The sequence below is a fragment of the Pseudoalteromonas distincta genome, from assembly GCF_000814675.1.
Lineage (GTDB): Bacteria > Pseudomonadota > Gammaproteobacteria > Enterobacterales > Alteromonadaceae > Pseudoalteromonas > Pseudoalteromonas distincta.
Genome location: NZ_JWIG01000011.1, coordinates 57,672 through 115,342, shown reverse-complemented (window position 1 = coordinate 115,342; position 57,671 = coordinate 57,672). Strand labels below are relative to the sequence as shown.

The 57,671-nt window shown below is 38.9% G+C and carries 56 protein-coding genes (2 of these 56 cut by a window edge); 27 read left to right on the top strand and 29 right to left on the bottom strand.

The features are described from left to right. The 6 genes from QT16_RS08475 to QT16_RS08450 all read right to left on the bottom strand — a co-directional run. A protein-coding gene (locus QT16_RS08475) for a UDP-2,3-diacylglucosamine diphosphatase (RefSeq protein ID WP_039487950.1) crosses the window boundary here: on the bottom strand, nt 1-92 show its beginning. Its footprint begins 754 nt before the window's first position; 92 of the gene's 846 nt are visible here — the first part of the coding sequence; its start codon is at nt 90-92; its stop codon lies beyond the left edge, outside the window. Nucleotides 93-326: 234 nt separating this feature from the next. After that, nucleotides 327-2,051 (bottom strand): proline--tRNA ligase, encoded by a 1,725-nt coding sequence (locus QT16_RS08470; RefSeq protein ID WP_039487948.1) that lies wholly within the window; start codon nt 2,049-2,051, stop codon nt 327-329. Nucleotides 2,052-2,140: 89 nt separating this feature from the next. Further along, complete coding sequence (tsaA, locus tag QT16_RS08465; protein WP_039487947.1) at nt 2,141-2,845, bottom strand: tRNA (N6-threonylcarbamoyladenosine(37)-N6)-methyltransferase TrmO; 705 nt, start codon at nt 2,843-2,845, stop codon at nt 2,141-2,143. Nucleotides 2,846-3,058: 213 nt separating this feature from the next. Next, a complete protein-coding gene (locus QT16_RS08460; RefSeq protein ID WP_002961225.1) occupies nt 3,059-3,628 on the bottom strand; it encodes an outer membrane beta-barrel protein in 570 nt (189 codons plus the stop codon). 259 nt (nt 3,629-3,887) lie between these two features. Next, entirely contained in the window at nt 3,888-4,352 is a 465-nt protein-coding gene (locus tag QT16_RS08455; protein WP_002961226.1) for an acyl-CoA thioesterase, read from the bottom strand. Nucleotides 4,353-4,484: 132 nt separating this feature from the next. Then, nucleotides 4,485-6,131 carry an electron transfer flavoprotein-ubiquinone oxidoreductase gene (locus QT16_RS08450; protein ID WP_039487946.1) on the bottom strand — a complete coding sequence of 549 codons (1,647 nt, stop codon included), beginning with the start codon at nt 6,129-6,131 and terminating at the stop codon, nt 4,485-4,487. 221 nt (nt 6,132-6,352) lie between these two features. Between QT16_RS08450 and QT16_RS08445 the strand changes: the two genes are divergently transcribed. Then, nucleotides 6,353-7,102: an electron transfer flavoprotein subunit beta/FixA family protein gene (locus tag QT16_RS08445; protein WP_039487945.1), complete on the top strand. Its 750-nt coding sequence runs from the start codon at nt 6,353-6,355 to the stop codon at nt 7,100-7,102. Continuing rightward, entirely contained in the window at nt 7,103-8,029 is a 927-nt protein-coding gene (locus tag QT16_RS08440) for an electron transfer flavoprotein subunit alpha/FixB family protein (RefSeq protein WP_039487944.1), read from the top strand. It begins immediately after the preceding gene. 128 nt (nt 8,030-8,157) lie between these two features. Here the strand turns inward: QT16_RS08440 and asnS are convergent, their stop codons facing one another. Continuing rightward, nucleotides 8,158-9,555, bottom strand: a complete 1,398-nt coding sequence (gene asnS, locus QT16_RS08435; protein WP_002961230.1) for an asparagine--tRNA ligase — start codon at nt 9,553-9,555, stop codon at nt 8,158-8,160. Nucleotides 9,556-9,852: 297 nt separating this feature from the next. On the opposite strand from asnS, the gene QT16_RS08430 reads away from it, so the two are divergent. Then, nucleotides 9,853-10,287, top strand: a complete 435-nt coding sequence (locus QT16_RS08430) for an ATP-binding protein (protein WP_002961231.1) — start codon at nt 9,853-9,855, stop codon at nt 10,285-10,287. A gap of 203 nt (nt 10,288-10,490) precedes the next feature. Here the strand turns inward: QT16_RS08430 and QT16_RS08425 are convergent, their stop codons facing one another. The 8 genes from QT16_RS08425 to bioA all read right to left on the bottom strand — a co-directional run bounded on the left by QT16_RS08425 (nt 10,491) and on the right by bioA (nt 19,411). Continuing rightward, entirely contained in the window at nt 10,491-11,555 is a 1,065-nt protein-coding gene (locus QT16_RS08425; protein WP_039487943.1) for an HD domain-containing phosphohydrolase, read from the bottom strand. Nucleotides 11,556-11,595: 40 nt separating this feature from the next. Next, nucleotides 11,596-11,961, bottom strand: coding sequence for a response regulator (locus QT16_RS08420; protein WP_039487942.1), 366 nt, complete (start codon nt 11,959-11,961; stop codon nt 11,596-11,598). Then, on the bottom strand, nt 11,936-13,126 hold the full coding sequence (locus tag QT16_RS08415; protein ID WP_039487941.1) for a sensor histidine kinase: 1,191 nt from the start codon (nt 13,124-13,126) through the stop codon (nt 11,936-11,938). The genes QT16_RS08420 and QT16_RS08415 overlap by 26 nt, the downstream gene beginning before the upstream one ends. A 441-nt stretch (nt 13,127-13,567) precedes the next feature. Next, complete coding sequence (locus QT16_RS21135; protein ID WP_039487940.1) at nt 13,568-14,584, bottom strand: ABC transporter ATP-binding protein; 1,017 nt, start codon at nt 14,582-14,584, stop codon at nt 13,568-13,570. Nucleotides 14,585-14,598: 14 nt separating this feature from the next. After that, nucleotides 14,599-16,098, bottom strand: a complete 1,500-nt coding sequence (locus tag QT16_RS08405; protein WP_002961234.1) for an ABC transporter permease — start codon at nt 16,096-16,098, stop codon at nt 14,599-14,601. Next, on the bottom strand, nt 16,098-17,138 hold the full coding sequence (locus tag QT16_RS08400; RefSeq protein WP_039487939.1) for an extracellular solute-binding protein: 1,041 nt from the start codon (nt 17,136-17,138) through the stop codon (nt 16,098-16,100). The genes QT16_RS08405 and QT16_RS08400 overlap by 1 nt, the downstream gene beginning before the upstream one ends. Further along, nucleotides 17,139-17,951, bottom strand: coding sequence for a hypothetical protein (locus QT16_RS08395; protein ID WP_039487938.1), 813 nt, complete (start codon nt 17,949-17,951; stop codon nt 17,139-17,141). Between the two features lie 158 nt (nt 17,952-18,109). Beyond that, nucleotides 18,110-19,411, bottom strand: coding sequence for an adenosylmethionine--8-amino-7-oxononanoate transaminase (gene bioA, locus QT16_RS08390; protein ID WP_039487937.1), 1,302 nt, complete (start codon nt 19,409-19,411; stop codon nt 18,110-18,112). 94 nt (nt 19,412-19,505) lie between these two features. Here bioA and bioB point away from each other — a divergent pair, with 94 nt between their 5' ends. From bioB to QT16_RS08350, 8 genes are all read left to right on the top strand, one after another. Then, nucleotides 19,506-20,546 carry a biotin synthase BioB gene (gene bioB, locus QT16_RS08385; RefSeq protein WP_002961242.1) on the top strand — a complete coding sequence of 347 codons (1,041 nt, stop codon included), beginning with the start codon at nt 19,506-19,508 and terminating at the stop codon, nt 20,544-20,546. A gap of 12 nt (nt 20,547-20,558) precedes the next feature. Beyond that, nucleotides 20,559-21,710 (top strand): aminotransferase class I/II-fold pyridoxal phosphate-dependent enzyme, encoded by a 1,152-nt coding sequence (locus QT16_RS08380; protein ID WP_039487934.1) that lies wholly within the window; start codon nt 20,559-20,561, stop codon nt 21,708-21,710. After that, nucleotides 21,707-22,582: a methyltransferase domain-containing protein gene (locus QT16_RS08375; protein ID WP_039487931.1), complete on the top strand. Its 876-nt coding sequence runs from the start codon at nt 21,707-21,709 to the stop codon at nt 22,580-22,582. The genes QT16_RS08380 and QT16_RS08375 overlap by 4 nt, the downstream gene beginning before the upstream one ends. 28 nt (nt 22,583-22,610) lie before the next feature. Further along, a complete protein-coding gene (gene bioD, locus QT16_RS08370; protein ID WP_039487929.1) occupies nt 22,611-23,294 on the top strand; it encodes a dethiobiotin synthase in 684 nt (227 codons plus the stop codon). 120 nt (nt 23,295-23,414) lie between these two features. Further along, nucleotides 23,415-24,998 carry an FAD-dependent oxidoreductase gene (locus QT16_RS08365; protein WP_039487927.1) on the top strand — a complete coding sequence of 528 codons (1,584 nt, stop codon included), beginning with the start codon at nt 23,415-23,417 and terminating at the stop codon, nt 24,996-24,998. 212 nt (nt 24,999-25,210) lie between these two features. Then, entirely contained in the window at nt 25,211-26,074 is an 864-nt protein-coding gene (gene htpX, locus QT16_RS08360; protein ID WP_002961248.1) for a protease HtpX, read from the top strand. 247 nt (nt 26,075-26,321) lie between these two features. Further along, nucleotides 26,322-26,840 (top strand): hypothetical protein, encoded by a 519-nt coding sequence (locus tag QT16_RS08355; protein WP_238719430.1) that lies wholly within the window; start codon nt 26,322-26,324, stop codon nt 26,838-26,840. A 201-nt stretch (nt 26,841-27,041) separates the two neighbouring features. Beyond that, nucleotides 27,042-27,584 carry a hypothetical protein gene (locus QT16_RS08350; protein ID WP_039487923.1) on the top strand — a complete coding sequence of 181 codons (543 nt, stop codon included), beginning with the start codon at nt 27,042-27,044 and terminating at the stop codon, nt 27,582-27,584. On the opposite strand, the gene QT16_RS08345 is transcribed toward QT16_RS08350, so the two are convergent. The 3 genes from QT16_RS08345 to gloA form a co-directional block, all read right to left on the bottom strand. Beyond that, entirely contained in the window at nt 27,581-29,179 is a 1,599-nt protein-coding gene (locus QT16_RS08345) for an MASE1 domain-containing protein (RefSeq protein ID WP_039487921.1), read from the bottom strand. The genes QT16_RS08350 and QT16_RS08345 overlap by 4 nt on opposite strands. Continuing rightward, nucleotides 29,166-29,795: a response regulator transcription factor gene (locus QT16_RS08340; protein WP_039487919.1), complete on the bottom strand. Its 630-nt coding sequence runs from the start codon at nt 29,793-29,795 to the stop codon at nt 29,166-29,168. Before QT16_RS08340 ends, QT16_RS08345 begins: the two co-directional genes overlap by 14 nt. A gap of 166 nt (nt 29,796-29,961) precedes the next feature. Next, the gene (gene gloA, locus QT16_RS08335; protein WP_039487917.1) at nt 29,962-30,489 is read right to left on the bottom strand and encodes a lactoylglutathione lyase; all 528 of its coding nucleotides are present in this window, start codon (nt 30,487-30,489) and stop codon (nt 29,962-29,964) included. A 121-nt stretch (nt 30,490-30,610) separates the two neighbouring features. On the opposite strand from gloA, the gene QT16_RS08330 reads away from it, so the two are divergent. Both QT16_RS08330 and QT16_RS08325 read left to right on the top strand, forming a co-directional pair. Continuing rightward, nucleotides 30,611-31,051: a GNAT family N-acetyltransferase gene (locus QT16_RS08330; protein WP_039487915.1), complete on the top strand. Its 441-nt coding sequence runs from the start codon at nt 30,611-30,613 to the stop codon at nt 31,049-31,051. A gap of 91 nt (nt 31,052-31,142) precedes the next feature. Further along, nucleotides 31,143-31,652 carry a DUF421 domain-containing protein gene (locus QT16_RS08325; protein ID WP_039487913.1) on the top strand — a complete coding sequence of 170 codons (510 nt, stop codon included), beginning with the start codon at nt 31,143-31,145 and terminating at the stop codon, nt 31,650-31,652. A gap of 71 nt (nt 31,653-31,723) precedes the next feature. Here the strand turns inward: QT16_RS08325 and QT16_RS08320 are convergent, their stop codons facing one another. Next, a complete protein-coding gene (locus tag QT16_RS08320; RefSeq protein ID WP_002961255.1) occupies nt 31,724-32,344 on the bottom strand; it encodes a trimeric intracellular cation channel family protein in 621 nt (206 codons plus the stop codon). 417 nt (nt 32,345-32,761) lie between these two features. On the opposite strand from QT16_RS08320, the gene QT16_RS08315 reads away from it, so the two are divergent. The 4 genes from QT16_RS08315 to QT16_RS08300 all read left to right on the top strand — a co-directional run bounded on the left by QT16_RS08315 (nt 32,762) and on the right by QT16_RS08300 (nt 36,191). Beyond that, nucleotides 32,762-33,364 (top strand): cold shock domain-containing protein, encoded by a 603-nt coding sequence (locus QT16_RS08315; protein WP_039487910.1) that lies wholly within the window; start codon nt 32,762-32,764, stop codon nt 33,362-33,364. Between the two features lie 208 nt (nt 33,365-33,572). After that, nucleotides 33,573-35,015, top strand: a complete 1,443-nt coding sequence (locus QT16_RS08310; protein ID WP_039488059.1) for an SIR2 family protein — start codon at nt 33,573-33,575, stop codon at nt 35,013-35,015. Between the two features lie 12 nt (nt 35,016-35,027). Further along, nucleotides 35,028-35,528, top strand: coding sequence for a TIR domain-containing protein (locus QT16_RS08305; RefSeq protein WP_039487908.1), 501 nt, complete (start codon nt 35,028-35,030; stop codon nt 35,526-35,528). 270 nt (nt 35,529-35,798) lie between these two features. Then, nucleotides 35,799-36,191 carry a hypothetical protein gene (locus QT16_RS08300; protein WP_039487906.1) on the top strand — a complete coding sequence of 131 codons (393 nt, stop codon included), beginning with the start codon at nt 35,799-35,801 and terminating at the stop codon, nt 36,189-36,191. A 331-nt stretch (nt 36,192-36,522) separates the two neighbouring features. On the opposite strand, the gene QT16_RS08295 is transcribed toward QT16_RS08300, so the two are convergent. Both QT16_RS08295 and QT16_RS08290 read right to left on the bottom strand, forming a co-directional pair. Beyond that, nucleotides 36,523-37,125 (bottom strand): hypothetical protein, encoded by a 603-nt coding sequence (locus QT16_RS08295; RefSeq protein WP_039487904.1) that lies wholly within the window; start codon nt 37,123-37,125, stop codon nt 36,523-36,525. A 340-nt stretch (nt 37,126-37,465) separates the two neighbouring features. After that, entirely contained in the window at nt 37,466-38,167 is a 702-nt protein-coding gene (locus tag QT16_RS08290; protein ID WP_039487901.1) for a metal-dependent hydrolase, read from the bottom strand. A 260-nt stretch (nt 38,168-38,427) separates the two neighbouring features. Between QT16_RS08290 and QT16_RS08285 the strand changes: the two genes are divergently transcribed. Continuing rightward, the gene (locus tag QT16_RS08285; protein ID WP_039487900.1) at nt 38,428-38,850 is read left to right on the top strand and encodes a hypothetical protein; all 423 of its coding nucleotides are present in this window, start codon (nt 38,428-38,430) and stop codon (nt 38,848-38,850) included. Nucleotides 38,851-38,881: 31 nt separating this feature from the next. Here the strand turns inward: QT16_RS08285 and QT16_RS08280 are convergent, their stop codons facing one another. The 5 genes from QT16_RS08280 to msrA all read right to left on the bottom strand — a co-directional run bounded on the left by QT16_RS08280 (nt 38,882) and on the right by msrA (nt 44,284). Continuing rightward, nucleotides 38,882-40,513: a sensor domain-containing diguanylate cyclase gene (locus tag QT16_RS08280; RefSeq protein ID WP_039487898.1), complete on the bottom strand. Its 1,632-nt coding sequence runs from the start codon at nt 40,511-40,513 to the stop codon at nt 38,882-38,884. After that, on the bottom strand, nt 40,506-40,946 hold the full coding sequence (locus QT16_RS08275; protein ID WP_039487897.1) for a type 2 periplasmic-binding domain-containing protein: 441 nt from the start codon (nt 40,944-40,946) through the stop codon (nt 40,506-40,508). The genes QT16_RS08280 and QT16_RS08275 overlap by 8 nt, the downstream gene beginning before the upstream one ends. Further along, entirely contained in the window at nt 40,946-42,208 is a 1,263-nt protein-coding gene (locus tag QT16_RS08270; RefSeq protein ID WP_039487896.1) for a hypothetical protein, read from the bottom strand. Before QT16_RS08270 ends, QT16_RS08275 begins: the two co-directional genes overlap by 1 nt. Before the next feature lie 335 nt (nt 42,209-42,543). Continuing rightward, on the bottom strand, nt 42,544-43,458 hold the full coding sequence (locus QT16_RS08265; protein ID WP_039487895.1) for a 2OG-Fe(II) oxygenase family protein: 915 nt from the start codon (nt 43,456-43,458) through the stop codon (nt 42,544-42,546). A gap of 226 nt (nt 43,459-43,684) precedes the next feature. After that, nucleotides 43,685-44,284, bottom strand: coding sequence for a peptide-methionine (S)-S-oxide reductase MsrA (gene msrA, locus QT16_RS08260; protein WP_039487894.1), 600 nt, complete (start codon nt 44,282-44,284; stop codon nt 43,685-43,687). 280 nt (nt 44,285-44,564) lie between these two features. Here msrA and QT16_RS08255 point away from each other — a divergent pair, with 280 nt between their 5' ends. Continuing rightward, nucleotides 44,565-44,759 (top strand): CPXCG motif-containing cysteine-rich protein, encoded by a 195-nt coding sequence (locus tag QT16_RS08255; RefSeq protein ID WP_039487891.1) that lies wholly within the window; start codon nt 44,565-44,567, stop codon nt 44,757-44,759. Nucleotides 44,760-44,817: 58 nt separating this feature from the next. Here QT16_RS08255 and QT16_RS08250 read toward each other — a convergent pair whose 3' ends face one another. Then, nucleotides 44,818-45,018: a hypothetical protein gene (locus tag QT16_RS08250; RefSeq protein ID WP_002962626.1), complete on the bottom strand. Its 201-nt coding sequence runs from the start codon at nt 45,016-45,018 to the stop codon at nt 44,818-44,820. A gap of 107 nt (nt 45,019-45,125) precedes the next feature. Between QT16_RS08250 and QT16_RS08245 the strand changes: the two genes are divergently transcribed. The 3 genes from QT16_RS08245 to QT16_RS08235 all read left to right on the top strand — a co-directional run bounded on the left by QT16_RS08245 (nt 45,126) and on the right by QT16_RS08235 (nt 47,294). After that, nucleotides 45,126-45,608: a GNAT family N-acetyltransferase gene (locus QT16_RS08245; protein ID WP_002962624.1), complete on the top strand. Its 483-nt coding sequence runs from the start codon at nt 45,126-45,128 to the stop codon at nt 45,606-45,608. Between the two features lie 162 nt (nt 45,609-45,770). Beyond that, nucleotides 45,771-46,382, top strand: a complete 612-nt coding sequence (locus QT16_RS08240) for a MarC family protein (RefSeq protein ID WP_039487889.1) — start codon at nt 45,771-45,773, stop codon at nt 46,380-46,382. 30 nt (nt 46,383-46,412) lie between these two features. Then, nucleotides 46,413-47,294: an alpha/beta hydrolase gene (locus QT16_RS08235; protein ID WP_039487887.1), complete on the top strand. Its 882-nt coding sequence runs from the start codon at nt 46,413-46,415 to the stop codon at nt 47,292-47,294. A gap of 768 nt (nt 47,295-48,062) precedes the next feature. On the opposite strand, the gene QT16_RS08230 is transcribed toward QT16_RS08235, so the two are convergent. Beyond that, the gene (locus tag QT16_RS08230; protein WP_039487884.1) at nt 48,063-49,271 is read right to left on the bottom strand and encodes a porin; all 1,209 of its coding nucleotides are present in this window, start codon (nt 49,269-49,271) and stop codon (nt 48,063-48,065) included. Nucleotides 49,272-49,908: 637 nt separating this feature from the next. On the opposite strand from QT16_RS08230, the gene QT16_RS08225 reads away from it, so the two are divergent. The 5 genes from QT16_RS08225 to QT16_RS08205 all read left to right on the top strand — a co-directional run bounded on the left by QT16_RS08225 (nt 49,909) and on the right by QT16_RS08205 (nt 57,199). Continuing rightward, the gene (locus QT16_RS08225) at nt 49,909-51,498 is read left to right on the top strand and encodes an ABC-F family ATPase (protein ID WP_076914937.1); all 1,590 of its coding nucleotides are present in this window, start codon (nt 49,909-49,911) and stop codon (nt 51,496-51,498) included. Between the two features lie 151 nt (nt 51,499-51,649). Further along, a complete protein-coding gene (gene purE / locus QT16_RS08220; protein ID WP_002962540.1) occupies nt 51,650-52,132 on the top strand; it encodes a 5-(carboxyamino)imidazole ribonucleotide mutase in 483 nt (160 codons plus the stop codon). A gap of 2 nt (nt 52,133-52,134) precedes the next feature. After that, the gene (locus QT16_RS08215) at nt 52,135-53,286 is read left to right on the top strand and encodes a 5-(carboxyamino)imidazole ribonucleotide synthase (RefSeq protein WP_039487882.1); all 1,152 of its coding nucleotides are present in this window, start codon (nt 52,135-52,137) and stop codon (nt 53,284-53,286) included. A gap of 112 nt (nt 53,287-53,398) precedes the next feature. Then, nucleotides 53,399-54,562 (top strand): endonuclease/exonuclease/phosphatase family protein, encoded by a 1,164-nt coding sequence (locus QT16_RS08210; RefSeq protein WP_039487879.1) that lies wholly within the window; start codon nt 53,399-53,401, stop codon nt 54,560-54,562. Nucleotides 54,563-54,694: 132 nt separating this feature from the next. After that, nucleotides 54,695-57,199 (top strand): S9 family peptidase, encoded by a 2,505-nt coding sequence (locus QT16_RS08205; protein WP_039487877.1) that lies wholly within the window; start codon nt 54,695-54,697, stop codon nt 57,197-57,199. 81 nt (nt 57,200-57,280) lie between these two features. On the opposite strand, the gene rrtA is transcribed toward QT16_RS08205, so the two are convergent. Next, a protein-coding gene (gene rrtA, locus QT16_RS08200) for a rhombosortase (protein WP_039487875.1) crosses the window boundary here: on the bottom strand, nt 57,281-57,671 show its 3' portion. 206 nt of this gene lie beyond the right edge of the window; 391 of the gene's 597 nt are visible here — the last part of the coding sequence; the start codon falls outside the window, past its right edge; it ends in the stop codon at nt 57,281-57,283.

Here is a 57,671-nt window from a genome sequence, read left to right as displayed (position 1 = left end):
TAATCAGCTTTACAATCTTTGTAACCTAAATGAACATCAGATATCCAAATGGCTGGATAATGTTGTTTTTTACGCAGTTGATTGTTTGTCATGCCCGTCATCCATAGTGTAATAATTAAACACTTTAGATAAATCTAATGACACTTATGAGACACTTTAGCGAAGCCTCCATGACAATTTATACCAAGGCACGTAATTAAAAGATTTCTATAAAGCTAGGAAAGGTGAGTCATTGAGCATCTATTATTACGCATTGCTATTAATCGCGCATAAAAAAGGCCGCATTTTAAATGCGGCCTTTTAGTCTATTTTGAGCGTGCGTGTTATTAACCTTTAACAGCCGCTTTAATTGCATCAATTGCTGTGTCTATATCAATCATTAGCTTTTCACCGGTGCGGCGGTTTTTAAGCTCAACTTTATTCTCGTCAAGGTTACGCTCACCAATCACCAGCGTAAATGGTACACCAATTAGCTCCATGTCATTAAACATAACACCAGGGCGCTCTTTACGGTCATCAAATAACACATCAAGACCTGCATCTTTTAAACCTTGGTAAAGGTTATTAGCAATATCAGGAATACGATGTGATTTGTGCATGTTCATTGGAACAATTGCTAAATCGAATGGCGCGATTGATTTTGGCCAAATGATCCCGTATTGATCGTTGTTTTGCTCAATAGCAGCAGCAACAATACGTGAAACACCAATACCGTAACAACCCATAGTCATGGTTTGGTTTTTACCACCTTCGTTTAATACACCCGCTTTCATCGCTTCTGAGTATTTAGTGCCGAGTTGGAATATATGACCTACTTCAATACCGCGTTTAATTTGTAAAACGCCTTGGCCACATGGGCTCATATCGCCTTCAACAATATTACGAATATCAGCAACTTCGTAATCAGTTACGTCACGATCCCAGTTAATACCACTGTAATGCTCGTCGTCTTTATTAGCACCGGCAACAAAATCAGCAAGGATATTAGCGGCTCTATCCACAATAATAGGCATAGATAAGCCCACAGGGCCTAAGGAGCCAGGTTTTGCACCAATAGCAGCAATAATATCTGCCTCTGTTGCCATTTCAAGCGGAGAGTCTACTAATGGGTGCTTTTCAGCCTTCAATTCATTTAAATCATGATCGCCACGAAGTACAAGCGCCACTAAACCACGTGCATCGTTTTCATTAGGTGCACCGTAAACAATTAAGGTTTTAACACCGCGATGAGGTTTTACACCGTAGTGCTTTTTAAGCTCATTAATTGTTTTAGCGTCAGGAGTAGGGAATGCTTTTAACTCTTTACTTGCTTCTGGGCGTGGATCGTTTGGCGCTAGTGCTTCTGCTTTTTCAATATTAGCTGCGTAATCACTGCCATCACTAAATGCAATTGCATCTTCGCCCGACTCAGCAAGTACATGAAACTCGTGCGATAGGCTACCACCAATAGACCCAGTATCAGCAAGTACAGGGCGGTAATCAAGGCCTAAACGCTCAAAAATGTTACAGTATGCTTTGTGCATCGCTTGATAAGTTGCATCTAAACACTCTTCACTTAAGTGAAAAGAGTAGGCATCTTTCATTGTAAATTCACGAGCTCGCATAACACCAAAGCGAGGGCGACGTTCGTCGCGTACTTTAGTTTGTACTTGATATAAGGTAACTGGTAACTGCTTGTAGCTGCTTATTTCTTTACGTACGAAATCAGTTATTACTTCTTCGTGTGTTGGACCAAGTGCAAACGTACGGTTATGACGGTCTGTAAAGCGCATAAGCTCAGGACCAAATTCATTCCAACGGCCAGACTCTTCCCATAAATCAGCAGGTTGAATTACAGGCATTAGCATTTCAATAGCACCTGCTTTGTCCATCTCTTCACGTACAATGTTTTCTACTTTACGTAGCACACGTAAACCAGAGGGTAACCAAGTGTATAAACCCGAAGCGACGCGACGGATCATACCGGCTCTAAGCATTAACTGATGCGATACGATTTCAGCATCTGATGGCGTTTCTTTAAGTGTTGCGAGTATATATTGGCTTGTACGCATGTTTTTTCCGAAATAGAGTAATTATGTTCTTTTAATAGAGCTTAAGTTTAACAGCGGATGCTTTTACACTAAAGCGCTAAGTGAGTTATTTAGTTTTTTTCTATGTTTGTTACTACGTTATGCTCGCCATTGACTTGCCAGCGAATATTATAATTGTACAAAGTCATACCATAGCTTTGCTCGCCGTCTTTTTGTTTTTTATAGGCAGGGCGGGGATCTTGTTTTAAAACATTAGCTATAAAATCATGTAAATCTGGGTATTGTGTTTGCGCATTAACAAACTCAATTGCCTGAGGGCTAAATTCAACCGTCATTTGTGTTTCTGGGCGTGTATCTGCAAAGCCAGCACTGGCGTCAAACATTGCATCTGAATAGGGTAAGTACGGTTTAATATCGATAATGGGTGTGCCATCAAGTAAATCAATGCCAGCGAGTAATAAACTAAGTTGTCCATTTTTATACTCGATACCTTCAAGTTTTACTGCGCTCATACCAATCGCGTTTGGTCTAAATGTAGCGCGGGTAGCAAATACACCTTTTCGCTCATTGCCACCTAAACGAGGTGGGCGCACCATAGCAGAATAACCTTTATCGGCCGTTTCATGAAAACGAAATAACAACCAAATATGAGTAAATTCATCTAAACCACGTACAAACTCTTCGCGATTAAAATCAGGTGCAAAAATAAGTTTTGCCTTGGCTTGTGGCACTAAACGAGGCTGCCTAGGTATAGCAAACTTTTGTTTATAAGGAGATTCAATGTGGCCAATAGCCGAAATGGTATAATCGCTCATAGTACTCGGGTACAAATAAAATAGAGCGCTATTCTACCTGCATTTAGTATTTATGGCATTAGTGTAAGTAAGTTTATTGCTTATAGACCAAGCGGTTCAAAATCATTTATTAGACTGAGTGGTTTATATTTTGTATTAATGTATTTAAAAAGGACCTAAAACAAAAAAGGGCAAGCTCATAAGCTTACCCCTCTCATACATGTTAAAGATTAATTAAAACATGTATTGAACTGATACAGATGCTACATCCATGTCTGGATCAATATCGTCATCAAGTTTGTAGCGTTCGTACTCTAAACGAAACTGTACATTTGTTGTAAGTGCGTATTCAATACCCGCACCGTAAAATGCATCACCACCATCTGTAGACGCTGTTACACCACCTACTGGTAAATCTTGTGTGTAATCTGCATCCCACTCAAGCCAACCGCCTTTTGCATATACAGAAAAGCTTTCTGTTATTGGGTAGCCCAAACGTGCGGCAAGCGATACGCCATCAATTTCAGCTTTGCTGTCTATATCACTTACTTCATCAAAGTTTTGATAAGCAAGTTCTAAGCTTAGGTATTCGTTAAACTGAGTACCAATATAGCCTTTAAGCATTTGTGCATCGTCGTCAAAGTCAGTGTCGTTGTCACTGTCTTCAAATTCAAAAGAATATTGACCGTAACCGATACCAGTGTAAATACGTGGTGAATCGAAATCAGAAATGTCAGCGTGTGCTGCAGAGTTAAAACCCAGTGTTGCTAGTGCAATAGCTGAAAGAGAAAGTGTTTTAATCATTGAATAGCTCCTTTACAAAAAATAATCAAATGCTTGATTTCATTAATCAAACTTCAATTACTTACTTGCAGCGAGCGTGCCAATATTAAAATGGATTAAAAACACGCCATAATTAGTTCTTTTGTATTGGTTTTTACATTATTTAGCGTGTTTTATAATCAAAGTGAACTTTTGTGTAATCGTGTACTCTAAAATAAGTTGTATGTTTTACAAAGTATAATGAGTTTTTTACATAGCCTTACTTTATTTAAATTACTAATTAGACTTCGTGAAGTAAGTTTTCTGTTTCAATTGCTATTTCTTTCATTTTTATAGCGTAATTTTCTAATTTAATGTCTTCATCGGTCACTGCTTTAAACGAAGGCACTTCTATTGGGTAGCCCGTTTCATCCATTGCAATAAAGCTGATAACACAATGGTTTGTTTCAACCATATTTTGTGTTTTTGGATCGCCACAACGCACTTGTATAAATATTTGCATGCTACTTCTACCCGTATGGGCAATTTTAGCTTCTACTTCGACTATTTGACCCACTAAAATAGGGCGTCTAAATTTAACACCCGCAACCGAAACAGTTACGCAGTAATGACCACTCCAACCTGCAGCGCACGCATAACCTGCTTGGTCAATCCACTTCATGACGGCCCCACCATGAACTTTACCACCAAAATTAACATCAGTAGGCTCTGCTAAAAAACGAAAAATAACTTTTGACGACGGCATAAATAACACTCTTATTATTAAAACTACTATTAGCATAACGTAAAAAAGGGGCCGAAGCCCCTGCAATTTAGGATATGTTTATAATTTATATGTAAAAAACGTAGTTATATAGCTATACAGCGCATAATTTAGTTACATATTAGGATAATTTGGCCCACCTGCACCTTCAGGTGTTACCCATGTAATGTTTTGGCTTGGGTCTTTAATATCGCAAGTTTTACAGTGCACACAGTTTTGGGCATTAATAACAAACTCTTTATTGCCTGCAATTTCTTGTACTTCGTAAACGCCTGCTGGGCAATAACGTTGTGCGGGTTCATCAAATTTAACTAAATTTACGTTAATAGGAATTGACGCATCTTTAAGCTTTAAATGACACGGCTGTGATTCTTCGTGGTTAGTATTTGATAAAAACACACTTGAGAGTTTATCAAAGCTAAGGTGTCCATCTGGTTTTGGATACGCAATTTTGTCAGCGGCGTTAGCATCAACAAGGGTAGAGTGATCGGGCGTATTATCTTTAAACGTAAAGGGTAAACCACCATTAAAAATGTTTTGATCAAGCGTGTTGTACGCACCACCTAAAAATTTACCGAGTTTGTGCATAGCAGGGCCAAAGTTACGAGATTGATATAACTCTTTATATGCCCACGATTGCTCAAACGCAGTTTGATAATGAGTTAAATCGGTATTTGCTAACTCATTTTGCAATGCTTCAAAAATAACCTCTGCGGCAATCATTCCCGATTTCATTGCAGTGTGATTACCTTTAATTTTCGCAAAATTAAGAGTGCCTGCATCACACCCTACAAGTAAACCACCAGCAAAATGCATTTTTGGTAATGAATGCAAGCCACCTTTAGCAATAGCACGCGCACCGTAAGCAATACGTTCAGCGCCTTCAAGTACGTTTTTAAATACTGGATGATGCTTCATTCGCTGAAACTCATCAAACGGACTCAAATGTGGGTTTGAGTAATTTAAATCAACAATTAAACCAACAACAACTTGATTGTTTTCACTGTGATACATAAATGCACCACCATTAGTATCGCCGCTAAGTGGCCAACCTGTACCATGAACTACCTTGCCAAGCTCATGTTTACTTTCATCTATTTGCCAGATTTCTTTAAAGCCTAAACCGTAATGCTGCGGCGATGAATCTGCATCAAGTGCAAACTCATTGATTAGATGTTTACCTAAATGACCACGGCAACCTTCAGCAAAAATAGTGTATTTTGCACGAAGCTCCATGCCTGGCATGTAACCGTCTTTTTCATTCCCGTCTTTGTCTACACCCATATCGCCAGTAATAATGCCTTTTACTGCTTCATCTTCAATTATTAAAGAGTGTGCGCTAAATCCTGGAAATATCTCTACGCCTAAGCTTTCAGCTTGCTCTGCAAGCCATCGACACACGTTACCCATAGATACAATGTAGTTACCATCATTATGAAATGTTTTTGGTGTAGCAAAGTGGGGGATTGATGTCGCTTTTTGCTCGTTGTTAAACCAATAAGTTTCATCATTAGTTACTTTGGTTGTAACCGGTGCGCCAAGCGCTTGCCAATTAGGTAGTAGTTCGTCTAGAGCTTTGGTTTCAAAAACAGCACCAGAGAGTACATGTGCACCTACTTCAGAACCTTTTTCGACTACGCAAATCATGCACTCTTGTTGTTTTTCTTGTGCTAATTGCGCGAGTTTAATTGCACTTGAAAGCCCAGCAGGGCCTGCACCAACAATTACTACATCAAATTCCATGGTTTCACGTTCGACCATAATAACCTCTTTATCTATGACGGACTTATTTGAATGTTTACTACGCATTTAAATAAGGTGTACAGCCTATTTATAACCTTGCAAATTAAACGTTACAGACTGTGAATAGTTAAAGGTTATTTTAGGTTGACGTTTACGTCAACAGGAAGTAGTCTAATTTCATAAAATAAATAGGTTGACGTGCACGTTACCTTGTAGGTTTAAATAATTATGGAGTTCCTATGAAAGTTCTCGTACCAATAAAAAGAGTGATTGATTACAACGTAAAAGCACGCGTTAAAAGTGATAACAGCGACGTTGATTTAACCAACGTTAAAATGGCAATGAACCCTTTTTGTGAGATTGCTATAGAAGAAGCAATTCGCCTTAAAGAAGCCGGTACCGCCACTGAAGTGGTTGCCGTAACTATTGGTCCAAAAGCAGCACAAGAACAATTACGCACAGCATTAGCATTGGGCGCTGACAAAGCCATTCACATCGAAACCGATGAAAAGCTCGAGTCACTTCATATTGCAAAACTACTCGCTAAAATTGTAGAGCAAGAAACGCCTGAACTTGTCATTTTAGGTAAGCAGTCAATCGACTCAGATAATAATCAAACAGGTCAAATGCTTGCTGCATTAACTAATCGCGGGCAGGGTACATTTGCATCAAAAGTAGTTATTGAAAATGGCAAAGTAAACGTAACCCGCGAAGTTGATGGCGGGCTGCAAACGGTAGCACTTAACTTACCGGCGGTTGTTACAACTGATTTACGCTTAAATGAGCCTCGCTATGCATCACTGCCAAATATTATGAAAGCCAAACGTAAGCCGCTTGAAGTAATAGCAGCAGATTCGCTTGGTGTTGATTTAACACCGCGTATGCAATTAATAAGTGTAGAAGAGCCAGCTAAACGCACCGCAGGAATTATTGTTGAAGACGTTGCGCAGCTTGTAGAAAAATTAAAAACAGAGGCAAAGGTGATTTAAATGAAAACACTCGTAATTGCAGAGCACGACAACGGTGCCTTAAAACCAGAAACCTCAAAAACTATTAACGCCGCAGTAAAAATGGGTTTTTCTATTGATGTACTAATTGCAGGTAACAACTTAAGCACAATGAGCTCACAAGTTGCCAGCATTGATGGCGTAGCTAATGTTTTAGTTGCCGATAATAACGTTTATGAACATCAGTTAGCTGAGAGCATGAGCGATTTAGTGTTATCAATTAGCGACAACTATAGCCACATTGTTGCAAGTGCTACTACAACGGGCAAAAACTTTATGCCACGTGTTGCCGCGCTATTAGATGTTGCGCAAATTTCTGAAATTATCGCAGTAGTGGACGCCGATACATTTAAACGACCTATTTATGCAGGTAATGCAATCGCCACGGTTAAATCACTCGACAGTAAAAAAGTAATTACTGTGCGTGCTAGTAGCTTCGATTTACAAGGTGAGCAATCAGCTGCTGCTATAACAAGTATTGATACAGTATCAGATTCACAATTAAGCAGCTTTGTAAGTGTTGAGCAAACCGAATCAGAACGCCCTGAGCTTACAGCAGCTAGTGTGGTCATATCGGGTGGTCGCGGTATGCAAAACGGCGAAAACTTTGCATTACTTAATGGTATTGCCGATAAACTAGGTGCAGCTATTGGTGCATCGCGTGCAGCAGTTGATGCAGGCTTTGTACCTAACGACATGCAAGTAGGGCAAACAGGTAAAATTGTAGCACCTAACTTATATATTGCAGTAGGTATCAGCGGTGCTATTCAGCATTTAGCCGGCATGAAAGACTCAAAAGTAATCGTCGCGATTAATAAAGACCCAGACGCACCTATTTTTCAAGTTGCAGATTACGGGTTAGTGGCTGATTTGTTTGAAGTACTGCCACAGTTAGAGAGTGCTTTATAGCCTTTAAATAAACAAACTTATTCTGGTTGAAAGCCGTGGTGCTCATTGAGTGCTGCGGCTTTTTTATACGGTTAATTCAAGACACAAAAAAACCAGCCAATTGGCTGGTTTTTACGGCTAACTTAGTATTAGTAAGTTGCGCTGCCTTTAGTACGAGGGAAGGCAATAACGTCACGTACGTTGCCCATACCTGTTACGTAAGCAACTAAGCGTTCAAAGCCTAAACCAAAGCCTGAGTGCGGCACGCTACCGTATTTACGTAAATCGCGGTACCAGCTGTAATCTTCTTTGTTTAAGCCCATTTCTTCTAAACGTGCATCAAGTACATCAAGACGTTCTTCACGTTGTGAACCGCCAATGATCTCACCAATACCAGGTGCTACTACGTCCATAGCGGCAACAGTTTTACCGTCTTCGTTTTGACGCATGTAGAATGCTTTAATGTCACGTGGGTAGTTTTTAATAACTACCGGTGCTTTAAAGTGCTCTTCAGCTAAGTAACGCTCGTGCTCAGACTGTAAGTCTACGCCCCATTCAACAGCGTACTCAAACTTTTTGCCACAGTTTTTAAGGATTTCTACAGCGTCTGTGTAGTCAACTTGTGCAAAGTCTTTATCTACAAATTCTTCTAAACGCGTAATTGCGGTTTTTTCTACACGTTGTGCAAAAAATTCCATATCATCACGGCGCTCTTCAAGTACGGCTTTAAACACATACTTAAGCATGTTTTCAGCAAGTTTTGCTATGTCTTCTAAATCTGCAAACGCTACTTCAGGTTCTACCATCCAAAATTCTGCAAGGTGGCGAGATGTATTTGAGTTTTCTGCGCGGAATGTAGGGCCAAATGTATAAATTTTTGACATTGCAGACGCGTAAGTTTCGCCATTTAACTGACCAGATACAGTAAGAAATGCTTCTTTACCGAAGAAATCTTCGCTGTAATCAACATCGCCTTTATCTGTAAGCGGTAAGTTTTGCATATCAAGCGTAGATACACGGAACATTTCGCCAGCGCCTTCACAGTCACTTGCCGTAATGATTGGCGTGCTAATCCAGTAAAAGCCTTGCTCGTGGTAAAAACGGTGAATAGCTTGTGCTAAACAGTTACGTACACGAGTTACCGCGCCAATCATATTTGTACGAGGGCGAAGGTGAGCGTGCTCACGTAAGTACTCAATGCTGTGGCGCTTTGCCGACATTGGGTATGAATCTGGGTTTTCTACCCAACCTAACACAGTCACTGAGTTAGCTTGAATTTCGTAAGATTGACCTTGGCCAGCAGATTGAACTAAAACACCAGTAACCGACACAGAACAACCGGCTGTTAAGCTAGTAACTTCATCATAATTATTCAGTGAATTAGGAACTACCGCTTGAATAGGATCAAAACACGAACCGTCATGAACGGCTAAAAATGAAATTCCTGCTTTTGAATCGCGGCGAGTACGGATCCAGCCTTTAATTGTTACTTGGCTGTCTACCGCAACATTGCCTTTTAATAGCTCTGAAATCGCTAAATGGCTCATCTTCACTCCAATGATATAAGTTGCCTAACTATTTTATTTTAACTGTGCGCAACACGCGGGCATAAATTGCACATAAACGGCGCTGCACTTGAACCCTGTATCTTACCTAGTAAAGTTAAATAAAAAAACTATTGTGGGCAACTCTTTAAAAGTTTTTATGCATGCGGTTTATTTTTAAACAGTTTTTAGAGTTTAATTGCCACTATTATGATTTGTTGCTCTGAAATTTAATGATTTTGTGGCATTATTAACATCCAAACTAAATTAATATTTATTCACCCTTAAAAAATCGATGCTATGAAACAAGTTTTTATTTTACGAGGACTACCAGGAAGTGGTAAGTCTTACTACGCGCAAAGCCTTGCTGACGAATTAGGTGGAGCCGACGAAAGTCAGTATCTAATTTGCTCAACTGATGATTACTTTAATAATGAGCAGGGCGAATATCATTTTGATAAATTTAAGTTACCACAATTTCATAATTTAAATTTGGCGCGCTTTATAAATGCACTTGCTCAAGGCATTCCATTGGTGATTGTAGATAACACCAATATTAAAAAGTGGGAATTTATAGCTTACTCTCAAGCTGCCGTTGCTTTAGGTTATCAAGTAAAAGAAGTGATAGTGGGTGAAGTAAAAGACAAAGCTATGCAGCACCTATACGCTAAACGAAACTCACATAATGTGCCGTTAAAAACCATAAGTAAAATGGCCTACATGTTTGAGTGGTAGTGCTGAATTTTAGACAGCACGTCTAAATTATTTTGAGTTATAGCATCAAAATGAGCAGTGATTTGATCATTGCTCCAATCTCACCAAGCTATATCTAGCAGCGTATTTATTGTTTTATCGTCAAATATAAAAACCTTCCATTGGTGAAGGATTATTGGGGTTTGGTCCGTTCATGGGGTTTCCTCTAATTAATTATGGACGTGTTACTTTTCAGCATATTTTTGTTTAATTGCTAAAATCTCTTCTTGAACTGCAAAAAAAGCATCCACTACTGCGGGGTCAAAGTGCTTCCCACTACCTTCTTTAATAATGGCAAATGTTTTTTCTTGTGAGAATGATTTTTTATAAGGACGTTTTGACGAGAGAGCATCAAATACATCAGCAATAGCAACTACGCGTGCTGCAATTGGAATTTCATTACCTTTTAAGCCATCAGGATAACCAGAGCCGTCCCATTTTTCATGATGTGAGCGGGCAATAATTTCACCGAGTTTAATAACCTCAGAATCAGAACCTGAAAGTATGCTAGCGCCTACAACGGTGTGCTGTTTCATTATTTCCCATTCTGCAGCATCTAATTGTCCTGCTTTGAGCAAAATGTGGTCAGGTGTAGAAATCTTTCCGAGATCATGCATTGACGCTGAAAATAAAATATTTTCAACTGTTCCCTCATCTAGCCCTACACTGCGTGCAACGGCCTCAGAATACAAACTCATGCGTTGAATGTGTGCACCCGTTTCTTCGTCTTTGTATTCAGCAGCTTTGGTTAGTCTATTAATTGTTTCTAGTGATGCGGCTTTAATGCTTTGCATTGCTTGCTTTAATGATTCAGTTCTTTGAGCAACTTCAGCTTCTAATTGTTTCTGATAATTTGTTCTTAAATCGTTATAGTCTTTAATCTTAAGAAGGGACTTAACGCGCGATAATAGCTCGTTTTTATCTACAGGCTTTGTAATAAAATCATCGCAACCAGCATCAATCCCTTTAACTCGCTCTTTTGTCTCTCTTAAAGCAGTAATAAGGACGATAGGTAATAGCTTTAATAAAGCGTCTTCTCTAACTCGGTGTGTTACTTCAAAACCGTTCATACCGGGCATCATTATATCAAGTAAAATAAGGTCTACAGGTTGTTGTCCTAAGATATCTAATGCTTGTTGCCCGCCAGTCGCTGTTACTGTTTTATATCCCTTGGGTTCAAGATAAGCTTGCATGAGTTCAATATTTTGAAGGTTGTCATCTACAACCAAAATTAAAGGGCTATCTTTCATTAACTTTTCCTGTGTATCAAGGTTTAAATAATTTTAGTCATTACTTTATATATAAACTTATTTGTTGAGCAAACGTGCGTGTATCTATAGGCTTAGAAATATACGCACTGTTAGGTATACACAGTAATTGGTCTATATCTGCGGGTAAAACAGAAGCGGTAACAAAAACAATAGGAATATCTGCCGTTTCTTTTTCATCACGCAAAATTCTAGCAACCTCTGTTCCAGACATATCTGGGAGCTGGACATCTAATATAATAATTTTTGGAGTTTCACGCTTTATTGTTAAAAGCGCATCTCTTGCATTCATAGCAGTGAATACTTCAAAATTTGCCATGAGTAAAAGATCTTCCTCTAGCAATAGGTTATTCGCATTGTCATCAACTATAACTATTTTGGTTTTCATTATGCTTTACCACAGACTTTTGTTTAATTGGCAAAGTTATACGAACCGATGTGCCTTTATTAACACCTTCAGATTCAATAACAAACTCGCCTCCATGCAACTTTACTAGACTTTTTGCGATTGGCAGCCCAAGTCCTGTACCTTCTGTTAATCTAGAATAGGGGGTTTCTATACGGAAAAAACCTTCAAATATTTTTTCCATATTTTCAGCAGCAATACCTATACCCGTATCCCAAATTATTATTTCTATTTCTGTATCAGTGTGTCGTGTTTTAACGCCAATTTGACCCTCATCGGGTGTGAACTTCACTGCATTTGAAAGCAAATTATAAAGTATCTGTTTAACCTTAAGGGAGTCAGCTTCAATTGGTGGCAAGTCATCAGCAATATCAAGACACATATTCAATTTTTTCTGGTTAGCTGTATCTGCTGTAAGCCCTGTAATTTCGTGCAATACTTGGCGTATTGGCAAATGCGAGATGGTGAGACTCATTTTGCCTGCTTCAATCTTTGCCATATCCAGTATTTCATTAATAAGTAACAGTAAATGTTTGCCGCTCACCAATACATTTTTAACATACTGTTTTTGTTTGTCATTTAAAGTGCCAAATGTTTCATCGTAGAGCACCTCAGAAAAACCATTTATAGAATTAAGTGGAGTTCTTAGTTCATGCGACATATTTGCTAAAAACTCAGATTTAACTCGAGCAGCACTTTCCAAGTCACTCGTTAGTACTTCTAGCTCTTTATTCGCTTTTACGAGTCCTTCTTGAATCGCGTTACGTTCAGTAATGTCCTCGATAGACAATAAAATAATACGATCTTTTGACTGAGTACGTTTAATTTGCCTTGCGTTGAGCAGCATTGTACGCCAACCAATTGTTTTAAAATTGTGCTCAACTTTATAATCATCAAAGCTCGTTTTTTGAGGCAATATGGTTTCTAATAATTCTCGAAGCTTGGGAATGTTCCATTGATTATTACCAAGGTTGTATATTAGTTTCCCAACTGTGTCTTTATGGTTAGCGCGAAAAAATTCATAAAATGAGCGGCTTGCTGTAACTACTCTTAAATGTTGGTCTAAAACAATCAGTGGTTCTCGAACCGTATTTACAATACTTTCGGAGTATTCTAACAGTTCTTGTTTGGTACTTATTTTATTCACTATCTAGATCCTTTGTACCATTAAGGGCTGAACAACTTTATAAACGTTTAAACGATATTTAAGGTTCAGCAATGCTTTAATATAGTTTTATTTTTGTAATACGTTCGCTAAAAGCAATGCTTAATAATGTGTTTTAATGTATGTGTGTGGTTTTAACTAATATAAAAGGCGTAACCTGATAAGTGATATCTGAGAGGAACTGTTTAACATTAATCTGTGTTCAGTAAACAGCAACAGCTGATTAATAGCAAGAGGTTCATAATTTAACCTGCATATTATTGTTGTTTATTGACTATAGTAAGTTTTTTAAAGTTAAAAAGTATTAGTTTTAAGCGAAATAGGGTTTTAACGGAGAACGTATTTAAACTGAATTTTGGGTCTAAATAGTAAGTATTGATGTAGGTATTAATGTTTAAATTAATGCCTACATCAATATTTTAATCAGTCTATAGATTTATAAGCCGCTAGTGGGTGCGAGGTACTTAGTGATACATGCACTTCGTCGCCAGGATTTACCACAACTTCATGGCTTACTCTGCTAGTTACAACCGTAGAACACGCAAGTTTTACAGCGCACAAGCGGCTGCCACCTTCAAAACGTACCCAAATTACTTCGCCGTTATTGCCAACACTGCTTTGTACAAGTAACACATCGTCAGGGCGTAGCAGTACATCAACGTCGCCACTTTCACAGTCAACCCCATGAGCGGGCGCATTACCAATTGAGGTAGTGGCTTGTCCTTGGCTAAATTGGCCGCTAATAAAGCTGGCTTCACCTAAAAAGCGTGCCACAAAGCGATTGTTTGGGGTACTAAAACAGCGCTCGGGTGTATCAATTTGCTGAATTTCGCCGCCTTTAAGCACACCAACACGATCGCCAACTGAGAGTGCTTCTTCTTGGTCGTGTGTTACCCAAATAGCGGGTACGCCAGCGGCTTTAAGTGCGTTTCTAATATCCCAACGAAGCATGTCTTTAAGGGCGGCATCTAAGTTTGAAAGCGGCTCATCAAGTAATACAAAGTCAGGTTGGTGGGCAAGGGTGCGCGCAAGTGCAACACGCTGCTTTTGTCCGCCAGAAAGTGTTGCTGGTTTTTTGTCTCTAAAATCGCTCAGTCCAAGTAGGTTTATCCAATACTCAGCAGGGGCTGTATCTCTTAATCTAAAGCAAATGTTTTGCTGTACGGTTAAGTGCGGAAATAAAGCAAAATCTTGAAATACCATGCCTACACTGCGTTTTTCAGGAGGTAGTGTTAATTTGGGAGTAGCGCGCCATTTATCAGTGTTTATTTCGCCTTCGCTAATAGGTATAAGGCCAGCAAGGGCTTGTAAAATTGTACTTTTACCACAACCTGTTGGCCCTACAAGCATAAGGATTTCGTTTTCACCCAGCGAAAAGTTTAAATCGCTTACTACGCGGTTACTGCCATAATCTATAGACAACTGACTTACAGATAGCATTGTTTCTTAAATCCTTAATGTTCAAACTGGTTGCGTTTTTCGCCAGACATCATAATAGCTAACCCGCAGGCAGATATCACTACTAACAATAACCCAGGAATCGCGGCGCGACCAAAATAGCCCGCTTCGTATACACGCCATAAATAAGTAGAGAGGGTTTCAAACCCTGTAGGACCAAGTAATAGCGTGGCTTCTAGTTCGCGCATTGACTCTAAAAACACCAGTGCTGCACCGGCAATAATACCGCGCATAGTTAAAGGTAGTGTTATGCGAGTAAATACTTCACGTGGGCTTGCCCCTAATACGCGCGCAGATTTTACTAAGCTTGGATCTAAGTGTTCGGTGCTTGTTCTAACAGAGCCTACAGCAAGTGGTAAAAATCGCAGCATGTAAGCAATAATAAGCAATCCCAGTGTTTGATATAAAAACGGCAACTGCAAACCACCGTAAACAAGCGCTGTGCCCATTACTATACCTGGAATACCAAAACCAAAGTAAGTAACACGCTCCATTATACGACCCGCTTTTCCACTCAGTGCAGCATGTGCAACGGGGATAGCAACGATAACGGCTACAATTGCCGCAATACCCGATGCATACGTTGAGTTCCATGCAATATTAAAATCAAATGAGCTAAAACCATCGCGAGCTAACCAAAGCGAAAATATAGCCAAAGGCAAGCCAATAGCGAGTAGTAAAACAGGTGCAAACGTAACAAACATCGCACTTAATTGTAATTTACTTGGAAATAAAATTAACGGGCGACCATGGCGCTCAGGTGCTGTTTTTATTTGTGATTCAACTAAAAGTAAAAAACCGACAATAACCATCAGTTGAAGCGAAAGCATTGCAGCGCGTCCTAACGCAAAGGCGTTGTATTCAACATAAATTACGCGAGTAAAGGTATCTAAGCGCATCATTGCGGGCGTACCAAAGTCAGATAACGTATAAAGCGCGACTAACAATGAGCCTGCTGCAATACCGTTAACTACGCGCGGTAATATCACTTTAAATATACTTTGCGTCATCGACATGCCCAGCGTACGCGCGGCATTAACCATGCTCGCGTCAAGGCTCAGTAAAGATGAGCGAGTTGTCATCATTACAAACGGGAAGGTATAAAGCGTCATTACAATGGCGGCACCTGTTAGGCCATACATTGATGGTGTTTCTATTCCTGTTAAGGTATTTATTTCGCCACCGGGGCCAAAAGCAGCATATAGTGTAAATGCGCCAATATAACTGGGAATTGCCAGCGGGGCTGCAAATACAACCAGCCAGAGCTTTTTAAATGGTAAATGCACATACGCGCTAATAAACGCCAGTGGCACACCAATTAAAATAGATCCGAGTACCGTTAAACCCATTAACGATAACGTGTTACCTAAAATTTGCAGATTGTGGGTGTCAAACACTGAGCTTGCATCGCTTGCAAGCACAATTAATACATAAACAGGGGTAAGCGCAACAAGCGCTGCAAGCAGCGCCATTGGATAAGAGGCAGGTATTTTCATTACAATACGCCGCTGCTTCGCATCAAATCTATAGTAGGGCGTAAATCAGCTAGCTGTGTTAAATCTACTTTAGGTGGAGAAATATTAGCAAGTGACGGTAAACCCTCAGGTTGGGTAATACCATTTACTAACGGAATTTCGTACGCTTCACTGGCTAAGTAACCTTGTACTTCTTTACTTAGTAAGTAACGCATAAAGTTAGTTGCAAGCGGATCGTCGTTAAGCGCTAATACACCCGATGCATTAACTAAACAGCCCGCATCATTTTGTGTAAATGCTAAATCTAGCTTGGCATCAGGCTTACCTGATTTTAAACGCAAAGTGTAATAGTGATTTGCAAAACCAATATCAACTTCACCGCGCTCAACGCCCATAACAACACCTAGCTCGCCGGCGTATGTTTTAGCACGTTTTTGAACCTTTTTAAGCCACTTAGCGGTTTTGTCATCGCCTTCTAAGATTCGCATTGCGGTTACAAACGATTGAAAAGAAGCGTAGGCGGGCGCCCAGCCAATACTTAAATCGCTGTCGGCAATTTCCATAATACTTGTTGGAATTTGATCTTTAGTCAAACGCGACGTGTTATATGGCAATGTACGAATACGGCCAGTTACTGGTGCCCACTCTTTATATCTAAATTGTGGTTGTAACTGAGCAGATAAATCACCTGGGATGGGTTGTGCAAGGCCTGCATCGGTTACTAAACCAATCGCGCCTGAATCAACCGCCCAAAATAAATCAGCGCGGCGAACGCCAGCTTTAGCTTCTGCAACAATGGTATTTGCTAAAGCAGCAGTAGGACCTCGGCGTATACCGAGTTTAAAGTCTGGATTTTTTTTCTGGATTGCTTGTAATACGTTTTCATACAAACCACCTTCGCCTCGGCCTAAATAAAGCGTTAACTCGCCTTTAAGCTTTGGTAAATCGTCAACAGAAACAGGGTTTGCTATATCAGCGGCTAGCGCACGAGAAAGAGGCAGTGGCAATGAGCCAACCACCCCTAACGCAGCTAGGCCTTGAATAAAGGTCCTACGCTTCACTTAAAATACATCCTTACGGGCTTTTTCGGCTTTTTCTATTAAAACCTTAGCGCGGTCTAATTTGGTTTGCATGTCACTGATCACATCGCGTACTTCGTCTACGCTTTTGCTGTTTTTAATGGCTTGTGGCAGTGTTACGTTAAAGTCTTTTTCCAGCACTTCAACTAGTTTTGCATCTTGTTCAATAAGAGTACCTTCAACGCCTTCAAACAGGTGCAGATAAGTATCGTGAACAATTTCAGTTGCTTCGTCTCGTAAACGCTCAGCAAATTTAGCTACTACACGGTCTAATTTGTGCTTAATTTCATCAATTGTGGCACTTTGTGTCATTTGAGCTGTAGCGGTTGCTTTTACAGTGTCTAACAAGCCTTTTTGCTGGAATTTAGCAGCAAGCTTAACAGCCCCAAGGCCTTGCCACAAGGCTATGTTCATCGCTTTTTGCTGTTTACGAACTTCCTCAGCAGGCTCTTTATTATCAATGGCCATTTTTACGCCATAAAGACCCTGCCAAATAGAAGCGTATACTGGTACAAAGTTAGTTTCTATTGCACTGTGAAACTTAACTGATTCCCAATATTCAATTAAATCATCAGTTTTTACAGCTTTTGCGCCTTTAGTATCGTAGTCGCTTACCATGGTATCTACTTTGCCTACCATCCATTCTACTTCTTCTGCGTAACTTTTAAGGTTTTCTTGAAGATGATTAACATGCTCGCCAATAGGGCCGTTAGCTAATACTGGTTGAGCCATAAACGCCGAGGCTAGTAACAGGCTTGCACCTAAAGTTTTGGCTGGTTTAAATAGTAATTTCATAGCAAAGAAGTCCAAAAGGTAATTGTAAATGATAGACATTATCATATAGCTAATAGTTAACGAGATCAATAACCACAAACTCGCTTAATAGATAAAAACACTAAATGTAGCGGTAGGTTACAGCAAATAGCGCTATAACCTGTATTCACAACCGGCTATTAAGCGTAATGCTTGCCTTTAATGGCATTGTAAATGGCATCACACAGTGTTTTTATACTGGTGTCGTCACTTATATACGGTGGCATAAGGTAAATTAGTTTACCGAATGGGCGTATCCATACACCTTGCTCTACAAAATAAGCCTGAATTTTAGCAACATCAACATTGCCCGCAGCATCGTTTAGTTCAACAACGCCTATTGCACCTAAGGTACGCACATTGGCAACCGCATCTAGTTCACTGCATTTATTAAGTTGTTGTAGTTGGGTGTTTAGCTGCTTTATTCGTTGTTGCCAGTTTTGCTCTAGTAATAAATCAATACTTGCGCAGGCCGCTGCACAGGCAAGCGGGTTACCCATAAACGTAGGGCCGTGCATTAAAACGCCTGCTTCACCTTCGCTTATGCCAATGGCTATTTTATCGCTAGTGATAGTGGCCGATAGCGTCATTGAACCGCCGGTTAATGCTTTACCAATACACATTATATCGGGTTCTATATTGGCGTGCTCTACAGCAAATAATTTACCTGTACGGCCAAAGCCTGTGGCTATTTCGTCGCAAATTAGTAGTACATTATATTGGGTGCACAATTTACGTACGCAGGCTAAATAATCAGGGTGATAAAAGTTCATACCCCCCGCGTTTTGTACAATAGGCTCAATGATAAAGGCGGCTACTTGGCTGTGGTTTGCTTTAAAGTATTCTTCAAGCTCTTGGGCTTCAGCTTGGTTAAACTCGCCCCCAAATTGACTAACCGGTGCAGGTACAAAAAGGTGTTCAGGTAAAAAGCCGCTATACAAACTATGCATTGAGTTAACGGGGTCGCATACGCTCATGGCTGCAAAGGTGTCGCCATGGTAGCCCTTGTAAGGCGTCATTAGTTTTTGTTTTGTTGTAATGCCTTGGCTTAACCAATATTGCAGCGCCATTTTAATTGCTACTTCAACACTTACCGATCCGCTGTCGGCTAAAAACACTTTAGTTAAACTAGGCGGCGTTATATTTACTATTTTTTTGCACAGCTCTACCGCGCTGTTATGCGTAATACCGCCAAACATAATGTGGCTCATATTATTAATTTGCTCAATCATGGCGTTATTTATAACAGGGTGATTATAGCCATGTATTGCGCTCCACCACGAGGCCATGCCATCGATTAATTGCTCGCCAGTTTCGAGGTGAATAATATTGTGATTAGCATGTGTAACGGGGTATACCGGAATTGGCTTGGTCATAGACGTATATGGGTGCCAAATGTGCTCACGATCAAAATCAAGGTCAATCGTATTTTTTTTAGTCATATGTAAACTTTAACTTGGTGGGCTTCGTTGACAATGGTACTTCAACTCGTAGACTAAGCCAATATCACCGTTATGAAAAAAATAAGAGAGTATTATGGAACTTGCACCTGTTCGTCACGATTGGACCCACGCTGAAGTTAAAGCATTATTTGAAATGCCATTTAACGATTTACTGTTTAAAGCCGCATCGGTTCACCGTGCTAACTTCAACCCAAATGAAGTGCAAATTTCTACGTTGTTATCAATTAAAACAGGCGCTTGCCCAGAAGACTGTAAGTACTGCCCGCAGTCGGGCCATTACCGAACAGATTTAGAACGCGAACGCTTAATAGAAGTAGAAAAAGTAGTAGAACAAGCGCGCCTTGCAAAACAAAAAGGCGCTACCCGTTTTTGTATGGGGGCTGCATGGTCAGACCCAAAAGACAGAGACATGCCATACATTTCGCAAATGGTTAAAGAAGTAAAAGAGCTAGGGCTAGAAACCTGTATGACGCTGGGTAAACTCACAAACGAAAAAGCCCATGAGCTTAGAGACGCAGGGCTTGATTACTACAACCATAATCTCGACACATCACCTGAGTATTACGAGCAAATTATATCAACCCGTACTTTTCAAGATAGATTAAATACCATTGACCACGTACGCGATGCTGGTATGAAAGTATGCTCGGGCGGAATAGTAGGTATGGGCGAGCAAGCAAGCGACCGCTTTGGACTACTTATGCAACTAGCTAATTTGCCACAACAGCCAGAAAGCGTGCCTATTAATATGCTCGTTAAAGTTAAAGGCACACCGCTTGAAAACGTAGACGATTTAGATCACTTTGAATTTATACGTACCATAGCAACAGCACGTATTATGATGCCACACAGTTATGTACGTTTATCGGCAGGGCGCAACGCCATGAACGAGCAAATGCAATCGATGTGCTTTTTTGCAGGCGCTAACTCAATATTTTATGGTGATAAACTACTTACCACCGAAAACCCAGACGCTGATGCCGATATGAACCTAATTAAAAAACTAGGCATGAACCCAGAAAAACGTCACGACTATTCAGACGAAGCAGTTGAAGCCTCGCTTTCATCGCAAGTAGCCGACAAAGCAACCTCTGAATTGTTTTACGAAGCGTAGGCTTTTATATCTATGCCTTTTGATTTTATAAATACGCATCTGCAGGCTCGCCAGCAAGATGCACTGCTTCGTAAACGCCACGTAGTACAACATGCAACAGCGCGCACCATAACGGTTAATAATAAAACCTACCTTAATTTTGCCAGTAACGATTACTTAGGCTTTGCAGATGTGGCTGTTAACCTTAATGACTCCCAAGCATTAGGGAGTCACAGCTCAGCATTGGTTACGGGTTATCAGGCGCAGCAAAAATCGCTTGAGCAATACTTATGCGAGCAATTTGGTTATGGCGCAGCAATGCTATTTAACTCAGGGTTTAGCGCTAATAGCAGCGTAATTAAAGCGTTGTTTCAAGATAAAGCGGCTGCGCAAAACAGCGCTATTTTTCAAGATAAGTTAAATCATGCGAGCTTGATTGACGGGGCTATGCACTCAAACGCGGCTTTAGTGCGTTTTAATCACAACGACATGAACCATTTACGCTCACGGCTCGAAAAATCAAAAGCGCAAAACAAGCTAATTATAAGCGAAGGTGTGTTTTCGATGGATGGCGATACCGCGCCTCTTAAAGAATTACTCGCACTTGCAAAACAGCACAACGCATGGCTAATGATTGACGACGCACACGGCTTTGGTGCATTAGGTAAAACCGGTTTGGGGAGTTGCGAAGCGTTTATTACTCAAACGCTGCCAGATATATTAGTCATTACCTTTGGTAAAGCAGTGGCTAGTAGTGGCGCGTGTGTATTAGGCAGTAAACAGTTTATTGATTACATGCTGCAATTTAATCGCGATTACACGTATTCAACCGCTATGTCGCCGCTTATGGCAAGCCACACACTTGCGCGTATTAAAAGCATAAAAACAGCTGATGATAAACGCGATAAGCTAAATGCCAATATTGCGTTATTTAAGCAACTCGCTAAAACCCATAATATTGCTGTAATGGAATCAAACACAGCCATACAGCCCATTGTATTAGGTTGTGCTGAGCAAACGTTACAAGCGGCAGATAAACTAAAACAACAGGGTATTTGGCTCACTGCAATTAGACCGCCGACGGTTGCACATAACACCTCACGTTTACGCATTACTTTAACCGCCGCACATACCGAGCAAGACATAACTCACTTAGTTAAGCATTTAGTAGGTGCAATAGCATGACTGCTCAGCCAGTATTAAAAACAGACCTAGTGCAAACACAACTTGTAAAACCGTGCCTAGTAAGTAGCGATTCAAATAAAGAATTAAATAAGGAGCCAAATCGAGAGCTAAGCAAGGAGCTTAAAAAGTCTACACAAAGTAAGTTTTCAAAAGCGGCGGCGAGTTATAACACCCATGCAAATGTACAAAAATATGCAGCAAGCGATCTATTTTCACTCATAAAACCAGGCATTAATAAAAATAAGCTTTGTGTTGATTTAGGCGCAGGCCCGCTTGTTAATACACAACGCTTACAAAGTATGTTTGCAAGCGTTATTGCCATGGATTTGAGCTTAAACATGCTGCAAAGTAGTGATTTAACCACACCCAAAATATGCGCCGATATGGATAACTTACCGCTACAAGCAAACAGTGTTGATGTTATTTACAGTAACTTTGCAGTGCAGTGGTCTGCTAATTTTTCGGCTTTAATGCAATCGCTTTACAGCATATTAAAACCAGGCGGGCAGGCGTACATAAGCGCTGTGGTAGAGGGCTCACTTAACGAAATAAAAACAGCCTTTGCCGCGCTTGATTCTAACAGCCACATAAATACCTTTAATAGTGAACTGTATATAAACCAATCAGTCCAAAATGCAGGCTTTACTATTAATAGTGCTAAAAAACGTATTTACACCGATGAATACATAACACCTTTAAAAGCTATTGCTTCAATTAAGGCTATTGGCGCTACCACGCAAAATCATACCAATACGCGCCAAGGGTTACTTACTAAATCGGCGCTACAAAAAGTATGCAGTGCGTATCCGCTTATAAATAACAAAGCATGTGTGTCTTATCATGTGGTGCTGTTATCATTACAAAAACACTAAATAAGCCCAAAGACATTAAAGGCAACGCATGAAAGAATTTTTTATAACAGGCACCGACACCGATGCCGGAAAAACCCACGTTACCAGTTTGCTACTAAAGTTACTTGCCCAACACAAAAAACAAGCCATTGGTTTTAAGCCTCTTGCTGCTGGCTGCGAAATGGCATTCGATCAGCTAGTAAACGCCGATGCCCTTATACTAATGGAAAGCGCAACAGTGAGCGCTAAATACGACGTAGTAAATCCGTTTGCGTTTGCACCGCCTATTGCGCCGCACATAGCCGCTGAGAAAGTTGGAGTGAGTATTACTGTAGATAAACTAAGTGATGCTTATAAAAACGTAAAACAACAGGGCGCTGACATTATACTTACCGAAGGCGCTGGTGGTTGGGCATTACCTATTAATAAAAACGATTATTTATACGACTGGGTTAAAGCAGAAAAAATGCCGGTAATACTCGTTGTTGGCATGAGGCTAGGTTGCTTAAATCATGCATTACTAACCGCTGCGCATATGCAAAGTATGGGTATAAACTGCGTTGGCTGGATTGCAAACCAAGTCGATAAAAATATGGACGAATACCAAGCAAACCTTGATTCACTCAAAGCACGCTTACCGTTCCCAATACTTGCCATAAGCCCATACAGCGAGCAAACTCCTAAGTTACAAATATACAAAAGCTTGCTTAGTGCGTTATCTATAAACACTTAAGTGGTTTTAAAAAAGTTACTTTTTAGGTAAATCTTGAAATAGTCAGCCTTAGTACACATATAAACGTTTATAAATACATAGCTTGCTTAAAGACAATGTTACTAAGGACATAACGACTATATGACGCACCCATTTATTGAAAGCTACGCCCCAGATGCGCACGTAAGCGCTGAGCCAAAAGCACTAAACTATGGCTTACCTAAAAAACGCGTAGGTATAATAGGTGGAGGCACAGCTGGCGCCACAATAGCCATTAGACTTGCTGCGTTAGGGTTAGAGACTTATGTGCTTGAAAAGAAAAAGTCGTTAATTGATGGCCCTCCAATGTGCCATTTGCATGCAGGTGGCAACTTATATCGTGAAATACCCGACGAAGACTGCATAGATTTACTCAAGCAATGTATAGATATTGCGCGTCTTTATCCTCACACCATAGATGTTCGCCCTACAGTATTTGCCGTACCCAAGCGTGATGACGACGCACCAGAGGACTTATTTCCGCGTTTAAATAAATTAGTAAAAGCCTATAGCGAGCTTGTAGAGCAAGACAGCGCTAATAAAGTATTAGGCGAGCCTGAGCATTATTATCAGTTATATAGTTATGAGCATATGCTAAAGCTTGCTAAGCAAAAACAAGTAGCCAAGCCCACGTCGTTAGATGAGTGGATGATACCCGTGGCTAAGCATTTAGATTTAGATAAGCTAAAGTTTCCGCTTATTGTTGCACAAGAATATGGCTGGAATATATTTCGTTTATCGGCCAGTGCACAACTCGCCCTTGCACAGTACAAACACGCTCATGTTTTAACAAGCACCAGTGTTAAAAACGTATCGCCAGTTATAAATACCAATAATGATAAGCAAACATTTAAATGGCACATTGAATACCAATCAGAGCCAAGCCTTGATGAACAACCTGATACTCAAACCAATACACAAGCCGATACGCAAACCATTGAGGTAGATTACCTAATTAATGCGTGTGGTTTTCAAACCGGTATTATTGACGACCTGGTTGGGGTAGATGTAAAACGCATGGTTGAATTTAAAGCCTCTTACATTACTCATTGGCAAGGTGCTGGTGGGCAAATACCCGAAATAATTATTTATGGTAACCGTGGTACGCCAGAAGGTATGGCGCAGCTAACCCCTTACCCTAACGGGTATTTTCAAATACATGGCATGACTAACAACATTACATTGTTTAACGATGGCTTAGCTGATGCAACGCCAGTGAGTGCACAGCCTAAACTTCCCAATAAATACCTGCATTATATTAAAGGTGGCTGGGACAAAGCTGCATTGCAAACACGTACCCAAACAGCAATTGATTATGTAGCCGAGTTTGTCCCTGCGTTTAAAACTGCTAGCACACAAAATAATGCCTTGTATGGCGGGCAACAAATCCCAGGGGATGACGACACCTTGCGCGTAGCCGATGTAAGTTTATATTCGCATATTAGTTACGCACGGGCCGAAAATGTAAAAGCATCGTCAACGTTAATAGCGGCAGATCAAATAGTGGGTGAGTTTATAAAATTAGGAATAATAAGTAGCGATCCTGCTGTAAATCATCACCGCAGTACCCACCAATGGTCGTACCTTAAACATAATAGCGGCGACAAAATTGACGAAGTTGCACGCATATTGGCACACGAGCGTGGTTTTCCAATTGATATGGCAGAGCTAAATAACAGCTTGTAATAAGCTGACTTATAAAGAAACTTTAGTCTTAAATTTGATGTAAAACCCTTCTTAAAAAAATTATCAATAAACACATAAATAACACTTGTGTTATGACATAGTTTGTCACAGAATAGCGCTAACGTTATGACATAGTGTGTCATGACGCAGTGATTGCTTTAACCTAATTTAATTTTATGTTCGGTGATCAAACCTATTTTTGTGAGGACAATATGAAACGTATATTTTTGTTTTTATTAACTAACCTAGCGGTTATGTTGGTATTAGGTGTAGTGCTTTCAATAATAATGAGTGCGCTGGGCTTAAGCCATCGTAGCCTTGGCGGAATTTTACTTATAGCCACAGTATTTGGTTTTGGTGGATCGTTTATTTCGTTATTTATGTCGAAATGGATCGCTAAAAAATCAACAGGCGCGCATGTAATTACGCAGCCTCGAAACGAAACCGAACATTGGCTTGTACAAACGGTATCTGCGCAAGCACAAAAAGCAGGCATTAAAATGCCAGAAGTGGCTATTTACGACAGCCCAGAAATGAACGCGTTTGCAACGGGCCCAAGTAAAAACAATTCGTTAGTGGCAGTAAGCACAGGCTTAATGCACAACATGACCAAAGATCAGGCCGAAGCCGTACTTGCCCACGAAGTATCGCACGTGGCTAACGGCGACATGGTAACGCTTACGCTAATACAAGGCGTGGTAAATACCTTTGTAATATTTGCCGCAAAAGTACTGGCAGGCATTGTAGATAACTTTATTAATAGCGATGAAGAAGAGGGCGGTAGTAGCTGGACATACTTCTTATTCGATATGTTATTCCAAGTATTATTTGGCGTGCTAGCAAGCATAGTGGTTGCAAGTTACAGCCGTAAACGTGAATTTGCAGCCGACAGCGGCGCAGCAAAACTAGTTGGTGCTGATAAAATGCGTTCCGCCCTTGAGCGGTTAAAGCAAAACCATCCTTCGCAATTAGAAGGCTCAATGATGGCCTTTGGTATTGCAAGTGGCAAAGGTGTTGCTGAGCTGTTTTCATCGCACCCACCGCTTGATGCGCGAATAGACGCACTACGTAAGTAACTATGTAAGTTAGTAAATATTCTAAGCCAGCTTAACTGCTGGCTTTTTTATGTTTACGTTAAAATGCTAAAATCGCACACACTGTATTTATATACAGTATGCTATGTTGCTTTATAAAATCGTTACTTTTTTAAGCTATATGTGTTTACGGGGTTACTAGGTACGAGTAAACTAAAATACCTTAAAGTCAGCAATGCAGCTGGTTTTAATACTTAACATTTAATACTTAACAAGGACGGTTATTGTAGTGGAAAAGGTGCAACACACTAAAGAATGCATTATGTGCTTTAGCGCTATAGATTCACGGGCTAAAAAATGCCCGCAATGCACCTCACTTCAAGCTAAATATTCTAACTTAGAAAACAATCCCATTATTATTGGTGCATTAGCACTTAGTATTGTTGGTATTTTTGGGTTTATTTTTTATCAAAATATTTATGTAGCAGGGCTTAAAGACCAAGCACAAAAAAACTTAATCGCTAATGTAAGCCAAATTCATACTAAAAATGAAAACGATGCATTGTATGTTGCATGCATAGGGCAGGTAAAAAACGAGTCGGACTTCACCTTTAAAAATATAAAGTTTAAGGTCGATTTTTTAACCGAGAAAAACACGCTAGTCGATACGCTATCAATAACCGACGAGGACCTAATTATACTTCCTAATGACTCAACAAACTTTAGAGTAAGAGGTATTGCGCAAAAACAAGCGGCCAGTTATAACAATTGCCAAGTAACAATAACCGATGCCTGGGCTTATAAATAAGCTATAAATCACTTACAAATTAATTACTAGCAGTTAGCCAAACCACTCGCTTTTTTGTTTGTTATATTAGTTATTAACTTGCAAGCCACTAAATCCAAAATTTATATAAGCCATTTTCCTAGAGCGATTAAGAATATGGATGATTTATTACTTAAGTAATCGTTTATACACTCCTTGTAACTTGCAAGTGAGGGATCGAAAATGAGCTTGATTGATGAAAGTACAAAGGATTTTGGAAGCATGAGCGTGTTGCTTCACAGCTTAGGAACTGATTGCTACCGCATTGAGTGGAATAGCAGAATGACCGGAGCCTCAATAAGCTTAATTCGTGTTAAAAAAAACGAATACATAGTTGTGCGAAAATGGGCAACCGCCCGCAATATAGATGACGTATCAGCAGAGTTTGATCGGGCTAACCAAGCACTAATTCATTTTTTAAATAATGTAGATGTAATTAAAAGTAAAAACGAAAGTATTGTTGCCGCTAAAGAGCATTGCATAAACTTATTTACCTCAGCTGAGGGCTTAAAACCAATTAGCCATCCGAGCCTACCTACGCCACGCTTACAAGAAGCCATAGGCAAAGAAGTGATTGTAAAATCAAGTTTAGGCAACTATCTAATATCAAAAGGCATGCTATTACAGCTATTAGGTAATCAAGCCGAGATCCAAGTTAATTCCGACCACCTTGACGAAGGCCAATTAAGGCAAAAATTTTATACCAAACAAGTTCATGTTTGCTAGTTAATTGCGCTATCAAAACTCAAAGGCAGCTTTACTTTAATGGTAAAGCCATTTTGTTTAAACACCTTAAAAGTTCCGCCTAATGCCGTAGTGCGCTCATCTATAAATGCTAAACCGTAGTGACCTGAGTTATCTGTTGGGGTTACTAAAGTCCCGTTATCGCTAATTGTTAACTCAATAAATTCGTCGCTGTTTATTATATTTATAATCAGTTTGCTGGCATTGCTGTGCTTCATACAATTGGTTACTGCTTCTTGGCAAATTCGGTAAATAGCTATTTCGTGATCTTTTGAAAGGCTATTATCTAACTTAAATTGTGGCTGATACTTAATATTTGCCTTGTGCAGTAAGCTTTTTAGTCGCCCTTGTGTTATTGCCTTTTCTAAACCGAGTTCATCTAACTCACGCGGGCGAAGATAATGCATTAATTGATAAACAGAGTCATACATCGAATTAGCATTGTTTTTTAATGTAGTCACAAACGATTGGGTATCTTCGTTACTGAGGTGCGACAAAATAGCTAAATCTGTTTTTAATGCCGTTAGGTTCTGCCCTAATTCGTCATGCAGCTCTTGCGAAAGATGCTTTCGCTCGTTTTCTTGCACCGACACCATTTTGGAAGCCAGCGCCATGTTTTGAGTTAGCTGCTCTTTAAGCTCTTTATTGGTTTGCTTTAACTCATTGTTTTTACGTTTAAGCTCAGTAATTGCAGCGCCTAAAACCATACTGGTAATTGCGTTTGCTAAAATAAATAACTGGCTAATGTAGGTATTGCTAGGCTCGTGCGTAATGCTTGCTTCAACAATTATTAACGCGTTAATAAGCGCTGCACTGCTTACAGCCCCTAACGAGCCATACTTATACGAAAACCAAATTATAGGTAATAACGATGCAAGCCTTAATAGCGGGTAGGTGTCTGGGCGAACCGCATAGACAAAAAATACAATTAATATAAAACACACCAAAGTGGCTACTAGGCCAAATAATTTAGTGAGCCTGACTGTGTTAAAACTGTATTTAGAATCGTAAATTAACATAATAAAAGGGGCAATTAACAACGAGCCAGTAATATCGCCCAAGCACATGTTTAACTGATACTGCAGTAGCTCTTTTGCAACCAATACATTTGTAAATTCAAACGCACTGGCAAACAAAAACCACTTTATAGATGTACTCGCAACACAAAGCAGTATTAACGAAAGTATACCTAGGCTGTCGTTAATGCTTGGCGGCCAACGGCTATTTTTAAACACATAAACAAGCGCTATAAAGCAAAGCTCCTGCCAAAAGCCATGAAATAAATCAAACTCCCAAACCCCACTGTATGTTAAACCAAGCTGCGCAGCTAAGGCGCGCGACACAACCCATAAGGTGAGCCAATAGCGTGTTGGAGTGAGTAAGTAAAACGCAATTTTTACGCCTGCGGGAATAAATATCGCGCTGCTCTCGGGTACGGTTTCAAGGTTTTGGCTAACCCAAAAAGCGGCGAGTGAAGCAATCAAGTAAATTAGCCCCACCAATAACTGTTTAGCTACCTCTTTGTATGCGGTAGTAAAACTAACATTAGATAAAGAAGAAACGTTAGGTAAGTTCATCTAACTGTATTACTCCCGCATCAATTGCAATTTTTAGCAGTTCAAACGAGGTAGTAACATTAAGCTTGCTGTATATGTTTGCTTTGTGTACATGTGCTGTTTTAGGCATTATTTCGAGTATTTGCGCAACTTGTTTAGCGTTCAACCCCTTAGAAAATAACGGAAGTGCTTCAAGCTCTCTGTTAGTAAGCACAGTTAATGCTAAATTTTCGCTACCCATCGAAAAATTTACGTCTTCACTAATGTATCTTTTACCTAAAGCGACCGCTTTAACTGCATCTATTAGCTCATCAGAGGCAGAACGCTTAGACACATAACCTAAAGCGCCTAATCGCAAAGCATTGCTTACATAAGGTTCGTGGTCGTGCATGGAGGCAACAATACTTTTAATATGCGGGAAAGACTCTTCAAGGTACGATAAAAAAGAAAGGCCGGTTTCAGTGCCGTTAAGCGATATATCAACAATAAATATATCAGGTTGTTCAAGCTCTACAGCCAGCTTGGCTTCTGTTACGCTGCAGGCTTCAATAATTACTTTCCAATCTGGTTGTAACTCTAAAAGCTTTTTAAAGCTGTCTCTTACTAATTGATGATCTTCTATGATGCCAATGAGCATTTAAATCTCCTTTTATGCTTAAAATACAGCGGGGGGGTAACTAATTACCTAAACGTTTTAAATGGGTTACCTCACTTAAAAGCAAGGTAACAAAACCAGTGGTTCTAAATTGGTAATTAGTTGCTGGTGGAGATTACAACTAAGATCTTTTTACAGCAGCTTATTATTACTGAGAAAGAATAATCTCAGTAATGCCCTCAGCAGATAGTATTTCAATCCAGTAGCCGTCAGGGTCTTTAATAAATGCTAAGCCTTTCATTGAGCCATCATCTGGTTTTTTTACAAACTCAACATCGTATTTTGCAAAGCGCTCACAGGCTTCGTAAACATCCGGTACGCTAATACCAATATGCCCAAATCCTTTAGGTTCTTGGTTACCATTGTGGTATCCCTCAAAGCTGTCGTCGGTTTCGGTGCCCCAGTTATGGGTAAGCTCAATTAGCGCAGGGCGACGAAACACCCATTCTGCTTTAGTTTTATCATCACCTTGTGGCAATTCTTGCTCGTAGCCTAAAAAGTAAAGCGTAAACTTCATACCAGGAAAATCATACTTACCTAACAGCTTCATACCTAATACATTTTGATAAAATTCGAGCGACGGCTTTGGATCTTTAATACGTAACATAGTTTGTTGCATAACAAAGCCTTGAGTGGCCTGTTCAACTTGTTCTGGAGATTCGTTATAGTTAGACATGGTGATCCTTTCAAAAATGATAAAGCGAAAATAAAGATATAATGCTTAAACCATCATAATCAACCGTAATTTAAATTTAAACTGTCTAGGTCAATTCATATAATAAAAAACAAGGACTTTTATGGCTATAACTATAACCACAGGCACAATTGATGATGTAACCGCAGTGAGTGAATATATCCCTGAACTACTAACAGCCATTGGTAGTGACACTTTACGTAACCGTTTAGAAAACAAAAAAGCATTGATATTAGTAGCACATAAAGAAGATACATTAGTTGGTTTTAAAATTGGCTATGAGCTATCTAATACACAGTTTTATAGTTGGCTTGGTGGAGTGCATTTTAACTATCGTAGATTAGGTATTGCTAAAAAATTACTTGTCCAACAAGAAAAGTGGGCTTATGAACAAGGTTTTACCAATATACACGTTAAATCGATGAACCGGTTTCCTCAAATGCTAACTATGCTAATCACTAATGGTTATCACGTTTGTGGCTACGTTGATAAACAAAGCACAGAGCTAAGTAAAATTAAGTTTGTAAAACAACTAACAAAGTAAATGCAGGCACTTTATTCATCGTTATTTAACTTAGTGCCATGTAGGGTTATAAGCAAAAGCTAATTGCCACCTTTAATAGCAAGGAACCTCTATGTTTTACGATGATATTCAGGGATTATTACGTGTACTTACAATAGGTGTACTGGGTTATATCGCGCTGGTGTTTTGGCTTCGTGTATCGGGTAAACGTACGCTTTCAAAATGGAACGTGTTCGACTTTATAGTCACCATTGCGCTGGGCTCTATTTTGGCCTCGGTGATTATTTCAAAAAGTGTACCGCTGTTTGAGGGCATACTTGCCTTTGTAGTATTAATAGGGCTGCAATATATTATTACGTGGCTTAGTGTGCGCTCGTCAAAATTTGCAGCGCTTATAAAAGCAGAACCCACGCTTTTAATGAGTGATGGTGAATACTGCACGGCTGCACTTAAATCGCAGCGCGTAACAAAGTCAGAAATTCGCGCCGCTATTCGTGGTGCGGGAATATTAGCTATAGAAGATGTAGCCGCAGTAGTGCTAGAAACCGATGGTAGTTTTAGCGTACTTAAGCAAAATAACAGCGGGTTAAAAACCGCGTTAAGTGATGTAAGCGGGCATTAAATTAATACGCTAATAGTTATATTAACTAAGGCAGGTATATTACCTGCCTTAGTTTGTATTAAAGTTTATTTTTATTTAGCGTGCTGCTCTAATAAACTAAAGGTAGGTAAGCGCCATTTAAAGCGTATTGATGCCATACGTATTAAGTAGCCTGCAACAAGGCTTACAATAATGCTTATGTTGTCGTCAATATTGTAATGGTGTAGCGCTAAGTATAAACAGGCAACAAGTAACGATACACTCGCGTATAGCTCGTTATGTAATACAAGCGGCGCTTGGCGGCATATTAAATCACGCAGTAACCCACCAAAAACACCTGTTACAACCGCAGCCACTACACAAATACCGTAATGCAATCCCATATTTAGCCCCACTTGGCAGCCAATAATACTAAAGGCTGCTAAACCAAGGGCGTCTAGGCGCATAAATATGCCTTTAAATTTAACCACCCATTTTGCCAGCCACGTAGTGACAATACCGGCAATACAGGTAATTAATAAATACTCTGGGTGTTGTACCCACGTTAGCGGGTAATTGCCTAGTAATATATCTCTCACGCTACCACCGCCAATTGCCGTGGCGCTGGCTACTAGCACTACGCCAAACCAATCCATTTTCATTCGTCCTGCGCTAAGTGCGCCGGTCATGGCTTCTGCGGTAATACCAATAATATAAACAATCGTTAATAGCATTAGACAATCACTTAAAATACGTGCGTAAAAATAAGGTGTGGATTGTATAGATAAATTAAGTAAATAACGAATGAAAAATCGTACTAAAAACGGTTAATTCAGATAGAAATAGCTAATGACAAAACCTAGTGTAAACAAGCTGTTAAGCTAATCGATGAGTGCGCGGTAGCTGATATGAATTAAAGGACATTTGGCCGCAAATTATAAATAAAACAGGTTGAGGTTTAGTTGTTTTTAGCACGTTTATTTTTAGATAAATTTAATAACTTAGTTTAATAATTTTGTTTAGTAGGTAAAGCGCAAAATTAACGCAATATGAATATTTAGTTGCATGGTTTTAATTTAGGAACGTATAATAACAAGTGTTAACTAAATGGGATTTTCGTAAAACGCAGCTTAAGCAAAATAGGCGGATACATGCACAAAGGATTGTTAAAGTCGTGGAAAACCGATAAAGGTTTTGGTTTTATTAAATCAGATACTCTAGAACACGACACGTTTATACACATTTCAGCGCTCAAACACATGAGCCGTAAGCCAAAAGTTGGCGACACTATTTACTTTGAAGTTGCTACGCAGCCCGACGGTAAAACTAAAGCAGTTAACTGCCGTATAGAAGGCGTTGCAGAGCTTAAAGCCCCTTACCAAAAACACAAACAACAGCCGCACCGCATTGCCAAATCTAATTTTGCCAGTAGCTTTTTAGGCAAAGTTGCTTCAATTAGCATTATCGCCGTACTTGGCTTCATCGCAGTAAATAAATACAACCATTATCAAAGTAACGAGCAATTTAATAGCCAAACACCTGTTATCACCAACGCCGATTTAGCCACATTTGATGAGCAATACCCTAAAATCGTTATTCCAAAAAGCACGCAAAATTTTACGTGTGATGGCAGGCAATATTGTACTGAGATGAATTCGCGAGCCGAAGCCGTATTTTTTATTAATAACTGCCCAAACACAAAAATGGATGGTGACGGTGATGGTGACCCTTGTGAGAGAGATACACGGTTTTAAAATGAGTGGTAATTTTATAAACCTTTTAGTTAAAGGTTTGGTTAAATAACAAAGGTTATTAAATTATTCTTGTAGTTTGTTGTTACTAGTAGAGTTGTTTGCGTAATATACGCCGTTTTGGTGGGTTATAACCTCCAAAGTGGGATTCAATAAGCTGTTATGTGCTTTTAATCATATTTCACCAATTAATAAAAATAAGGATGTTGTATTGAAATTTGAACATGAGATTGAAATTTTTATTAGGGATTATGTGAAAGATCTCAATGAGGGTACTGCTTCTATTTTTGCTGGTGCTGGGTTATCGATTCCAGCAGGTTTTGTGAACTGGTCGGAATTAATGCAAGAAATTGCACATGATCTAGGGCTTGTTATTGATCGCGAAAATGATTTGGTATCTCTAGCTCAATTTCATGTCAATGAGAATAGAACAAGGTCAAAAATTAATAGGAAGATCATTGAAGAGTTTACTGAAAATTCTGAGGAAACGTTAAATCACAATATTATTGCTCGATTGCCAATATCATCGGTATGGACAACAAATTATGATAATTTAATTGAGCAAGCATTTACTAAAGAGAATAAAGTTGCTGATGTTAAACATACAAACAAACAACTTCTTACAAACAGACCTAAGCGTGACGTTGTTGTGTATAAAATGCATGGTGATGCCAATCACTCATCAGATGCAATTTTGACTAAAGAAGATTATGAGCAATATCACCAAACTCATGAGCCTTTTATACATGCTTTATCGGGAGAATTAACGACTAAAACTTTCTTGTTTATTGGTTTTAGTTTTACAGACCCTAACTTGGATTATGTTTTAAGCCGTTTGAATTTTAGGTTTTCAAAAGATAAAAAACAGCACTATTGTTTAATAAAAAAACATTGTTTAAATGACGCACTAAATCCAGATCAAGCTACGTTAGATTACAATTCAAGAAAGCAGCAACTTGTTATTAATGATCTGAAGAGGTACGGAATAAAGTCTTTGGTTCTCGATGATTACGCACAAATAACTTCCATTCTTGTAGAAATTGAAAAGAGGTTTAAAAAGAAGACTATATTCATCTCTGGAAGTGCGGAGATATATGATCCTTATGAAAAAAATGAAGCTTTAGGTTTTATTCATTTGTTATCAAAAAAAATCATCGAAAAAAACTTTAGAATCGTTAATGGTTTTGGTTGGGGTGTTGGTAGTTCGGTGATTAACGGCTCTTTAGAGGCAATAAGTTCTAATCCAATGAAGTTTTCAGAATCCCAACTTATACTAAAACCATTTCCTCAATTTGAATCAGGCAAGAAAAAGTTACCTGAGCTTTGGGAGGAATATAGACAAAAAATGATCTCGTTAAGTGGTATATCAATTTTTCTATTTGGCAATAAGCGTGATGGCGATGAAATTGTAGAAGCGAATGGTTTAATACGTGAATTTGAAATCTCTAGGGATTTAGGAAACATATGCATTCCAATTGGTTGTACTGGTTATGCAGCTGAATCTATACTAAAACGAATCTTGGCTAAGCCCTCTGATTATTATGAAAATAGTGATGATGTGGTGCCGTTGCTAGAGACACTTTTAGATTCAGATAAGCCATTATCCGAGAAAGTTGATGTAGTAATAGCTGTTATAAATGAAGTAATACAATAAAGGAGTGAAATTATGGCGAGGAAATGTTTTTTTAGCTTTCATTATCAACCAGATAATTGGCGAGTTTCTAAAATTAGAAATATTGGTGCTATTGAGGGAAACCAAGCGGCAAAAGATAATGACTGGGAAACGGTAACTGGCGGTGGTGACAAAAAAATCAAGGAGTGGATCGATAAGCAAATGGAAGGACGTACATGTACGGTAATTCTAGCTGGTTCTAAAACTGCTGATAGAAAATGGATAAACCATGAGATTGTTCAATCATGGAATAAAGGAAAAGGTGTATTGGTTATTCATATACACAACATTACAGATAGTTTTGATAATCAATCGTCTAAAGGCGCTAACCCTCTATATTATGTGACGCATGGTACTACTAACAAACGTCTATCAACAATTGCCAAATCTTATGATCCACCATATATAACGAGTAAAGGTGTATACAACTATATAGCAAATAATATAGATTCATGGATTGAAGAATCGATACAAATCCGAAAAGATAATCCCTAGTCAGCACATACCAAGGGTTTTCAAGTCGGACAAATTACAGTTGGCTTTTTGTTCGTGCCTCACTTATTTTAGCCAACTGCAATTTGCCGCTTAAAACGGCGTTGAGGCTGTAGAATTACTCTTTTTTAAGAAAAACAGCCAGTTTTATGGGTTCCAAATTCATTACCTAATGCTTTAAAAACGCTTAGAGTTAATTTCAGAAACTCGTTTTTTAATTGAATTTGGCTGCTGGAGTTATTCTACAGCCTCGTTATATTTTCGGATACTTCATTGACATTATATAAATTTTTGAGCGCTTCAATCGAAGAGTATTCAATCGAAGAGCATTTAGTTCAAGGAACTGTCGATTGGGGCTGGGTTAGTGATTGGGCTAGATCCAATAACTTACCATCCGAAATTATTGATTTTATAAAATTAGTATCGGATGAAAATGGTACTTCATATGCATTCGCAAAAAATATTGGTGACTTTTTATATGCGGAATTTCTTTATGATAAAAATACAAGAAAAGAACAGATTAAATATATTTTTGATATCATTTTTGTAAAAAAACGATTGACACCTCATCAAATAAAAATTTTATTTTCTAATTTTATAAATGAAAATATAAATGAATGGGAAAAAATAGTGAGCATAATGCTTACCATTAATAGCTTTTTTTAGTCTAAAGCTAAGGGTCACCCATTAGAAAGTTCCGGTCAAGCAGGCAGCTGTGTTTTCTTGAATCTTTTGGGATAATTGGGGTCAAATCTTGACTTCATACATCAAAACATAAATTGGTTAAAAGATTTTGATATTAGCTATTTTTACCCTTTAAAAGCGCAGCGCCTCATATCCTCTTTGTGAATTAATCTTTGTTTACGAAAGAGCGCATTAGCTTGAGATACGCTAGGCGAATGCTCTAAACGTAAAACATCGGCGAATTAGCAATTTAATACCCGCCGATGTTTATACTTTTTTTCAAATGAATAGCTTACTTGTAAGCTAATAAGCCTTAGTCTGCTTTACGGTAAAGGCTTATTAAACAGATTGCTAAAAGTAACGTTGCAATCATGCCTGATGCGCCAGCAACAGCTGATGGTAAGAATCCATCACGACCAAAGGTGATTAAAATACCATTGGCAAGCATTGCAACTCCGCCAGCTAAGGCTGTAAGGCCGCCGATGGCTTTGCCACCTTTCGCAATAAAAGACAGGCCAAAAACAAGTGCTGCTAATCCCAATAATACTTTAGCTGCGTAGTAAATCATGAATGACAAAGAAACCACGCCACCAATTAAAGGTTGTGCGCCTTCTACTGTGCCTGCAACTTTACCAAATGTTGAAAACAACGTAAGGCCAATACTTACCTGCACTATGTTAAGTACTGCACTAAACGCGATAGCCGACCAGCCTAGTTGTGCGTTTTTTGCTTGCACCATAGCTGCGCCTGCAAAGGCAACAAGTAAAGTAAATACCAGTGCTTCTAGCCCCCAAGCCACCTGCCTTGAAAAACTAATTTCAGCACTGTAAAGGGCTGAATAAATACCCTGTGATATCGCCAATATCAACAATAACGATGCTGTAATTAGGGTGATGCGTTTATGTGTAAATTCCATTATGGACCTCTTTTGATTTTATATTTGACGCTTTCAACAGCTGTTGCGGATTTGAATGTATCAAACTGCTTAGTATTTGTATTAAATAGCGTTTATCGTTGTAGGTATAAGACAGGCAAAGCGAGTAAATTATTTCACTTAAACCTATAAAAGTATTAATTAATAACAAACAGGCTCAGGCTATTGCTTTTAATTAAACCTAACTTTGCAAAGCCGCTTTGGTTTAGCTATGCATGACTCTAAAAGCGCAGTGCCTCATGCCCTCTTAATAAATCAACATTTGATTACCAAGAGGGCACACATTTTGAGTATGTGGTTAAACGGCTTATTACTTATGGCGTTAAGATAAAAACGTAAAATGAGACCAGTCACTTAACGCTGTAATAGTTTGTTCTGTGGGAGGGGCAACATAGATCAAACCTGCAATGGCGATAATTGAAGCTAGCGTAATTAGTTTATTATCGAAGTCGGCTATTTTTAAAGCGGTGCCAAAAGAGCGTTTAATGGTGACGTTACTTAAATCTACACTGTAAATTTCATCCAGCAATAAATGAATTAATCCGCCGAGTAAAATAAACCCACCCGTTAACCAGGCAAAGACGGCTGCTTGTGTGGTTGATTGGTCATTCAGTTTCCATGTTACTTGAGTCGTTATTAGCGCGCATAACAGTATAAATAGTAAAGAGTGGCAACTACCTCTGTGTACTGTGATCCATTCAAAAATGGGTCTAATAATGTATTTCATAAATCCGTAAACCAATAACGGCACTACGATTAACTCGATAAAGCTAATTTCAATAATGAGCTCGGTAGTTATGTAATGCAGTACCAGTAATACAGCGCTGAGTGCAAATAAGTTAAAAATAGTATCGAGTGATGTTGAGTTATCTGAATCTATATCTGGTAATAGGCCGCCAATTGAGCCTAAAAACCAAAGCCAGAGTGCGCCCTTTAAATCGATATGGCTTGCAGATAATAAAGTGGCTGAGGCTAAGCCTGTGATGATTACGGCAGTATTAAGATGAGTATTGAAGTTTGCCATTGTATCTCTTTATGGGAAAAAGTAGGGCATTCTATCAATTGAAAAGTTTATTGTTCAATATTCTTTTTAATTAGATTTTTTATTACTTTGATTAATTGCTAATAGTACAATTGTTATTCTGTATTTTGGTTAGTAGTGAAATCAAGTTGTAATTTTTTTGATAAAAATCAATAATACGGACAGTTTTTATTGTCTATTGGCCTTTTGTGTTTTAATAAAAGCCTAGCTATCACATATAAAACGGCTTAATTGAAATCCACATGAACCAAAATAGATATAAAGCATCGTTTCCTGCGCCTAATATTGGTAGTGACTATTTTGTTTCATCAACTTGGAGCAGTTATGGTTTCTGGGCTTTATTAGCACTGACTCCGCTTGCTCATTACATGATGTATTATACCGAAGATGGTTTAGCGCATGGGGAAGATTTAAACACTTTAGTGTATGTAATACTTGGTGCTATTACCTTGTTTGTTTTAAATATTGCAGCCCAATCTATATGTTGGTTAGGCAGGCTTTTGGCTGTGGTTTGCTTTAGCATTAGTCTGTTTTTTATATTATTGCTTATTTACCTCAGTGTATATTCACACTTTCCAATTGCTTATTTAGGTGCTATTTCTTATTTTGGGTTAGCGGCTTATTTTTATAATAAAGACTATTTGAAAGCCATAAAAACATTATAGCATTTACTATGTAGTTACTAATTCACGCCATCTAATTTTTTATATCGTCATAAAAGGCAACTTTCCCTCGGCCTGTTTCTTTTACGTGATAAAGAGTTTTATCACCGTTGTGCATTAATTGTTGTAGTTCATTACCATCATATGGGGCTATTGCAATTCCTATGCTTGCACCTACTGCGCATGTTTTATTTTGCGCAATATTAATATCGTATTTTAACTCATTGAGTAAGGCGTTCGCTTTTTGTTGTGTTGCCGTTTTATCGTAGGTTTTAATTTGCTGCGCAACAATAAATTCGTCACCGCCTAGGCGGATACACATGTCGTTTTTTTCGTGAAAAAGTGTTTTAAATCTGTGTGCTATTTCAATTAGCACTTTGTCGCCGGCTTCGTGCCCGTAGGTGTCGTTAATGGGTTTAAACTTATCTAAATCAATCATCATAAGCACTAAATGTTCATTATGTTTAATACATTCACGTAGTGCTTTTTTAAGGCGATTTTCACCGGCGCGTCGGTTTAATAAGCCAGTGAGTGGGTCGTGATCGGCTTCAAAGCGGGTTTGCTGTTCGCGTTCTGCGCGCTCGGTTACATCGTGTAAAATTACTTCTACTAGCTGCTCTTGTTTGGGGTTTCGTTTGGTATCTCTTTGGTCTGTTAACCTTACAAATAAACAATGAAACCATACCGTTTTATAGCCAACTTTACACTCTACATCTAAGGTGGTTTGTGGTGGGTTTTTAGCAGAGCGAATATCTGCCAGTAGGCTTTGTAATTCGTCTACATTGCTAAGTAACTCAGGAAAATGCAAGGTTGGTAATTCTTCTTCACCAGGTACGGTAAAGTAATGCTTAAATGCAGGGTTAAAGGTGGTGATAATGTTTTTGTCATCGAGTAAACAAATACCTGCGCTGGCTTGTTCAAAAATAAGTCTAAATTTAGCTTCTAGCTCTTGAGTTTTTTTACGCAGTGTTTGCTCATTACTAATAGTTAAATGTAGCTCGTGCATTAAGGCATTTATACCTTGGGTTAAACGGCTTATTTCGTCCCGCTTGCCTTGCTTGAAGGTTAGCATTTTAAGGGTTTCTGGCTCGCTTGGATTTATTTTAGCAAAGCTGTCGGTTAGGTTTTGAATAGGCTGTGTAAGCCAACGCTGAACTACCAGCGATACAAAAAATGCGATAACAATGGATTGAATCAGCATTAAGATAAATTCTTTTATAAGCGCTGACTGTGCTTGTTGTTCAATAAAGTTATCGTCAGGATATATGGCGAGTACACCTATAAAAGTGTCTTCTATAAAAGGGTGAACTAATTTAATTAAAACAGCTTCATTTTTTTTGTTAGTAGATCCTTTTGCTATAAATAAATCCATCTCTCCTTGAGGGTTTACTTCTCCTTCTAGGCTTGCGCCTTGCACTAAGTCGTTACTGAGTAGGCCGTTAATAATTTCTTGGCTTAATTCACGGTCGTTTAGGTAGGCTGCTATGGCGGCTGTTTTTTCCATTGTTTGCGCTAACTGTTGAACGAGTAAGTAATTTGTATTTTTTTTCTCTTTAAAGCCTGAGTAATAAGAGAGCATAGATGAGACTAAAGACACAACAATAGCAACTAACGCAATTGATATAGCGACGCGTATGTAGAGTTTTTGGCTAATAATTTTAATCAAATGTGTATACCACTTTTACTGCATCTGTAACTTGCGATAGCGGAATGTAGCCAATTGCAAATTGTGATGCTGCTATTTTGTTTATTGCGTCTTCTACCGATGTTGAAGGCGTGGGTGGCTTTGCGCGCCCTGAAAATAAAAGCCTTGCCCAATACGCATTTATTTTTTGCTCGTCTTTATTAACCAGTTTTAAGTAAAAGTCGTTTTTTAATGTTGATTGCGCGGGCAAATCAAGCGGTTTTGAGGTCTCACCATCAGGGAAAGTTAAATACCTGCCCATGTAAATATCAATAATTTCTCGTTTTGATAATGCGTTAATCGCATTGCTTTTATTAACCACGACTACAAACTCTGTAGATTTAGCATAAAAGCTCATAAAAAGCAGGCACAAGGGCAGCAATGCAGTTATAAACAAGTTGCGAGGGCTCATCATTAAAACACCATACTAGCATTTAGACTAAGTATATGTACTTTGTGGCCCTCATCAACATCTGAAGGGTTGCTAAGACTCCATAAGCCAGCGCCTTGAGGCTTTATATCAAAGCGGTCTAACTGGGCTTTTAATGCTATGCTCTCAGACAGTTGCCATTTTACGCCTACGTTAATTGAGTGTTGGTGAACATTGGTAACTTTAACAGCAGACTGACTGGCAACTGCGAGTTGTTGTATAGGCACTGAAAATTGCTCGGGAGTGCTTGGCGGAAAAGCAGGATCGTTTACTTTTATTACGTCATGTCGGTGTTTAGCCGCTGTAAAACCTGTATAAAATATTGCGTTATCTACACGGTAACCTGCACTAATGTAGCCACTAAGAACTGACGGAGCAACTATCCAATCTGATTCTGAAATACCCACCTCAGATTGGATTAGCCAATTGTTGTGATCGTAAGTAAGCCCAAACGCGGCGTATTCTATACTGTTACCTTTGGTGTTAAATTTGTTTGATATTTTTTGCGCTTGCGGCCATATACTTTGTGGTATTGAGTTGAGTGCGGCTAAATACTCATCTAAAGAGGTTAACTTATAATCCCCAAAGTCTGACTTTGATAATGAAAAACGCATAGTCCATGCATCTAAAGAGTAGGTTGCGCTAAAAGTTGTTAAGTTGTCAAAATCAATAAAAAAGTCGTCATTATAGGCTTGTAGCTTGGCTGTTGTACTACCATAAGCAAGTTTTAAACGTAAAAAACCGTCGTTAATTGCTTTGCTGTATTCCACATCTACACCATCGAAATTTCCTGCAATGTTTGCAAACGAGTAGTACGAATGAGGCGGGCGCACCCATAAGTAGGCATATCCTACGTAAGGGTATTCCGATAGTAAGTAAAGGTCACTATTTAACCTGCCTGCACGAATAGCCCAATGACGGGTAGGGCGATAGCGCACAAAGGCGAGCTCTAAAAAATTATCAAAGCTTTTAAAGGCATGATCTTGAATAACTACTTGAAACACAGAGTCCCAATTTTTGGCCAATGATATATTAGCCTGCCCACCTAAAATTGAATCTCGCGTTGCTGAAAAACCAGATTCGTTGACATTTGAATAACTCGATGCAAAGCCAATATCTGAATCGTCCGTGTAGCTGAGTGTTAAGGATGCAAAACCACTAAATTGCACGTCTACTTCATCTGCATAGCTTTTATTAGCAGCGGAAATTACCAATATAGCTATGGCAATTGTACCTCGGAACAACATGTTAGCGCTTATTTTTATGATATAGATAGTAAAAAGATAGCACAGTTTATTAAATTACCAACTTAAGCATTACAGTGGCTTATCAATTAAATACAAAAAAAAACATGACATCCCCCTAAATTTTGTACTTTGTTAAGCGAAGTACTGGACATAAGAAAAGCAAGGCGGAAAATTTGTGTTATCTATTGTTATAAGTGGCGACAATATAGATTATGAATAGGGCGGTTTTTTGATATTACTAAATTTAAAACGTGTTGGTTACTGGATGAGCTTTATTTTTATAAGGCTGCTTAAATTAGGCAGCCATTTGTATTTAAAACGTTAAAAGCGATTACTTAAAATGGTGCATAACCATCATTTGGTTTGTTTGGGTTAGTCCAGCGCTGTTTAGCATCAACAGGAATGCGTGGTGCACCTTGTGCTGGTAATCGACCGCGCTCCCCATACAACCACAATACAAAGTTAGTTCGCTCGCCACTGGTAATAGGCTTGGCTGCGTGTGCAATATTGCCTCGATGTAACATGGCAGTACCAGGCTTAAAGGTAAGTGATTTAATGTCACCTGTGTACGGGTGATAAAAGTCCACTTGTGACCCTGTAAACTCTTCGCCTGGTAAATTTAGGTTAATGTTAAGCGTTACAGCTGATGCGTCGGTATGTGGGCGAATTGACGAATCTGTATTTGGCTCATAATAAATTGAAAAGCCAAATGTTTGTGTATCAAACCCCATAACTTCCGGGAACAGCATACGTGAAATAGGGCGCATATAAGTGTTTAGTATTTCGTTATAAAATGCTTGAAAGCTTGGCGCGGCTAAATAACCTTCTGATCGGCTATCAAGCATGGCACCACGGCGATTTAACACTATGCCGTATGGCGGGCGCATAGGAATTTGCGAGTTCCATACTTGTTCTAAATATCCGCATAATACAGCTAGGCGCTCAGGATCAAAAAATTGAAATTGAAACACATCAGGCGCGACTTCATGTAATAACGCTTTTACGGCTAGCTCTTTTGATGGATCTTCCCATGCTTGCTTTACTGCTTCACGCAGGTTTTTATCAAGTAGTGTGTCGTCTAGCGTAAACGTTGAGCTATCTGTTGATGTGGCTTCCCATTCGCTCCACGCGTTTGTAATTAGGTCGGTGTTGCTATTCCAAAAGTGTTGTACTGATTGTTCACGGTAAAGCATGGCTTGTCGTGTTGGTAACTCTAGAGCACGCGCTAGTTGTAATTGGTTGGCAAACATTTTGTGTAACTCCAGTTGTTGAATTTTGTTTATATCAATTTAGGAGTGCAATTTATTGCATTTGATTTAGTAGATAAACAGCCTGCTTTAGGAAACAGAATATACTATTTATTGATAATGAAGGTTTGTATACTTTTTGAAGCAGAGAAAGCTAGCTTTGTAGATAAGCAAAAGGCTGCACAATACGCAGCCTTTTGTTGGTGTAATTTAAGTTGCTTAATAAATACTAGTGGGTTGCTCTGTCGCCCCAAATTTCTTCTAGGCGGCTGTCGCGACCACAACGCCAACGATAAGTGTTGTATCGGATTGGATTGTTTTTGTAATAATCTTGGTGAAAGCTTTCCCTCCCTTTTATAGGGTAAAAGGTGCTTGCGTTTAGTATAGGTGTAACCACAGTTTGATTAGGGAACTCGGCTACAACAGCTGCTTTTGTTTTTTCAGCTAATTTACGTTGTTCGTCGTTTTGTACAAATATAGCGCTTAAGTAACTAGGGCCTTTATCACAAAATTGGCCTTTGGCATCAAAGGGATCAATATTTACCCAGTAATGATCAAGTATGCCCTGATAGCTTACTATGGCCGGATCGTATGTGATTTCTACGGCCTCGTAATGGCCTTTATGATTACCATTGTATGTCGGGTTTTTAAGTTTACCGCCAGTAAAGCCCGATATTACATCGGTTACGCCTTCTAGCTTTTCAAAGTCACTTTCCATACACCAAAAACAACCTCCAGCTAGAACGGCTTTTTCGGTTTTAGCTGCATGGGAAAATGTACTAAACAAAATAACGGCAGATGTTAATGCAAGCGTTAGTGATTTTTTCATAAAATTATCCATCTGTACTGTGAGTTTATAAATACTTATAAAGTTAGACCCGCTAAGTGCTAATACAATTTCATTGTAGAGGGCTGGCCAACTATCTATGGTGAAAAATATTGTACTTTGACAAGTTTTATAGGGATAAGGCTAGTAACAAGATCACTATTTAAGTTAGTAGCATGGTTTAATTCGGTTAGCCAAGTATGCGTTATTTAATGGGGTGTTGAATTATGCTTACGTGTTCATTAAAGTGACAACATTCGTGATATAAATTAGCAGGTGATAAATGAACCAGTTAACAGAAACATCAATAAGCTGCCCTTATTGTGGAGAAAGTATAGAAGTATTACTTGATGCAGCAGATATTGATGAGCAATACATAGAAGACTGCCAAGTATGCTGTAAGCCTATTTCGTTTGTGGTATTTGAAAATGATGACGAGCTAAGCGTTAATGTTTACAGCGAAGACGATGCATTTTAATTCGTTGATTAGATAGTAGGCTGCAAAATTGCAGCCTTTTTACTGTGTATGTGTTTGGTTAGCTATTTTGTTCACGCGCTAATTGGTTAGGAAGAAGTTCTTCTACTATTTCGCGTGCTGGAAGCGTATAGCGTGTGCCGTCAAACATTACTGAGGTAAACTCGTTAATATTAGTAATGCCTGTTAAGGTCCAGCCTTCGCCGCGCTTTGGGCAATATACTGTGGTAGTGGGTTGTATTACTTTAAAATCGTCACTCATTACGTTCTCTTACTCTTTTTGCTTTAAAGATAATGCTTGTTAATGGGGTATGGTAAGTTAATAATGCGTGCCCATAAAGAGCTAATTTAACTAACCACTTAAATAAAATGTTTAACACCACAAAGCTTGAGCGCGTTACGCTACGTTTAGTTACCCACAAACACGCAGCGTGTTTATTTAATATTTTAAATCACCCGCACGTGTCAGAATTTAACGACTACGAAACACCACTTAGCAAAACGCAAATCAAACAATTAATACAAGATGATATTAGTGCATATTACGAAGGCGAAGTGATTAGAGTCGCAATTGAACATAATATATCTGGAAAGTTAATGGGTACTTGTGGGCTTTATAATTTAACCCCGTGTAAAAGTAGTGCGTTTATCGGATTTGAGCTGCATCCTGACTTTTGGGATAAGGGCGTAATGTTTGAAGTGGTGACCGGTTTTATTGAAACTCTAGTTAAGCATATTCCGCTTAAACATTTGTCTGCTGAGGTGAGTGCACATAATGCACGTTCCCATAATTTACTTATGAAACTGGGCTTTAGTTTAAGAGAAAATTCTATTTGGCATAAATCACTTTAACTCAAGACGGCAATTATAAGTGCTTATCTTTTTTCAATCCTCAATCCTTAAAGCTCAGTAAATAAAATACAAAAAATAGCGGCTTTCTATTATAGTTAAGCGTAAGCAAATGAATTTGTTACCCGTGTTTTATTAAACATTTACGCTTAACAAGGATTTTATATGCTAGAAAAACTCTCTCAAGATGCGCTTGTAATTTGGGCGACCATTGACCCAATAGGCACTATGGCGCTGTTTGCTGCGCTTACTTCTCATTTAACTGATCAACAACGTCGTAAAACTGCATTTAAAACGGTGCTTTATGCCGGGGGCGTATTATTGGGTTCTATTTTAATAGGGCAACTAATACTTAATGCGATGGGAATTAGGTTGGTGTCGTTTCAGTTAGGTGGCGGAATTATATTGTTTTTGTTTGGCCTGCAAATGATTTTTGGAAACGATTCTAACAAAGCCAAACAAGACCCCGATCACGATATAGCCGTGTTTCCGCTTGCTATACCGGCAACGGCGACTCCTGGCGCTATTTTGGCGGTAATACTACTTACCGATAACCACATACACCCAATTACTACTCAAATAGGCACAGCGCTTGTTACAATTGGTGTGTTGGGTATTACTTTAATACTGTTGCTGCTTTCGGGTAAAATTATTAAGCTAATTGGTACTGGCGGCGCGTCTATTTTAACGCGTGTGATGGGGATGATTTTAGCCGCGTTTTCGGTTGAGCTTATTATGACCGCGCTGGAAATAAAGCAATGGGTTAAGCTCGATTAAATAACTCCTAAACATTGAAAGGAATGCCGTATGGCAATAAAAATAACAAAACACTATATTATTAATTTAAGTTTAGCCGTAGTCATTTTTGCTATTGGTATTTTAGCTATACGTTATTATAACCATTATGTATCGGCCTATACAGATGTAACAATTAACTCAAGCGTGCTTAATGAGTCGCGCAAAGTGTTTATAAGATTGCCCGCTAATTACAATCCTAAAAAAGCGTATCCGTTAATTATTAAAACCGATGGTAACTTTAATTTAGATACATGGGATAAAGCACTTACAAAACAAGCTAAGAGCGAAAAAGGGGATAAGGCTATATTGGTGTCTATTCCTAATTTGTTTTTTACAGATACACGTAATCGCGATTTAGTGCCCCCTTATGCTCGCCAAGATGTAAATACACAAGCGCGTCCAGAGCATGAAACACTTATTGAACCAAATGGTGAAGCCGACAAGTTTTTAGCGTTTATTGAAACTGAGTTACTCCCTTATTTATCAGCAAAATATAAGCTTAGTAATAACCGTGTATTAAGTGGTTTTTCGGCAGGTGGTAGCTTTGTGCTTTATACACTGCATACAAAGCCTGAATTGTTTAATGGCTATTTTGCTTTTAGCCCAGCGGCTTGGTATGACGATATGACCGTAGTTAATAATTTAGAAGCGTTTTTAAGTGCTCAAGATAACAAAGTTAAATCGTCTACTTATTTATATCTTTCGGTGGGTGGGGCAGAGCATCCGCTAATGTTAAAAGCGTTTAGTAATTTAGAGGCCGTTTTAACAGCCAACCCTAACAATAACCTTGTGTGGCAAAGTGCTATAAACAAAGGTGCTGAGCATTCAGATAATCCATCAATTAGTGTGGCTAAGGCATTGGCTGGTTATAGTACGTTTATTAAAAAGTAGGTTAGATAGGTTTAAGCGACAACTGTATGCATATACAGTTGTCGTTATTTCATCTATTTATGATAACGAATCAGCTTTATAACAATTTACTTAGTTCAATATTATTAACGACTTACAAAAAAAAGGTAGGTTTAAATTATTTTAGCACAGCAATTACATGTACTGTTTTTATATACAGTGCATAACTATTGAATTAGAATACCGTCAGTACCCATGAAGCATATACACATCTATTTGTTACTGCCTTTCGCCTTTGTGATCAGCAATAAGCAGTGTAAGTACTTTGCAATTTCAATATAGTTTCATCATTTTTTATACTCTTAATGCAGCCAATATAAATTGGCTGGTGGCTTTATAGCAAAAGAACACATCATACTAAATATTGCTATAACGCTAAACTTAGCAATAGAGTCAAATTAGAAAAAAGTAATCAAAGAGGTAATCAAAATAATAAAGCCTGCGATAACTACATCCACTAAAAATATAAATGCCGAGTGTGGACTATGAGTGCTTAATTAAAGTTTTCCTCGCTCATTGTAATGAGCAGCAAAACGGTAAACGTTAAAAATAGGGGCATCGTGATTGGTGCTATTACAAATTAAAAAAGCAGATACCAATGCGGCTGTTAATGCCTTTTTTGAAATAGCCTTAAATGCAAAATTGAGTATTGAAAAAAGTATGGCGGAATAAAAAAAGCCCAGTTAAAAAAGTTAAAAGGGCTAAAAGGGTTGTGCTTAGGGAAGTTGTAGTCGTTTTATAAACTTATATTTAAAACTTATATCTAAAACCAAATGCTATACCGTCATCTTCCGACTGCTCCATTTGTGCTTGTTGCTCTTTGTTATCGCTTTCAAAGTCGCTAAAGTCTTTACGCGCTTCTACGTAAGCAATAGTGTCTTCGTCAATTAAGTAGTGAAGGCCAATAACAGCAAACTGACGCTTAAACACATCTTCTGGGTCGGCGTTAAAGTTTGGCTGAATTACGTAATCATCACCGGCATCAAACACGTTGTAGGCAATAAAAGGGCGAAAATCGTTATCAAAGCGGTAAGATGCAAATGTTTCTACACCGATTGCGTCTTTAATTAAGCGACCAATGTTGTCTGTGTCGTGGTTTTTGTTTTTATTTACGTTGGCTGCAACGTATAGGCCGGGCTCATCAATGTTGCCCCACATAATACCTGCACCATAAATTAAATCTTCAACATTACGAGTAGAACCATCGCCAAACGTTAAATCAAACTCACCACGGTTAACACCTGCTGTAAGTGTTAGCATGTCAGTTGGGGTATAAGTTACAGACGCACCAAATGTGTAATTAAATTCAACTTCTTGGGCTGCACTATCGCCAGAGTTCCAAAGTGCTTCACATTCTTCTTCTGAAATGTCGGTTACGTCACAGGTATAAAATTCGCTGTTTTTAAGCTGCGCTTGTACTGCAAAACTAAAATCATTATAGCTATTGCGGTACTGCACTAATTTATCTCCACGGCCAGTGCCATTAACAGCGCCATCGTCTTTGTTATAGGTATAAACACCAGCCGCATTACCATCCCATACAAAGCTATTATTTGTGCCGTAAACTACGTCGTACCATGCACCCCATTGTTTACCAATGGTAAGTTGGCCATATTTTTCGTGCGAAAGCCCTGCGTAACCTAAACGGTTGTATAAAAACTCATCCTGGATAGACTCAAAACGGTTGTTATAAATAATATCGCTGCTGCCAACAGGGTTTACACCCCATTCTACGAGTGCGAGTGCAGTCCAGTCTTTCTTAAGCTTTCGGGTAAATCCAAAGTTAATGCGCGAGGTACCGTTAACAACTTCGGTTTCGTTTTGTGTATTAATTACACGCACATCAAGATATCCACCAACTTCAACAGTATTTTTGTCATCTTTGTATAATTCTACTGCCGAAACAGCGGGTGCGAATACAATACTTGCGCTAATAAGCGTCGCTAATTTTTTGCTCATCTTGTGTGTTGCCCTGTGTAAATTGGTCAATTTTTTACGTAGGTAAAAATTCAGATTCGAAGACTAACAAAGCAATAAACGGCTCAAAAGTGAAAAATACTCAATAAAATTAATCATTAAACTTAACGGATATTCACTAAAGGTTAATTTTGTTTTTCAGGTGTTGCAAAAGTTTATGTTTTTAATGATTTGATAGGTAAATAGGATGAGGAATTAGCGATGTGTAAAAATTGTAATTTGAATTATTTTCATCTTGGTTAAAAAGTAGTAACTAGTGTAAAAGCTCTAAAAGTACTTTATTTTCATAAATATAACTTTTTATTATTATAGGGTGAACAAAAATGAGTTAAGTAGACACACAAACACGTTAAAAGTGTTTTTACTCTAATTTGTATCGTAATTTCTAATCTCTTATGCCTGTATGTAAAACATACTTTATGGATTTTAATTAGAATAAGTTGAATAAAAATTAACGAAACCATTAAATCTAATCCGTTATTTTTACTACTAACTACATAGCCATAATAAATGGCTAAAACGCAGTGGTTTGCTTTTAAACTTTCATAGAAAAACAGGCCATTTTGGTTTAAACTGCGCGCAATTTAAATACATCATTACTCCTTTGGAGGGTAGCGCTATTATTAGTACAGCTAATGTCACCATGCAATTTGGTGCTAAACCATTATTTGAAAATATCTCAGCAAAATTTGGCGATGGTAACCGTTACGGTTTAATCGGTGCAAATGGTTGTGGTAAATCAACATTTATGAAAATTTTAAGTGGTGAGCTTGAAGCGTCTTCAGGTAATGTAAGTACTGATCCTAACGAACGCGTTGCTAAACTTAATCAAGATCAGTTTGCCTACGAAGAATACTCAGTAATCGATACCGTGATTATGGGCCACAAAGAGCTGTGGGAAATCAAACAAGAACGAGACCGTATTTACTCTTTACCTGAAATGAGTGAAGAAGACGGTATGAAAGTAGCCGATCTTGAAACTGAATTTGCTGAAATGGATGGTTACTCTGCGGAATCTAAAGCAGGTGAGCTTTTATTAGGTGTAGGTATTGGCACTGACCAACACTTTGGCCCAATGTCAGAAATTGCACCGGGTTTTAAGCTGCGTGTGCTACTTGCACAGGTATTATTTTCAGACCCAGACATTATGCTACTTGATGAGCCTACTAATAACTTGGATATTTACACCATAAAGTGGTTAGAAGACGTGTTAAATCAGCGCGACTGTACCATGATAATCATCTCGCATGACCGTCACTTTTTAAACTCTGTTTGTACACACATGGCCGACATTGACTACGGCGAGCTTCGTATTTACCCAGGTAATTATGACGAATACATGTTTGCAGCAACGCAAGCACGTGAGCAATTACTTAACGAAAACGCGAAAAAGAAAAACCAAATTGCTGAACTTCAACAGTTTGTATCTCGTTTCTCTGCTAACGCATCTAAAGCTAAGCAAGCAACATCGCGTGCTAAACGTATCGACAAAATCCAATTAGACGAAGTTAAAGCATCTTCACGCCAAACGCCGTTTATCCGTTTTGATCAAGAAAAGCAGTTATTCAGAAACGCACTTGAAATGACAAACCTAACACAAGGTTTTGACGACAATACGTTGTTTTCTGGACTTGAAGGTTTAGTAGAAGTTGGCGAACGTATTGCTATTATTGGTGAAAATGGTGTTGGTAAAACAACATTACTTAATACATTAGCAGGGCGCTTAGCCCCTAAAGCTGGTGAGTTTAAGTTCTCAGAAAACGCGAATATTGGTTACTACGCGCAAGATCACGCTGATGAGTTTGCAACCGACATGAACTTGTTTCAGTGGATGGAGCAATGGCAACAAGAAGGCGACGACGAGCAAGTGGTTCGTAGCTTCTTAGGCCGTATGTTATTCTCTCAAAACGATATTAAAAAATCAGTTAAAGTAATTTCAGGTGGTGAGCAAGGCCGCATGTTGTTTGGTAAAATTATGATGCATAAGCCAAACATATTGTTAATGGATGAGCCAACTAACCACATGGATATGGAATCAATTGAAGCGCTTAACTTAGCCCTTGAAGCTTACGAGGGTACATTGATGTTTGTTTCCCACGACCGTCAGTTTGTATCGTCGGTTGCGACCCGTATTTGGGAAATTAAAGACGGTAAAGTTATCGACTTTAGAGGCAACTACGCAGAATACCTAGCGAGTAAAGAAGCTTAATTAGCTATTTACCCGTTAACTCTAAAAAGCCATGTTTAAACATGGCTTTTTTTGTTTTTGTGAGTCGCAATTAAACTTGGTTTGGGTATAATACCCGCCTAAAACCGGACATAAGTCCGCTATTTTTAAAATACATTACTGAGGAGTATTTATGACTGTTGGCATTATTATGGGTTCTAAATCAGATTGGCCAACCATGGAACATGCAGCACTTATGCTAGAGCATTTTGGTATTAAGTACGAAACCAAAGTCGTGTCTGCACACCGCACTCCTCAATTACTTGCTGATTACGCAAGTTCAGCCGCAGAACGTGGTATTAAAGTTATTATTGCTGGTGCTGGCGGCGCAGCGCATTTACCTGGTATGGCAGCTGCTTTTACGTCGCTTCCTGTACTTGGCGTACCTGTAAAATCAAAAGCATTAAATGGTGTTGATTCACTTTTATCTATTTGCCAAATGCCTAAAGGCGTTGCAGTAGGTACGCTTGCAATTGGTGAGCCGGGCGCAGCAAACGCGGGTTTATTAGCTGCACAAATTTTAGGATGTCAAAATCCAGAAATTTTTGCAAAAATTGAAGCTTTTCGTAAAGCTCAAACCGACACTATATTAGCTAATCCAAACCCTGCAGAGTAATAATGAATATTTTAATATTAGGTGCAGGGCAACTTGCACGTATGATGAGCCTTGCAGGCGCGCCGCTTAATTTAAACGTTGTTGCGTACGATGTAGGCAGTAAACAAATTATGCACCCGCTAACCGGTGACATTTATAACACGTCGCTTGAGCAAGCAATATCAAACGCTGATGCCATTACTGCAGAGTTTGAGCACATTCCTGATGATGTTCTAACCCTTTGCTGTAACAGTAATAAGTTTTACCCAGGTAAAGCCGCTATTAAAACCGGTGGTGATCGCTCGCTTGAAAAGGCATTGCTTGATAAAACAAACGTAACTTGTGCGCCGTACCAATTAATTACTGAAAAAGCGCATTTAGAACTTGCCGTTAAAACTCTAGGTAAACCACTTGTAATTAAAACATGCCAAGCGGGTTACGACGGAAAAGGCCAATGGCGTTTAAAATCGGATGATCAAATAGACGAAATTTGGTCACAAATGGCTGAATTTATTGCATCAGGCACCGAGCTTGCGCCACATACGATTATTGCTGAAAAAATGATTCCGTTTGATCGTGAAGTATCTATTATTGGTGCGCGCGATAAACACGGTAATGTTGCTATTTATCCGCTAACAGAAAACGAGCACACAAATGGTGTATTAACGCTTTCTATTGCTGGTAAAAATAATCAAAGTGTTGAAGCTCAAGCAAACGATGCATTTACAAAAATAGCAAATGAGCTTAACTACGTTGGCGTGTTAGCTATTGAGTTTTTTGATGTACATGGCACGTTACTCGTTAACGAAATTGCACCGCGCGTACATAATTCAGGCCATTGGACGCAACAAGGTTGCCATTGCTCGCAGTTTGAAAACCACATGCGCGCTGTTGCAGGCTTACCGCTTGGTAATACAGAGCTTAAACACATTACCGCGATGATAAACGTATTAGGCCAACCAAGTGTTCCAAGTGAAGTATTAAAAACGTTTGATGTAACGAGCCATTGGTACGGTAAAACAGCTAAGCCAGGTCGTAAAATGGGCCATATTAATGTATCAGCTGTTAATATGGGTGAGCTTGCAGACAAACTTGGTGAACTTACAGAGTACCTACCAGAGCAAGATTATCCTGGTATTTTAAAAGCAGCTGCCAATTTAGTGCTCAGCGAATAGTTATCATACCTTTATATAAATACCGGCTTAAGCCGGTATTTTTTTGTCATAAAAATGGGCTTTGAATATGTAATACTGTTAAAGTCTAATTTTAAATTTGTGAAGTAAAACAATGAAACTAAAAACAATATCTGGCGTGCTAGCCATTACTGCATTATTTAGCTTAAATACATTTGCATCGGAATCTCTTCGTGTTGCAACTTTTAATGTAAGTATGGATGCAACTAATCACACGCCTAAAGGTGAGCAAGTTAAAAGTGATGCTTTAGTTAATGCACTTAAAGCTAACCACCAGCAAATTAAGAACATAGCGGAAATTATTCAGCGTGTTCGCCCTGATATTATTTTACTTAACGAATTTGATTACATCCCAAAAGAGCAAGGCATTGAATACTTTAATCAGTATTATTTAAACGTAAGTCAGCAAAAACAAGCCGCTATTAACTACCCTTACTCTTATATTGCACCAGTAAATACAGGCCTAGCTACCGAGTTTGATTTAGATAACGATGGCAAAAAAAATGGCGTGATGGGCGATGCACAAGGCTTTGGCTTTTTTGAAGGACATTACGGTATGGCTGTTCTATCAAAATACCCAATTAATTTTGATAAAGTAAGAACCCTTCAAACCTTTAAATATAAAGACATGCCAAATGCACAAATGCCTGTGATGCCTAAAACAGGTGAAAACTGGTATAACGCACAAGAATGGCAAACACTTAGGCTCAGTTCTAAATCGTTTTGGGATTTACCTATTAGCGTAAATGATAAAACAATTCATGTTATTGCATCTCACCCAACACCGCCTGTATTTGACGGTGAAGAGGATAGAAACGGCAAGCGTAACCACGATGAAGTAAAGTTAATTGCCGATTACGTTTCAAATGCTAAGTATATTTATGACGATAAAGGCGAAAAGGGCGGTTTAAAAGCTCACTCTCGTTTTGTTATTTTAGGCGATTTAAATGCAGCCCCTGAGGGGGACAAAGCCCGTACAAAAACCACCGACCAATTACTTAAAAACCCACTTATCAACGCAAGCTTTGTTCCAAAAAGCGAAGGTGCTAAAGAGCAATATGATGTGCCTTATGCACAAAATTACAGTGCTAATTGGCAAGCCCGTGTTGATTACGTTTTACCGTCAAACTATGGTTTAAAAATTAAGGACGGTGGTGTGTTTTGGCCTACTAAAACGAGTAGTGAATATCGTTTAATTAAAGATAGAAACGCATCGAGCGATCACCGCATGGTTTGGCTTGATTTGGTAATTGAATAACGCCTATTAACAAGAGAAGCGCTAGTAAACAGAGCTTTACCCTGTTTAATGGCTATTTATCTTAAAAAATTGCAATAACTTAAGTGCTTCTGCTTAAATACGGCTTAATTATAATAACCGTATAGAAGCACTATGATTTTTAATTTTTCTTCATCTAAAACGTTAGTGGCCTTAGCTGTTGCCTCAAGTGTTATGCTTGCAGGTTGTAGCGCTACCGCTAACACCTCTTCAACACAGCAAAGTGCTTTACCAGCAAGTAAGGTTGCTGCGGTTGTGAACACGCCAGCAGATATCGGCTCACAAAAAATAACACTAGAACAAGCAATGGCCGATCCTGATTGGATGGGTAATCAGCCAGAGAACGCTTACTGGGCTAGCGATTCGGCTACTATTATTTATGCTCAAAAAGAGCAAGGTAATACACTACGCAATTTATTTAGCCAATCTGTTACTAGCCAAACAGCAGAGCAGGTAGCTCTTAATAAACTTCATACTGTGGGTTCTAATAAAGCCGTATATTCTAAAAATAAAACAATGGCGGCTTACACATTTAAAGGCAATGTGTTTGTTGAAAACCTAAAAACCGGTGAACTTAAGCAAATTACAGCGACATCAGCAAACGAGTCTAAACCACAATTTTTAAATAACGGCGATTTAGTTTACCGCCAAGGCAATGTGTTTTTTAAAGTTGATTTAAAAACAGGCTTAACGAGCGAGCTTGCTAACTTAAAACTTACTGATGAGCCAAAAGGGATTGAAGAGCCAAGCACGTATATTGCTAAAGAGCAGCATAAATTGATTAAGTTTGTGGCGCTTCAACAAAAAAATAAAAAAGATCAGCAAGCACGTAATGAGCAAATTAATGAACAAAACGATTCAATTGCTAATACGGCTTACTACTTAGGTGACGGTAATAAAGTTGCAGAGGCTCAGCTTTCGCCAAATGGTGATGCCTTATTAGTCGTTGTACAAAAGCAAACAGATTGGCGTGGTGATGGCGATATTATGCCTAACTACATTACAAATGATGCAACCATTGAGCCTAAAAAAGCACGCCGCCGTGTAGCTGACGCTAAAGAAGAAACCTCAAAGCTTGTGTACATCAATTTAACTAACAAAGAACAAACTTCACTTAGCTTTAATACCTTACCGGGCTTTGACGAAGATGTTTTAGCCGCAGTTAAAAAAGAAAATTATGCACGTGATGGTAAAACATATAAGTCTAAAAGGGCGCCTCGTGGCATTAACCTTATTATGGACTGGGGTTTTGAGCAAAGCCCAATAGTATGGAACGATGACGGCTCACAAGTGGCTATCATGCTCGAAGCATGGGATAACAAAGACCGCTGGCTTGCTACCGTAGATTTTAAAAACAACAAACTTGTGTCGCAACATCGCCTGCATGACGACGCATGGATTGCTTATGCGTTTAACGACTTTGGTTGGTTACATAACTCAAACACGCTTTATTACCTATCGGAAGAGTCGGGTTACAGTCAGCTTTATAAAAAACCAGTTAATGGTAGTGCAGCCGCGCTAACACAAGGCCAATTTGAGGTTTCTAACTTAACGCTTACCAGTGACAACAGCGCAATTTATTATAAAGCGAATGTTGAACACCCAGGTCTGTACGAAATTTACCGTGTTAACCCGCAAACTGGTAAGAGTGAGCAAGTTACTGACTTAAACGGCATGACCGATTACACGTTAAGCCCAGATGAAACCAAGTTACTCCTTAAGCACTCTACAATTACGATGCCTAATGAGCTTTATGTAGCTGACGCACAAGCCAATGCAAAAGCAACGCGCTTAACTCATACAGTGTCGGATGAGTTTTTAGCTAAAAAGCTAACTGCACCTAAAATTGTTGCTGTCCCATCGAGCCATACCGAACAACCAATATACGCAAAAGTGTACTACCCAGCTGACTACGTAGAAGGTGAAGTAGGTAAAAATCGCAAAGCAGTTATTTTTAACCACGGCGCGGGTTACTTACAAAACTCACATATGGGATTTTCGGTTTATTTTCGTGAATTTATGTTTCATTCATTGCTCGCTGATGAAGGTTACATAGTAATGGATATGGATTACCGCGCATCTAAAGGTTACGGCCGTGATTGGCGCACCGCGATTTATCGTCAAATGGGCACACCTGAAACACAAGATTTAGCCGATGGCGTTAAATGGATGGCGCAAAATGCCAACGTTGATACCAAAGCAGTCGGCACTTATGGCGGCTCATACGGCGGCTTTATGACCTTTATGGCATTGTTTACCGCGCCTGAGTTATTTCAATCGGGTGCGGCACTACGACCTGTTACCGACTGGGCACATTACAACACGGGGTACACTGCTAATATATTAAACCATCCTGATGTTGACCCGATTGCGTATGAGCGCAGCTCGCCAATTTATTACGCTGAGGGCTTAAACAAACGTTTATTAATTAATGCCCCAATGGTTGACGATAACGTGTTTTTTCAAGACTCAGTGCGTTTAGTGCAGCGCTTAATAGAGCTTGAAAAACAAAACTTTGAAACAGCTATATTTCCTGTTGAACCACATGGCTTTGTACAGCCTTCAAGCTGGTTAGACGAATACCGCCGTATTTATAAGCTATTTAAAGAAACGCTTTAAGCTTTAATTATAAAAACAAAAACGCCGCATTGGTTTAGTTAACTAATGCGGCGTTTTTATTGGGTTGAACAAAATCTAACTTTATTTTTTCTTTTTAAAGTTCTTTTTAAAGAGCTCTATAACCAGTGGTATGGCAAGCAGAGTCCCGCCAATTACACCAATTAAATGTGCATCAATAGCCACAGTGGAGTTAATAAGCTTTCCTATATCAGCATTAGGGCCGCTAAATTGCTCAAACGCTATTTTAATCCATACGCCTATAAATAATAAATAACCCGACTTAAGCCCTACGGTTATATCTTTAACTGCGCCCCAAATAATTACACCATGCAGTAGAGCACTTAATCCGGTGTAAATATGTATGTTTGGGCAAAACCAATAAACACCGAGTCCACACCACAGTGCTAGCGAAATTGCATTAAAAGCGTAGCGAGTAGGGGATGTGTATTCGCCGTGTAGTAACCATATTAGT

What these genes read in the sequence shown, in the direction of transcription:
- gloA (WP_039487917.1), bottom strand. Translation starts at nt 30,489, where the DNA reads ATGTCTAACTATAACGAATCTCCAGAACAAGTTGAACAGGCCACTCAA.
- QT16_RS08460 (WP_002961225.1), bottom strand. Translation starts at nt 3,628, where the DNA reads ATGATTAAAACACTTTCTCTTTCAGCTATTGCACTAGCAACACTGGGT.
- QT16_RS08295 (WP_039487904.1), bottom strand. Translation starts at nt 37,125, where the DNA reads ATGGAATTTACACATAAACGCATCACCCTAATTACAGCATCGTTATTG.
- QT16_RS08395 (WP_039487938.1), bottom strand. Translation starts at nt 17,951, where the DNA reads ATGAAATTACTATTTAAACCAGCCAAAACTTTAGGTGCAAGCCTGTTA.
- bioB (WP_002961242.1), top strand. Translation starts at nt 19,506, where the DNA reads ATGGAACTTGCACCTGTTCGTCACGATTGGACCCACGCTGAAGTTAAA.
- QT16_RS08235 (WP_039487887.1), top strand. Translation starts at nt 46,413, where the DNA reads ATGGCAATAAAAATAACAAAACACTATATTATTAATTTAAGTTTAGCC.
- QT16_RS08345 (WP_039487921.1), bottom strand. Translation starts at nt 29,179, where the DNA reads ATGAACTTACCTAACGTTTCTTCTTTATCTAATGTTAGTTTTACTACC.
- asnS (WP_002961230.1), bottom strand. Translation starts at nt 9,555, where the DNA reads ATGAGCCATTTAGCGATTTCAGAGCTATTAAAAGGCAATGTTGCGGTA.
- QT16_RS08215 (WP_039487882.1), top strand. Translation starts at nt 52,135, where the DNA reads ATGAATATTTTAATATTAGGTGCAGGGCAACTTGCACGTATGATGAGC.
- QT16_RS08430 (WP_002961231.1), top strand. Translation starts at nt 9,853, where the DNA reads ATGAAACAAGTTTTTATTTTACGAGGACTACCAGGAAGTGGTAAGTCT.
- QT16_RS08445 (WP_039487945.1), top strand. Translation starts at nt 6,353, where the DNA reads ATGAAAGTTCTCGTACCAATAAAAAGAGTGATTGATTACAACGTAAAA.
- QT16_RS08245 (WP_002962624.1), top strand. Translation starts at nt 45,126, where the DNA reads ATGTTTAACACCACAAAGCTTGAGCGCGTTACGCTACGTTTAGTTACC.
- QT16_RS08275 (WP_039487897.1), bottom strand. Translation starts at nt 40,946, where the DNA reads ATGATGAGCCCTCGCAACTTGTTTATAACTGCATTGCTGCCCTTGTGC.
- msrA (WP_039487894.1), bottom strand. Translation starts at nt 44,284, where the DNA reads ATGAAAAAATCACTAACGCTTGCATTAACATCTGCCGTTATTTTGTTT.
- bioD (WP_039487929.1), top strand. Translation starts at nt 22,611, where the DNA reads ATGAAAGAATTTTTTATAACAGGCACCGACACCGATGCCGGAAAAACC.
- QT16_RS08240 (WP_039487889.1), top strand. Translation starts at nt 45,771, where the DNA reads ATGCTAGAAAAACTCTCTCAAGATGCGCTTGTAATTTGGGCGACCATT.
- QT16_RS08205 (WP_039487877.1), top strand. Translation starts at nt 54,695, where the DNA reads ATGATTTTTAATTTTTCTTCATCTAAAACGTTAGTGGCCTTAGCTGTT.
- QT16_RS08455 (WP_002961226.1), bottom strand. Translation starts at nt 4,352, where the DNA reads ATGCCGTCGTCAAAAGTTATTTTTCGTTTTTTAGCAGAGCCTACTGAT.
- QT16_RS08450 (WP_039487946.1), bottom strand. Translation starts at nt 6,131, where the DNA reads ATGGTCGAACGTGAAACCATGGAATTTGATGTAGTAATTGTTGGTGCA.
- QT16_RS21135 (WP_039487940.1), bottom strand. Translation starts at nt 14,584, where the DNA reads ATGCTATCTGTAAGTCAGTTGTCTATAGATTATGGCAGTAACCGCGTA.
- htpX (WP_002961248.1), top strand. Translation starts at nt 25,211, where the DNA reads ATGAAACGTATATTTTTGTTTTTATTAACTAACCTAGCGGTTATGTTG.
- QT16_RS08425 (WP_039487943.1), bottom strand. Translation starts at nt 11,555, where the DNA reads ATGAAAGATAGCCCTTTAATTTTGGTTGTAGATGACAACCTTCAAAAT.
- bioA (WP_039487937.1), bottom strand. Translation starts at nt 19,411, where the DNA reads ATGACTAAAAAAAATACGATTGACCTTGATTTTGATCGTGAGCACATT.
- QT16_RS08350 (WP_039487923.1), top strand. Translation starts at nt 27,042, where the DNA reads ATGAGCTTGATTGATGAAAGTACAAAGGATTTTGGAAGCATGAGCGTG.
- QT16_RS08405 (WP_002961234.1), bottom strand. Translation starts at nt 16,098, where the DNA reads ATGAAAATACCTGCCTCTTATCCAATGGCGCTGCTTGCAGCGCTTGTT.
- QT16_RS08330 (WP_039487915.1), top strand. Translation starts at nt 30,611, where the DNA reads ATGGCTATAACTATAACCACAGGCACAATTGATGATGTAACCGCAGTG.
- QT16_RS08270 (WP_039487896.1), bottom strand. Translation starts at nt 42,208, where the DNA reads ATGTTGTTCCGAGGTACAATTGCCATAGCTATATTGGTAATTTCCGCT.
- QT16_RS08380 (WP_039487934.1), top strand. Translation starts at nt 20,559, where the DNA reads ATGCCTTTTGATTTTATAAATACGCATCTGCAGGCTCGCCAGCAAGAT.
- QT16_RS08420 (WP_039487942.1), bottom strand. Translation starts at nt 11,961, where the DNA reads ATGAAAACCAAAATAGTTATAGTTGATGACAATGCGAATAACCTATTG.
- QT16_RS08255 (WP_039487891.1), top strand. Translation starts at nt 44,565, where the DNA reads ATGAACCAGTTAACAGAAACATCAATAAGCTGCCCTTATTGTGGAGAA.
- QT16_RS08440 (WP_039487944.1), top strand. Translation starts at nt 7,103, where the DNA reads ATGAAAACACTCGTAATTGCAGAGCACGACAACGGTGCCTTAAAACCA.
- QT16_RS08365 (WP_039487927.1), top strand. Translation starts at nt 23,415, where the DNA reads ATGACGCACCCATTTATTGAAAGCTACGCCCCAGATGCGCACGTAAGC.
- QT16_RS08320 (WP_002961255.1), bottom strand. Translation starts at nt 32,344, where the DNA reads ATGCTATTAACGATTGTTTATATTATTGGTATTACCGCAGAAGCCATG.
- QT16_RS08210 (WP_039487879.1), top strand. Translation starts at nt 53,399, where the DNA reads ATGAAACTAAAAACAATATCTGGCGTGCTAGCCATTACTGCATTATTT.
- QT16_RS08315 (WP_039487910.1), top strand. Translation starts at nt 32,762, where the DNA reads ATGCACAAAGGATTGTTAAAGTCGTGGAAAACCGATAAAGGTTTTGGT.
- QT16_RS08340 (WP_039487919.1), bottom strand. Translation starts at nt 29,795, where the DNA reads ATGCTCATTGGCATCATAGAAGATCATCAATTAGTAAGAGACAGCTTT.
- QT16_RS08265 (WP_039487895.1), bottom strand. Translation starts at nt 43,458, where the DNA reads ATGTTTGCCAACCAATTACAACTAGCGCGTGCTCTAGAGTTACCAACA.
- purE (WP_002962540.1), top strand. Translation starts at nt 51,650, where the DNA reads ATGACTGTTGGCATTATTATGGGTTCTAAATCAGATTGGCCAACCATG.
- tsaA (WP_039487947.1), bottom strand. Translation starts at nt 2,845, where the DNA reads ATGAGCGATTATACCATTTCGGCTATTGGCCACATTGAATCTCCTTAT.
- QT16_RS08285 (WP_039487900.1), top strand. Translation starts at nt 38,428, where the DNA reads ATGAACCAAAATAGATATAAAGCATCGTTTCCTGCGCCTAATATTGGT.
- QT16_RS08375 (WP_039487931.1), top strand. Translation starts at nt 21,707, where the DNA reads ATGACTGCTCAGCCAGTATTAAAAACAGACCTAGTGCAAACACAACTT.
- QT16_RS08470 (WP_039487948.1), bottom strand. Translation starts at nt 2,051, where the DNA reads ATGCGTACAAGCCAATATATACTCGCAACACTTAAAGAAACGCCATCA.
- QT16_RS08305 (WP_039487908.1), top strand. Translation starts at nt 35,028, where the DNA reads ATGGCGAGGAAATGTTTTTTTAGCTTTCATTATCAACCAGATAATTGG.
- QT16_RS08230 (WP_039487884.1), bottom strand. Translation starts at nt 49,271, where the DNA reads ATGAGCAAAAAATTAGCGACGCTTATTAGCGCAAGTATTGTATTCGCA.
- QT16_RS08325 (WP_039487913.1), top strand. Translation starts at nt 31,143, where the DNA reads ATGTTTTACGATGATATTCAGGGATTATTACGTGTACTTACAATAGGT.
- QT16_RS08290 (WP_039487901.1), bottom strand. Translation starts at nt 38,167, where the DNA reads ATGGCAAACTTCAATACTCATCTTAATACTGCCGTAATCATCACAGGC.
- QT16_RS08250 (WP_002962626.1), bottom strand. Translation starts at nt 45,018, where the DNA reads ATGAGTGACGATTTTAAAGTAATACAACCCACTACCACAGTATATTGC.